Below are 47,532 nucleotides of genomic sequence, written 5' to 3'. Positions count from 1 at the left end.
GCAGGCACTCAGCGCAGCCGCACCCGACATTGGTCGTCCGGAGGCGACGACACCAATCCGGCCGAGGAGGCACCCCGGCACGGCCCCGCCCCCACGGACACCGAGGGCGCACACGCGGCGGAAGCCAGGCAGCGCCTGACGGTCTCGGCCTGGCTCACGGCCCCCGTGATCGCCCTGTCGATGATCCCGGCCCTCCAGTTCGACAACTGGCAGTGGCTGGCGCTCACCCTGGCCTCCCCCGTCGTGGTCTGGGGCGGCCTCCCCTTCCACCGCGCCGCCTGGACGAACCTCCGCCACGGCGCCGCCACCATGGACACCCTCGTCTCCCTGGGCACCCTCGCCGCATACGGCTGGTCCCTCTGGGCCCTCTTCCTGGGCGACGCGGCTGCCACGCCAGGCGCCATGGCGACCACCCCGATCTACCTAGAGGTGGCATCAGGGGTCGTCACGTTCATCCTCGTGGGCCGCTACCTCGAAGCCAGAGCCAAGCGCAGCGCAGGCGCCGCACTCCGCGCCCTGCTCGAACTCGGCGCGAAGACCGTCACCCTGCTCAAACCGGACGGCACCGAGGTCCAGGCCCCGGCGACCGACCTCCACCCCGGCGACCACTTCGTCGTACGCCCCGGAGAGAAGATCGCCACGGACGGCACGATCGTCCAGGGCACGTCGGCGATCGACGCCTCGATCCTCACCGGGGAGTCCCTCCCCGAGGACGTCACCGTCGGAGACGACGTCACCGGCGCGACCGTCAACGCGGGCGGCCGCCTGGTCATCCGGGCCACCCACGTGGGCGCCGACACCCAACTCGCCCGTATGGCCCGCCTGATCGAGGACGCCCAGACCGGCAAGGCCCGGATCCAGCGCCTCGCCGACCGGGTCTCCGCGGTCTTCGTCCCCGCCGTCCTCGTGATCGCCGTGGCCACCCTGCTCGTACGGATCCTCGTCACGGGCGACACCACGGCGGCGTTCACCTCGGCCGTGGCGGTCCTGATCATCGCCTGCCCGTGCGCACTGGGCCTGGCCACACCGACGGCACTCATGGTCGGCACCGGCCGCGGCGCCCAACTCGGCATCCTCATCAAGGGCCCCGAGGTCCTGGAGTCGACGCGCACGGTGGACACGATCGTCCTGGACAAAACAGGCACGGTGACCACAGGCCGCATGACACTCCTCGCGATCCACCCCACCCACGACACAAACGAAAAGGACCTCCTCCGCCTGACAGGAGCCCTGGAGCACGCCTCCGAACACCCCGTGGCCCGAGCCATCGCGAAGGCGGCGGCGGACCAGGCGGCCGGCGGGGAGCTCCCGCCGGTCACGGACTTCACGAGCATCCCCGGCCTGGGCGTACGCGGCACGGTCGAGGGCCACAAGGTCCTCGCAGGCCGCCCCCGCCTCCTCACGGACGCCGGCGTCGCACTCCCCGCGACCGTCACCGAGGCCCTGCACGCAGCGGAGGCAACCGGCGGCACGGCGGTCACGGTCGCCTGGGACGGCACGGTCCGCGGCGTCCTCACGGTCGCCGACACCCCGAAGGACACCAGCGCCGAAGCAGTACGGGAACTCCGCGCCCTGGGCCTGACACCGATGCTCCTCACGGGCGACAACCGCGCCACGGCCGAATCCGTCGCCCAAGCCGTAGGCATCGCCCGGGAGAACGTCATCGCGGAGGTCCTCCCCGAGGAGAAGGTCGACGTCGTACGGCGCCTCCAGGCCGAGGGCCGCGGCGTGGCGATGGTCGGCGACGGGGTCAACGACGCCGCCGCCCTGGCCACGGCCGACCTCGGCCTGGCCATGGGCACCGGCACGGACGCGGCGATCGAGGCGGGCGACCTGACACTCGTCCGCGGGGACCTGCGGGTGGCGGCGGACGCGATCCGGCTCTCCCGGCGCACCCTCGCCACGATCAAGGGCAACCTCTGCTGGGCCTTCGGCTACAACCTCGCCGCGCTGCCGCTGGCCGCCGCGGGGCTGCTGAACCCGATGATCGCGGGTGCCGCGATGGCGTTCTCATCGGTCTTCGTCGTGACCAATAGTCTCCGTCTGCGCAAATTCACCTAGTAGGCCCTGGACCTCCACACAATCCACACGGCACAATTGCAGCACTCTCACGCAAGGGGCCGGGATCCACAGATCGGGCCTCTTGCGTACACACGGGACATATGCAAGAGACGCAGATCACATTGATCTGAACGTAACCCTTCGTGGGTCTCGTGAGTCTAAGGAGCGACACAGGAAAGTCTTGGGGGACGTTCCCGTGTCGAGCGGGACCGTCTTGGGGGACGGCCCCGACTGCGTTGGCCGGGGCACGTGCACCGGGGAGCTTGAGCGGCCCACCCGTGCGTACGTGTTCCGGCGGCCGACGCGCCACAGACGCCCGGACGGATCCCGTGGGGGGAATCCGCACCGGGAAAAGGAAAGCGCCCCGACTGTCGGCCCGTGGGGGGACCGACAGCGGGGCGCTTTCTCTTGATCCGCTACCGCATCAAGGCGCTACCGCACTCGACGGAGTCGCTCAGCGCTCCTCGACGGGAATGAAGTCCCGCTCGACGACACCGGTGTAGATCTGACGCGGACGCCCGATACGCGATCCGGGCTCCTTGATCATCTCGTGCCACTGGGCGATCCAGCCCGGCAGGCGGCCCAGGGCGAACAGGACCGTGAACATCTCGGTCGGGAAGCCCATGGCCCGGTAGATCAGGCCGGTGTAGAAGTCGACGTTCGGGTAGAGGTTGCGCGAGACGAAGTAGTCGTCGGAGAGCGCGTGCTCCTCCAGCTTCAGCGCGATGTCCAGGAGCTCGTCGGACTTGCCGAGCGCGGAGAGGACGTCGTGCGCGGCAGCCTTGATGATCTTGGCGCGCGGGTCGAACGACTTGTACACCCGGTGGCCGAAGCCCATCAGGCGGACGCCGTCCTCCTTGTTCTTCACCTTGCGGATGAAGGTGTCGACGTCGCCGCCGTTGGCCTGGATGCCCTCGAGCATCTCCAGGACGGACTGGTTGGCGCCGCCGTGCAGCGGGCCCCACAGCGCCGAGATGCCTGCGGAGATCGACGCGAACATGTTGGCCTGCGACGAACCGACCAGGCGCACCGTGGACGTCGAGCAGTTCTGCTCGTGGTCCGCGTGCAGGATGAGCAGCTTGTCGAGGGCGGAGACGACGACCGGGTCAAGGTCGTACTCCTGGGCCGGCACCGAGAACGTCATCCGCAGGAAGTTCTCGACGTAGCCGAGGTCGTTGCGCGGGTAGACGAAGGGGTGGCCGATCGACTTCTTGTACGCGTAGGCCGCGATCGTCGGAAGCTTGGCGAGAAGGCGGATCGTCGACAGGTGACGCTGCTTCTCGTCGAACGGGTTGTGGCTGTCCTGGTAGAAGGTGGACAGCGCCGAGACCACGGACGACAGCATGGCCATCGGGTGGGCGTCGCGCGGGAAGCCCTTGTAGAAGTTCTTGACGTCCTCGTGCAGCAGCGTGTGCTGCGTGATCTCGCTCTTGAAGACCGAGAGCTCGTCGACCGTCGGGAGTTCACCGTTGATCAGCAGGTACGCCACCTCGAGGAAGGTGGAGCGCTCGGCCAGCTGCTCGATCGGGTAGCCGCGGTACCGGAGGATGCCCTGCTCACCGTCGAGGTAGGTGATCGCGGATTTATAGGCGGCGGTGTTGCCGTATCCGCTGTCGAGGGTCACCAGTCCGGTCTGGGCCCGGAGCTTCCCGATGTCGAAGCCCTTGTCGCCGACGGTGCTGTCGATCACCGGGTAGGTGTACTCGCCATCGCCGTACCGCAGTACTACAGAGTTGTCGCTCACGTCTCGTCCCTCACCGACGTAGTGCCTCTTCTTCGAGGTGCCCTGACTGTCTCTACCATCCCCCACTTGGCCCAGCAGAGTGCACTCGGGGTCGACCATTGGGCCTATTGGCGGCACTGAGTGCCGCCAACCTGCTCATCCTGCCCCCTTCGCCCTGGTTCCGGAAGTGGTGTGTGACCTTCGCGACGAATTTGATCGATCAAATCTTTTGAAGGTGGGCACCGGACAACCGGAAAGCGAGCGCCGTACAGCGTCTACCCGCGGAAACCGTGCGCACGGCCTGGGCGAGCGCCTTGCGTGAACCGACGAGGACGACGAGTCGCTTCGCGCGGGTGACCGCCGTGTAGAGGAGGTTGCGCTGGAGCATCATCCACGCGCCCGTCGTGACGGGGATCACCACGCACGGGTACTCGCTGCCCTGCGAACGATGGATGGTGACAGCGTAGGCATGGGCGAGCTCGTCCAGCTCGTCGAAGTCGTACGGAACTTCCTCGTCCTCATCCGTCAGGACGGTGAGCTTCTGCTCGTCGGCGTCGAGGGAGGTGACGACGCCGACCGTGCCGTTGAAGACGCCGTTCGCCCCCTTCTCGTAGTTGTTCCTGATCTGGGTGACCTTGTCGCCGACGCGGAAGACGCGGCCGCCGAACCGCTTCTCGGGCAGCTCGGGGCGGCCCGGCGTGATCGCCTGCTGGAGCAGTCCGTTGAGCGTGCCGGCGCCGGCCGGGCCGCGGTGCATCGGGGCGAGCACCTGGATGTCGCGCCGCGGATCGAGGCCGAACCTGGCCGGGATGCGCCGGGCGGCCACGTCGACGGTGAGCCGGCCCGCCTCCTCCGTGTCCTCCTCCACGAACAGGAAGAAGTCCTTGAGGCCCTGGGTCAGCGGTGGCGTGCCGGAGTTGATCCGGTGGGCGTTCGTGACGACGCCGGACTCCTGGGCCTGGCGGAAGATCCGGGTCAGCCGGACCGCGGGGACGGGGCTGTCCGGCGCCAGCATGTCGCGCAGGACCTCGCCCGCTCCGACGCTCGGCAGCTGGTCCACGTCCCCGACGAAGAGCAGATGGGCGCCCGGCGGCACGGCCTTGACCAGCTTGTTGGCGAGCAGCAGGTCGAGCATGGACGCCTCGTCGACCACGACGAGGTCGGCGTCGAGCGGCCGGTCCTTGTCGTACGCGGCGTCGCCGCCCGGCTTCAGCTCCAGCAGGCGGTGGACGGTCGAGGCCTCCGCGCCGGTCAGCTCGGCGAGCCGCTTGGCGGCCCGGCCGGTGGGCGCGGCGAGGACCACCTTCGCCTTCTTCGCGCGCGCCAGCTCCACGATCGAGCGCACGGTGAACGACTTGCCGCAGCCGGGGCCTCCGGTGAGCACGGCGACCTTCTGGCTCAGCGCGAGCTTGACGGCGTCCTCCTGCTCGGGCGCGAGTGTCGCCCCCGTACGGTCCGCGAGCCAGGCGAGTGCCTTGTCCCAGACGACATCGCGGAACGCGGGCATCCGGTCGTCGCCGGTGCGCAGGAGTCTCAACAGCTGGGCGGAGAGCGAGAGTTCGGCACGGTGGAAGGGGACGAGGTAGACGGCGGTGACGGGCTGTCCGTCCTCCCCCGGCACCTGCTCCCGTACGACGCCGACGTCCCCCGTGTCCTCGTCGGGCAGGGTCAGTTCGGCGAGGCACTCGATGACGAGGCCCGTGTCGACCTGGAGCAGCTTCACCGCGTCGGCGATGAGGCGCTCCTCGGGCAGGAAGCAGTGGCCCTGGTCGGTGGACTGCGACAGGGCGTACTGGAGGCCGGCCTTGACGCGCTCCGGGCTGTCGTGCGGGATGCCGACGGACTGGGCGATGCGGTCGGCGGTGAGGAAGCCGATGCCCCAGACGTCGGAGGCGAGCCGGTACGGCTGGTTCTTCACGACGCCGATGGACGCGTCGCCGTACTTCTTGTAGATCCGTACGGCGATGGACGTCGAGACGCCGACCGTCTGCAGAAACACCATCACCTCCTTGATGGCCTTCTGCTCCTCCCACGCGTCGGCGATCTTCTTGGTGCGCTTGGGGCCGAGGCCCGGCACCTCGATCAGGCGCTTCGGGTCCTGCTCGATGATGTCGAGGGTGTCGATCCCGAAGTGCTGCGTGATCCGGTCGGCGAAGACCGGCCCGATGCCCTTGACCAGGCCGGAGCCGAGGTAGCGGCGGATGCCCTGGATCGTCGCGGGCAGGATCGTCGTGTAGTTCTCGACGGTGAACTGCTTGCCGTACTGCGGATGCGAGCCCCACCGCCCCTCCATCCGCAGCGACTCCCCCGCCTGCGCGCCGAGCAGCGACCCGACGACGGTCAGCAGATCCCCCGCGCCTCTCCCGGTGTCCACGCGCGCGACCGTGTACCCGGTCTCCTCATTGGCGTAGGTGATCCGCTCGAGGACCCCCTCGAGCTGCGCCATCGGCCGCGCCCCGGCAGCCGCCTGCTGCTTCGACATGATCCGACGGTAGCGGTGGGGTCTGACATCGGGACAGCGCCTGGGGCCTGTCCGGCGGATCAGGTCGCATCCCAGGAGCCCGCGCACGTTCGCCAGCGACAAGATCCTCCCCCAGCCTTCGGCCGGGGCCCCTGACAGGCCCTAGGGTTTCCGGATGGACGGGACGCGAGACGTGAGCGGTGTGCCGGTGAGCGTGCGGCGGCTGCTGCCCGATCTGCTGACGGCGGTGGCGCCGGCCGTCGGCGAGCGGATGGTGGGCGTGTGGCTGTACGGGTCCGCGGCGACGGGGTCGTTCGACCGGGGCATCAGCGACGTCGACGTCCTGGTCGGGGTGAGCGGTGAACTCGACCTGGCGGCCGATGAGTTGGATGCCGCGCACCGGCGGGTGCTGCGCGCGCACCTCGCGGCGGCCGCGGCCCTGCCGCCGGGGCACCGCGCGGCGGACCGATGAGTTTTCGCGGGCCGCCGGGTCATACCGACGTACCCCCCAGGCACCCGGCAGACAGGACCCCGTCATGACCACCGTCAAAGGCCCCGCCTTCTACTTCCCCTCCATCGAGAAGAAGTACGGGCAGCCCGTCGCCCACTGGCAGGAGCTGATCCGCTCCTCGCCGCTGACCCGGCACATGGAGCTCGTGACCTGGCTCAAGAGTGAGTACGGGCTCGGGCACGGGCACGCCAACGCGCTGGTGGCGTACACGCTCGCGGAGGACCGCGGCGGGCAGTGAGCGGGGCCGGGCGCGCGCTCGGGGAACTCTCGGGCGGGAACACCCGTTGGGCTGAAGCGCGCGTCGACCGCGCGTGCCGCGAACCGAGGGAGTGACGTGACCGAATCCGCCGCAGCATCCCCCGCCGCCCTGCCCCCGCTCCCGCCACCGGCCGCGCAGGCCGAGCGGCTGATCGAGCTCGGGGTGCACGACATCGCCGGGCTCCCCGCCGACGAGGTGCGGGCCTTCGCCAAGGAGGCCGAGGCGCGGGGCGGTGCCCGGGACGCATTGCTCGTCGTCCACCCCGACCGTGTCCCCGCATCTGCCCTCGCCCCGCTGCTGCGCCTCGGCGACAAGCCCGGGTTCGTCGTCGTCGACATGGCCGACGTGGATCTCTTCGTACCGCTCGACGCGGTCGACGTGCCCGACGCGCCGCTCTATCTCGTCGCCCGGCCCGACCGCGGTGACGACATGGCCAACTGGAGCCCGGACGAAGCGCTGCCCGCCCTCACCGAGCGGGGCCGTACGCCGCTGCTGCTGACCGAGGGCATCCACTGGCTGCTCCACCAGCCCGAGGCCCTGGAGCGCAACCACTGCTTCATGACGATCGGCTCCCGGCTGCCCAAGGCCGACGGCACGCTCGACGCCCGCACCCCGGCGATCTGGATCAGCAACGGCACGGGCCGTGACGGCCGCGAGCGCCGCGGCGCCCCCAAGGTCGGCTGGTGCTGGGCCGGCAACCGGCACACCTGGCTGGGCTTCGCCTCGACGGCCGCCCGTACCGGCGGCCTCGGCTAGGGGCCTGTCGCCCGGATCCCGCCTGCCCCAGGACGCCTGGCACGCACTCTCGCCGCACCGGGCACAAGGCCGAGCACATCCAGTACGAGGCCTTGCACCCGGCACTCCCCCAGCCTTCGGCCGGGGGGACCCCCTGGAGCACGCACCAGACGCCGCGAGGCCGCCCTTCGGGCGACGGAGGGATCTGGGAGACAGGCCCTAGATCCCGCCCATCGGCTCCGGCTCCACCCGCACCGGCGTCCCCCACACCCGCACCACCTCGTAGTCCGTGAACTCGTGCACCAGGCGGTACGCCATCGCCGCGTCGGGGCGGCGGCGCTGGGCCGCCAGGTACAGGTCCGCCTCGCGGCGGTCGTGGCGCGGCGTGCCGCAGAGCTGCCAGACCTGGCCGGTCCACATCTCGGGGATCCAGCGCTGCTGCGGCTGCGGGCGGTCCTCGCGGGTGCCGTAGCGCGACATCACCGCCGCCTGCTGTTCGCCGCGCGGGCGGGCGGGTCCGCCGCCGTACTCCGAGCGGCGGGCCTGCCTGCGGCGCGTCTCGCACAGCAGGCACAGGTCCGGCGCCGACTCGTCGACCGCGCCCTGGGGGTGCTCGGGGCAGCGGGTCGTGGGCGCCGCACCGGCCACCGAGTCGTCGAGCAGCTCCAGGGCGCGCTTCACATCACCGCGCACCTCGTGGAGCTTCGCTTCCGACGTGTCGCCGGTCAGGCCCTCGCCGTGCTCGCCGAGCAGGCGCAGGGCGCGGCCGAGTGCGGTGAGCTGCGCGTGGTTCACAGTTCCTGGCTCCGTTCGTCAGTGTCGTCAGTGTCGTCCACGGGGTTCCGTGACGGGGTTCCGTGCCTGGCGACCCATGCCTCCCACCATGGCACGCCCCACCGACAACACCCCTCGCCTCGCCCCACCCGCATCACGATCCGGTCACGAGAACCGGAACCCCTCTTGCCAGCGCCCCGTGTAATCGATTCCAATCCCTCATGTAATCGATTCCACGCACATGTGCGACCCCGCCGTCGCACATGAGCTCCCGCAGCCACAAGGAGGTGGTCTGTGATGTCGTCGAACGCGAGCATCAAGGACGTCGCCGCCGCGGCCGGCGTCTCGGTCGCGACGGTCTCCCGCGTCCTCAACAGCCATCCGTCCGTCAGCCCGGACGCGCGCACCCGGGTGCTGGCCGCCGTGGAGTCGCTCGGCTACCGGCCCAACGCCGTCGCCCGCTCGCTGCGCACCGACCAGACCCGCACCCTCGGCCTGGTCATCAGCGACGTCCTCAACCCGTACTTCACCGAGCTGGCCCGCTCCGTCGAGGAGGAGGCCCGCGCGCTCGGCTACAGCGTGATCATCGGGAACGCCGACGAGCGCCCCGACCTCCAGGACCACCACGTCCAGAACCTGCTCGACCGGCGCATCGACGGCCTCCTCGTCTCCCCCACCGACGGCGGCTCCCCGCTGATGCTCGACGCCGCCCGCACCGGCACGCCGATGGTCTTCGTCGACCGCTGGATCCCCGGCGTCGACGTGCCCGTCGTGCGCTCCGACGGCCGCGCCGCCATCCGCGACCTCGTCGGCCATCTGCACCGGCTCGGCCACCGCCGGCTCGCGATCATCGCGGGCCCGGCGGCCACGACCACCGGCAGCGAGCGCGTCGACGCCTTCCGCGAGGCCCTCGCCCCGTACGCGATCGAACTCCCCGACGCCTACATCGGGCAGGGCGACTTCCAGGCGGACAGCGGGCGCCGCGTCACGGAGGGGTTCCTGGATCTGCCGGAGCCGCCCGAGGTCGTGTTCGCCGCCGACAACCTGATGGCGCTCGGCGCGCTCGACGCGATCCGCGCGCGCGGCCTGCGCGTCCCGCACGACATCGCGCTCGCCGCCTTCGACGACATCCCCTGGTTCGTGCACACCGACCCGCCCATCACGGCGATCGCCCAGCCGACCAAGGATCTGGGCCGGGCCGCCGTGCGCGCCCTGGTCGACCGCATCGAGGGCCGCACGCCCGCGTCGGTCACCCTCCCCGCCCACCTCGTCGTACGGCACTCGTGCGGCGAGCCCTCTGAACCGCGTACCTCAACGGAGAGGAGCACCCGGTGACACCGGAGAGCAACCCGGAAGCGGAGTTGCTGCGTATCGAAGGGATACGGAAGACCTTCCCCGGCGTGGTCGCGCTCGACAGCGTCGACTTCGATCTGCGCCGCGGCGAGGTGCACGTCCTGCTCGGTGAGAACGGGGCCGGGAAGAGCACGCTGATCAAGATGCTCTCCGGTGCCTACACGCCCGACGAGGGCCGTATCACCGTCGGTGGCGAGCAGGTCCGTATCCATGGTGCGCAGGACGCCGAACGGCTCGGGATCGCGACGATCTACCAGGAGTTCAACCTGGTCCCCGATCTGACCGTCGCCGAGAACATCTTCCTCGGGCGGCAGCCGCGCCGCTTCGGTCTCATCGACCGCAAGAAGATGGACGCCGACGCGGAAGCGCTGCTCGCACGCGTGGGCGTGAACGTCTCGCCCCGCGCGCGTGTGCGCGAACTGGGCATCGCCCGGCTCCAGATGGTCGAGATCGCGAAGGCGCTCAGCCTGGACGCGCGCGTGCTGATCATGGACGAGCCGACCGCCGTGCTGACCTCCGAGGAGGTCGAGAAGCTGTTCGCGATCGTGCGGGCGCTGCGCGAGGACGGTGTCGGCATCGTCTTCATCACGCACCACCTGGAGGAGATCGCCGCGCTCGGTGACCGGGTGACGGTGATCCGCGACGGCCGCAGCGTCGGACAGGTCCCGGCGTCCACGCCCGAGGACGAGCTCGTACGGCTCATGGTGGGCCGCTCGATCGAGCAGCAGTATCCGCGGGAACGGCCGGACACCGGCGGCGCGTTGCTCAAGGTCGAGGGGCTCACGCGCGACGGCGTCTTCCACGACGTGAGCTTCGAGGTGCGGGCCGGTGAGGTCGTCGGCATCGCCGGTCTCGTCGGCGCCGGACGGACCGAGGTCGTCCGCGCGGTCTTCGGGGCCGACCCGTACGACAAGGGATCGGTGGAGGTCGCGGGCACGGCGCTCCCCCGGCACGACGTGAACGCCGCGATGGCCGCCGGTGTCGGGCTGGTGCCCGAGGACCGCAAGGGGCAGGGTCTCGTCCTCGACCAGTCGGTGGAGGAGAACCTCGGGCTCGTCACGATGCGGGCCGCGACCCGCGGCGGCTTCGTCGACCTCAAGGGGCAGCACGTCGCCGCCGAGCGCATCGCGTCCCAACTGGGCGTACGGATGGCGGGACTCGGCCAGCACGTGCGCACGCTCTCCGGCGGCAACCAGCAGAAGGTCGTCATCGGCAAGTGGCTGCTCGCCGACATCAAGGTGCTCATCCTCGACGAGCCGACGCGCGGCATCGACGTCGGGGCCAAGGTCGAGATCTACCAGCTCGTCAACGAGCTGACGGCCGCCGGGCACGCCGTCCTGATGATCTCCAGCGATCTGCCGGAGGTGCTCGGCATGAGCGACCGCGTGCTCGTCATGGCACAAGGGCGGATCGCCGGTGAACTCGACGCCGCCGACGCCACCCAGGACTCCGTGATGGCGCTCGCCGTCAGCACCCCTACCACTGAGAAGACTGAGAAGGAAGCCGGTCATGGCCGCCACTGACACGCTCAAGAGCACGCCGGGCACCAGTGGTGCCGCGTCGCTGCGCAAGCTGCTCCTCGACAACGGCGCGCTGACCGCGCTGATCGTCCTCGTCATCGCCCTGTCGGCGCTCTCCGGGGACTTCCTGACCACCGACAACCTCCTCAACATCGGCGTCCAGGCGGCGGTGACCGCCATCCTCGCCTTCGGTGTCACCTTCGTGATCGTCGCGGCGGGCATCGACCTGTCGGTCGGTTCGGTGGCCGCGCTGTCCGCGACCGTGCTCGCGTGGAGCGCCACCCAGCACGGGGTGCCGGTCGTCCTCGCGCTCGTGCTCGCCGTCGCGACCGGCATCGTCGCCGGTCTCGTCAACGGGTTCCTGATCGCGTACGGGAAGCTGCCGCCGTTCATCGCGACGCTCGCGATGCTGTCGGTGGGCCGCGGTCTCGCCCTGGTCATCTCGGACGGTTCGCCGATCCCGTTCCCCGACTCGGTCTCGCACCTCGGTGACACGCTGGGCGGCTGGCTGCCGGTCCCGGTCCTCGTCATGGTCGTGATGGGGCTGGTCGCCGCCGTGATTCTCGGCCGCACGTACATAGGCCGCGCCATGTACGCGATCGGCGGCAACGAGGAGGCCGCGCGCCTGTCCGGACTCCGGGTCAAGAAGCAGAAGCTCGTCATCTACGCCCTGTCGGGGCTCTTCGCCGCCGCCGCGGGCATCGTGCTCGCCTCCCGGCTCTCCTCCGCGCAGCCGCAGGCCGCCGACGGGTACGAGCTCGACGCCATCGCCGCCGTCGTCATCGGCGGTGCGTCGCTCGCGGGCGGTACGGGCAAGGCGTCCGGCACGCTCATCGGCGCGCTGATCCTCGCGGTGCTCCGCAACGGCCTCAACCTCCTTTCCGTGTCCGCCTTCTGGCAGCAGGTCGTCATCGGCGTGGTCATCGCGCTCGCCGTCCTCCTCGACACGCTGCGGCGCAAGGCGGGAGCGACCCCTGTCGCCTCCGGTGGCGGCGGGAACAAGGGCAGGCAGGCGGCCACGTACGGGCTCGCGGCCGTCGTGACCGTCGCGATCGTCGGTGCCACGTCGTTCCTGCACGGCGGTACGTCGTCGTCGGCGGACAAGCCGAAGGTGGGGCTCTCCCTCTCCACCCTCAACAACCCGTTCTTCGTGCAGATCCGGGCCGGCGCCCAGGCCGAGGCCAAGAAGCTGGGCGTGGATCTGACCGTCACCGACGCGCAGAACGACGCCTCGCAGCAGGCCAACCAGATGCAGAACTTCACCTCGTCGAGCCTCGACGCGATCGTCCTCAACCCGGTCGACTCGGCCGCCGCGAGCAACTCGGTGGCTGCCGCCAACAAGGCCGGCATGCCCGTCGTCGCCGTCGACCGCGGGGTCGAGAAGGCCAAGGTCGCCACGCTCGTCGCCTCCGACAACGTCGAGGGCGGTGTGCTCTCCGCCAGGACGATGGCCGAGAAGCTCGGCGGCAAGGGCAAGATCGTGATCCTCCAGGGACAGCCCGGCACGTCGGCCGCGCGGGAGCGCGCGGCGGGCTTCGAGAAGGGCCTCAAGGAGTACCCGGGCATCAAGGTTGTCGCCCAGCAGCCCGCGGACTTCGACCGCACCAAGGGGCTCGACGTGATGTCGAACCTGCTCCAGGCGCACCCCGGCGTCCAGGGCGTCATCGCGGCCAACGACGAGATGGCGCTCGGCGCGATCAAGGCGCTCGGCTCGAAGGCCGGCACGTCCGTGCCCGTGATCGGCTTCGACGGCGAGGCCGACGGCATCAAGGCGGTCGAGGCGGGCACGATGTACGCCTCGGTGGCGCAGCAGCCGTACGAACTCGGTCAGATCGCCGTGCGGAACGCGCTGAAGGCGACGCAGGACAAGAAGCTCGCCCCCGCGGTGAAGGTGCCGGTGAAGGTCGTGACGTCCAAGAACGCGGCTGCCTTCAAGTAGCGGGGCGCCGGCCCGGGCCCCGTACCCTCTGCGGTGACATTCGAAGAAAGGCACAGCATGAGCACGTATGACCTCCTCGTCGTGGGGTCGGCCAACGCCGACCTGGTGGTGGGCGTCGACCGGCGCCCGGCCGCCGGGGAGACCGTCCTCGGCTCCGACCTGGTGGTCCACCCGGGCGGCAAGGGCGCCAACCAGGCCGTCGCCGCCGCGAAGCTCGGTGCCCGTACGGCACTGCTGGCGCGCGTCGGTGACGACGGGCACGGCAGGCTGCTGCGGGACTCGATGGAGTCGGCCGGCGTGGACACGTCCGGTGTGCTGGTCGGCGGGGCGCCCACGGGCGTCGCGCTGATCACCGTCGACCCGTCCGGGGACAACTCGATCGTGGTGTCGCCGGGTGCCAACGGCCGCCTCACGCCGGACGACGTACGGGCCGCGGGCGAGCTCTTCGCGGGCGCCAGGGTCGTCTCCGTGATGCTGGAGATCCCGCTGGAGTCGGTCGCCGAGGTCGCGCGGTCGGTCGCCGACGGGGCGCGGCTCGTACTGAACCCGTCGCCGCCCGCGCCGCTGCCGGACGAGGTCCTCGCGGCCTGCGACCCGCTGATCGTGAACGAGCACGAGGCCCGCGTGGTCCTCGGAGCGGAGCCCGACGGCGAGCCCGAGGACTGGGCGCGGCAGCTGCTCGCGCTCGGGCCGCGCTCGGTCGTCATCACGCTCGGCGCCGAGGGCGCGCTGGTCGCGGACGCGTCGGGGGCGCAGCGCGTCGCGTCGGTGAAGGTGAAGGCCGTGGACACGACGGGCGCGGGTGACGCGTTCACCGCGGCGCTCGCGTGGCGGCTCGGCACCGGCGAGTCACTCGCCGACGCCGCGGCCTACGCGGCGCGAGTGGGCGCCGCCGCCGTCACGAAGGAGGGCGCGCAGGCGTCGTACCCGACGGCGGACGAGGTCACCGCGCTGTGAAGAAGGCCGGAATACTCAACCGTCATCTGGCGGGCGCGCTGGCCGAGTTGGGCCACGGGGACGGGGTGCTCGTGTGCGACGCCGGGATGCCGATCCCGGCGGGGCCGCGCGTCGTCGACCTCGCGTTCCGGGCCGGGGTGCCGTCGTTCGCGGAGGTGCTCGACGGGCTGCTCGACGAGCTGGTGGTGGAGTCGGGGACCGCGGCCCGCGAGGTGCGCTCCGCGAACCCGTCCGCTGCCGGACTCCTCGACTCCCGGGTGCCGGCGCTCGGCTTCGTCACGCACGAGGAGCTGAAGGCGCTGTCGGGGTCGGCGCGTCTTGTCGTACGGACCGGGGAGGCGCGGCCGTACGCGAACGTGCTGCTGCGCTGCGGGGTCTTTTTCTGAGCGGGCTCGCTGGAAGTGCTACGAGGGCCCGGTCCGCGGACCGGGCCCTCGACGCTTCCCCTCCTCGTCAGAACTTCCTCGATCCCCCCAGATCCCCCTCCAAAAGTTCTGACGTTCCCTAGACCCGCCATGTCCCGGAAAGGTTGCACGGTCGCGGGACGTTTTCTTTCAAAGATTTTCAGCGTGCCGACATCTCGGGGCAGTCGTAGCGTTTGGTGCATGAGCGAACAATCGGGTGACAAGCCCCTGGAACAGGACGTCCTCGACGAGCTCGGCGACGACCGTCTCCAGGAACTCGCCGGGCTGCTCGGCACGGATGCCTCCGGCGCGCGCGAGGTCGTGGGCGGGACGGTGTCGGAGATCTCCGGCGGCCTCGGCGACCTCCCGGCGCCGCCGCCCGAGGAGGCGCCGCTCCAGGGGGTCGCGACGCTCGGCGGCCTGGGCGGGATGGCTTCCAGCGGGCTGGTGGCCGGGGTGCTGGCGAAGATGTCGCGGCCGGTGGCGAACGCGGTCGCCAAGAAGACGGGGTTGCCTGCGGCGAACGTGGCCCGGGGGATCGAGATGCTGGTGCCGGTCATCTTGGCTGTGGTCAGTAAGCGTGCGGCTCGTAAGCGGTGAGGTGTTTGTCTGCGGGTGGGTGGGGGCTGGTCGCGCAGTTCCCCGCGCCCCCGAAGGCTTGCGGCTTCGCCGCTTGCCTTCATAGATGAGATGCCGCACCGAAGGTGCGCATCTCAGGGGCGCGGGGAACTGCGCGACCAGCCACGACGGCGCTGCAGACGAACGGGACCACAGCGCCGCGCACCCGACTCAGCTCGCGTGCAGCGTGAAACGGGTCGAGGTCTCGGCCAGAACCTCGTGGCCGTCGCGTGACCACAGGCCGTCGTTGAACAGCTCGACCTCGATGGGCCCGGTGTAACCCTGGTCCTCGACGAGCCCGCGCCAGTACCGCATGTCGATCGAACCGTCGCCGAGCTGCCCGCGCCCGTTGAGGACACCTTCGGGCAACGGCGTGGTCCAGTCGGCGAGTTGGAACGTCGCGATACGCCCCTGCGCCCCGGCCCGAGCGATCTGCGCGGGCGCCTGGTCGTCCCACCAGATGTGGTACGTGTCGACGCAGACCCCGACCTGGTCCGCGGGGAAGCGCTCGGCGATGTCCAGCGCCTGGGCCAGCGTCGAGACGACGCAGCGGTCGGCGGCGTACATCGGGTGCAGGGGCTCGATGGCGAGCTTCACACCGCGCTCGGCGGCGTACGGGGCCAGTTCGACGAGCGCGTCGGCGATCCGCTCCCGGGCGCCGGGCAGGTCGTACGAGCCGGCCGGCAGCCCGCCGGAGACCAGGACGAGGACGTCGGTGCCGAGGGTGACGGCCTCGTCGACGGCGCGCTTGTTGTCCTCGACGGCCGCCTTGCGCTCGGCCTCGTCGAGGGCGGTGAGGAAGCCGCCGCGGCAGTGCGTGGTGACGTTCAGGCCCGCGTCGCGCAGCAGCTTGGCCGCCGCCTCGACGCCGTACTCCTGAACCGGCGCACGCCAGGTGCCGACGTGCCGGACCCCCAACTCGCCGCAGGCGGCGACGAGTTCGGGCAGGCCGAGCTGCTTGACCGTCATCTGGTTGATGGAGAAGCGCGGGTCGGCGGCGGTCATGCGGTCACTCCGTACAGGGCGAGCAGGTTCTTCATGCGGGCCTCGGCGAGCTCCGGGCGCGGGAACAGGCCGAGCCCGTCGGCGAGTTCGTACGCCTTCGCGAAGTGCGGCAGCGAGCGGGCCGACTGGAGGCCGCCGACCATCGCGAAGTGGTCCTGGTGGCCGGCGAGCCAGGCCAGGAAGACGACGCCGGTCTTGTAGAACCGGGTCGGCGCCTGGAACAGGTGGCGGGACAACTCGACGGTGGGGTCGAGGAGTTCGCGGAATCCCTTGGTGTCGCCGGTGTCGAGGACCCGTACGGCCTGCGCGGCCAGCGGGCCCAGCGGGTCGAAGATGCCGAGCAGGGCGTGGCTGAAGCCCCGGTCGTCGCCGGCGATCAGTTCCGGGTAGTTGAAGTCGTCGCCGGTGTAGCAGCGCACACCCTGGGGCAGGCGGCGGCGCAGGTCGATCTCGCGCTGGGCGTCGAGCAGGGAGACCTTGATGCCGTCGATCTTGTCGGGGTGCGCTGCGATGACGTCGAGGAACGTCTCCGTCGCGGCGTCGAGGTCGGCGGAGCCCCAGTAGCCGTCGAGCGCCGGGTCGAACATCGGGCCGAGCCAGTGCAGGACGACCGGCTCGGTGGCCTGGCGGAGCAGGTGGCCGTAGACGTCGAGGTAGTCCTCGGGGCCCTTCGCGACGGCGGCGAGTGCGCGGGACGCCATGAGGATCGCCTGCGCGCCCGTCCCCTCCACGAGCGCGAGCTGCTCCTCGTAGGCGGCCCTGACCTGGGCCACGTCCTGTGCGGGTCCGGTCAGTTGGTCGGTGCCGACGCCGCAGGCGATGCGTCCGCCGACGGCCTTCGCCTCGGCCGCCGAGCGCGTGATGAGTTCGGCGGCGCCCGCCCAGTCCAGGCCCATGCCGCGCTGCGCGGTGTCCATGGCCTCGGCGACCCCGAGGCCGTTGGCCCACAGGTGGCGGCGGAAGGCGAGGGTGGCGTCCCAGTCGACGGCGGCCGGCGAGTCCGGTGTCGTATCGGCGAACGGGTCGGCGACGACGTGCGCCGCGGAGAAGACGACGCGGGAGGCGAGCGGCGCTCCGGTGTCGAAGACGAGGGGCTCGGTGCGGGGCTCGTACGCCCTCAACTGCCCATCGGCGGAGGGGAGGTGGATGGTCACAGCGAGATCTCCGGAACATCGAGGCGGCGGCCCTCGGCGGACGACTTCAGGCCCAGCTCGGCCATCTGCACGCCGCGCGCGCCGGCCAGCAGGTCCCAGTGGTAGTCGGCGCCCGCGTACACGTGCTTGAGGAAGAGCTCCCACTGGACCTTGAAGCCGTTGTCGAACTCCTGGTTGTCCGGGACCTCCTGCCACTGGTCGCGGAAGGAGTAGGTCGCCGGGAGGTCCGGGTTCCAGACCGGCTTCGGCGTCGAACTGCGGTGCTGCACACGGCAGTTGCGCAGCCCGGCGACGGCGGAGCCCTCGGTGCCGTCGACCTGGAACTCGACGAGCTCGTCACGGTTGACGCGCACGTCCCACGAGGAGTTGATCTGGGCGACGATGCCGCCCTCGATCTGGAAGATGCCGTACGCGGAGTCGTCGGCGGTGGCGTCGTAGGGCTTGCCGCTCTCGTCCCAGCGGGTGGGGACGTGGGTGGTGGCGAGCGCGTTGACGCTGGTCACGCGGCCGAACAGCTCGTGCAGGACGTACTCCCAGTGCGGGAACATGTCGACGACGATGCCGCCGCCGTCCTCGGCGCGGTAGTTCCAGGAGGGGCGCTGCGCCTCCTGCCAGTCGCCCTCGAAGACCCAGTAGCCGAACTCGCCGCGGACGGACAGGATCCGCCCGAAGAAGCCGCCGTCGATGAGGCGCTTGAGCTTGAGGAGGCCCGGCAGGAACAGCTTGTCCTGGACGACACCGGACTTGACCCCGGCCTCGCGCGCGAGCCGGGCCAGTTCGACGGCGCCTTCGAGGCCGGTGGCGGTCGGCTTCTCCGTGTAGACGTGCTTGCCGGCGGCGATCGCCTTCTTCAGGACCTCTTCGCGCCCGGAGGTCATCGCGGCGTCGAAGAAGATGTCGACCGAGTCGTCGGCGAGGACGGCGTCGACGTCGGTGGAGATGTTCGCCTCGTCCAGGCCGTGCTTCTCGGCGAGGGCCTTCAGGGCGTGCTCGCGGCGGCCGACCAGGACCGGCTCGGGCCACAGGACCGTACCGTCGCCGAGGTCGAGGCCGCCCTGCTCGCGCAGCGCGAGGATCGAGCGGACGAGGTGCTGGCGGTAGCCCATGCGCCCCGTCACACCGTTCATGGCGATGCGCACCGTCTTGCGTGTCACGTGAGTCCCTTCGTCCAGCTTTCCCGGCCCCCGAGGCGTGCGGCGACCGGGCCCGGCGTACGCGAATCAGCGCCTGCCGGATGTTCGATATCCCGTAGCAAGCGCTTTCTACCTAAGGAGAAGCTAGCCTCTGCACAGCCGCTCGGACAAGAGCGGGAAGCAGGCAGACAACAGTCGGACAGCAGCCGGACCCAGCGGAGGACGACTCGATGACCGTGACCCTGGCGGATGTGGCAGCGCGCGCGCAGGTGTCCCCCGCCACCGTCTCGCGTGTGCTCAACGGCAACTACCCGGTCGCCGCCGCCACCCGTGAGCGCGTCCTGAAGGCCGTGGACGAGCTGGACTACGTGCTCAACGGCCCGGCGAGCGCCCTCGCGGCCTCCACCTCCGACCTGGTCGGCGTGCTGGTGAACGACATCGCCGACCCGTTCTTCGGGATCATGGCGTCAGCCGTGCAGTCGGAGATCGTCGGGCCCGGCGGCCGGGCGGGCGGCGAGCGGCTCGCGGTCGTCTGCAACACGGGCGGGGACCCGGAGCGCGAGCTGACGTATCTGACGCTGCTCCAGCGCCAGCGTGCGGCAGCCGTCGTCCTCACGGGCGGCGCGATCGAGAACGCGGACCATGTCGCCGCCGTGGCAGGCAAGTTGAGGCGCCTTGCCGAGGCGGGCACGCGGGTCGTGCTGTGCGGGCGGCCGCCGGTCCCGGACACCGACGCGGTGGCGCTGACCTTCGACAACCGGGGCGGCGGGCGGGAGTTGACGGAGCATCTGCTCGCGCTCGGCCACCGCCGCATCGGCTACGTCGCGGGTCCCGAGGAGCGGACCACGACCCGGGACCGCCTTGAGGGCCACCGGGAGGCGCTGGCCGCGGCGGGCGTGCCGGAGTCGGACGGCCTGGTGGCGCACGGCTCGTACGACCGCACCTCCGGTTACACGGCCACGCTCGAACTGCTGCGCAAGGACCCGGAGTTGACGGCCGTGGTCGCCGCCAACGACACGGTGGCCCTCGGCGCGTGCGCGGCCCTGCGCGAGGCGGGGCTGCGGATCCCCGAGGACGTCTCGGTCGCGGGCTTCGACGATCTGCCGTTCAGCGTGGACGCCGTGCCGGCGCTGACGACCGTACGGCTGCCGCTCGCGGAGGCGGCGGCGCGGGCGGGCCGGATCGCGATGGGCCGGGAGGCGGCTCCGGCCGGCGGGGTCGACGTCGTACGCGGGGAGTTGATGGTGCGGGGGTCGACGGGGGCGCCGCGTGACACATGACGCGGAGCCCTGGGAGGACGCGGGCCCGGCCCGCACCTGGATCCCGCCGCTCGCGGCCAACCTGGCGCTCGGGATACCGGCACTGGTCCCGCTCTACAGCGTCCACTGGCTGCTGACGGAGTGGTTCGGGACGGACTGCGCGCGCTTCGACGAGGTGAGCGCGCCGGACTGCGACTACCACACGCTCGACCACGGCCCGGTGATGATCGGCCTCGCCGTGGTGTCCGGACTGCTGATGACCGCGTTCGTGATCCTGGCCAACCGGGGCCTGACCGGGCGCAGATCAGCGGGCGTGTGCCTGCGGACGGTGCCGCTGGTGCTGCTGCCGTTCGCGGTGCTGTGGGCGCTGGCCTGAGGGGATCCGGCGGTCACGCCAGGAGGTCGACCTCGATCCCGGCACCCTCGCCCCTCAACTCGGCTTCCTGGTGGGCGAGCCAGGCCAGGGCGAGGTCCTGCCAGGGGAGGCCGACGGGGGCGTAGACGGTACGCGGGTGCCGCTCCGGACGCTTTCCGGCAGCCTCCAGCCACTCCCCCAACGTGGCTGTGCTCTCCGGCGCCTTCTCCCCCAATGACCCCAACACACCTGACTGGAAGGCGAGTTCACGGTCGTCGACGACGAGGTGGGCGGCCCGCAGCAGGTCGGGGGCGAGCTCCAGTTTGCCGGGTTCGTCCGCGCCGAGCGTGGTGAAGTGCTGCCCCGGCCGGGTGTCGGCGAGTGCGAGCAGGGGCGTACGGGACCAGGTGGCGAGCAGCACGATGTCGGCCTCGGCGGCGACGGCGGCGGGTGTCGGGCGGACCCGGCCGCCGTGCCGTCCGGCGAACGCGTCCGCACGCGAAGGGTCCTCGTCGTGCACGAGGACGTCGCCCACGTCCCGCAGTGCGCGCAGCCCCCGCAGCATCAGTTCGGCCTGGGCGCCGGCGCCGATCACGCCGACGGTGCGGGCGTCGGCGCGGGCCAGGGTGTGCGTGCCGAGCGCCGCCGCGAGGCCGGTGCGCCAGGCGGTCACCGTGGCCGAGTCGAGGAGGGCGAGGAGCTCGCCGTCGGCGCCGCTGTGCAGGCAGACGACGCCGCGCAGGGCGGGCCGGGCGCCGGGGAACTTGGCGTTGACCTTCACCGTGTACGCGGGGACGTCCGGCAGCACGCCGGGGATCAGCGCGGTCGCCGTGCCGGGGAACGGCAGCTCGGCGATCACCCGGCGCGCGCTCCCCTTCTCGGCGGCCCCGGTCCGGAACCCCGCGGCCAACGCCTCGACGCAGCGGGCCGGTTCGAGGAGGGACAGCAGATCGGTACGGGTGAGGATGCGGGTCATCCGGCGATCATCGCAGCGCCCGGGCGCGGCGGTCAGCCGGCCGGGACGATCTCCACGCCGAGCGCCGCGACCTGCGCGACGACGGGGTGGTGCGGCTCGGCGTCGGTGATGACGCCACTGACCTTCGCCCAGGGCAGCACGCGGAACCGTGACGCCGTCCCGATCTTCTCCGACGAGGCGAGGACGTAGGTCTCGGCGGCCCGGGCCGCGAGGGCGCGCTTCATCGCGGCCTCCTCGGCGTCGCCCGTCGTCAGGCCCGCCCCGGGGTGGACGCCGGTGACGCCGATCAGGCAGAGGTCGGCGGAGACGTTCTGCGCGGCCTCGACGGCGGCGGCCCCGCACGTGACCGCCGAGTGCTTGAAGACGCGGCCGCCGAGGAGGTAGAGCTCCGCGCGCGGGTGGTCGAGCAGGGCCGCGGCGATCGTCGGGCTGTGGGTGATCACGGTGCAGTCGAGGTCGTGCGGGAGGGCGCGGGCGACGGCCAGGGCGGTGGTGCCGCCGTCGAGGATCAGTGCGCTCTGCGGGCGTACGAGACCTGCCGCGACGGCGGCGACCTTCTCCTTGCCGTCGGGGGCGACGGCCTGCCGGGCGGCGTAGTCGACCACGGCCGGTGACGCGGGGAGCGCGCCCCCGTAGACCCGCTGGCACAGTCCCTCGGCGGCGAGATCGCGCAGATCCCTCCGCACGCTGTCCTCGGAAATGCCCAGTTCGGCGGCGACGCTCTTCGCCACGACCTTGCCCTCGCGGGCGAGCAGGCCGAGCAGGTGGTCACGTCGTTCGGCAGCCAGCATGCACGCTCTCTCCTGTTCTTGCACGTTTCTGCATGTATCGTAGCGCGCCATGACCCCGAGCACGACGGCCACCGAGCCGATGATGATCCTGATCGCAGGCCCCTACCGCTCCGGCACGGACGGCGACCCGCGGGCCATGGCCGCGAACCTCGCCCGCCTGGAGGCCGCCGCCTGGCCGGTCTTCGCCGCCGGGCACCTCCCGGTGATCGGCGAGTGGATCGCCCTGCCCGTCCTGAACTCCGCCGGTGCGGGCCCGACGGACCCGCTCGCCGACGAGGTGCTCTACCCGACGGCCCACCGGCTGCTCACCCACTGCGACGCGGTGCTGCGCCTGCCCGGCGACTCCACCGGCGCCGACGAGGACGTGGCCACCGCCCGCCGCCGCGGCCTGCCCGTCTACCACGACGTGTCCGAGATCCCGCACCGCGCACCGCAGGGGACCGCGTGACCGCCCCTCCCACCCCCCGCCCCGGGATCGACGCCCCCGACCACCGTGGCCGCACGGCCCTCGACCGGGCGGGACGCGACCTGACGCGCAACCCCGACGTGGTGATCCGCGACGTCGAACTCACCTCGCAGGGCTGGCACGTCCTGCGCCGCACGACCTTCGACTACCGCCGCAGGGACGGCCGTTGGGAGACCCAGCAGCGCGAGACGTACGACCGCGGCGACGGCGCCGTGATCCTCCCGTACGACACCGAACGCGGCCTCGTCCTGCTCACCCGCCAGTTCCGCTACCCGGCGTACGTCAACGAGCACCCCGACGGCATGCTCATCGAGGCGGCGGCCGGCCTCCTCGACGCGGACGACCCCGAGTCCGCGATCCGCCGCGAGGCCACCGAGGAACTGGGCGTCACCCTCGGCCCCCTCACCCCGGTCCTCACCGCGTACATGAGCCCGGGCTCCGTCACCGAACGCCTCCACTTCTTCGCGGCGCCGTACACCCCGGCCGCCCGCACCGGCGCGGGCGGCGGCCTGGCGGAGGAGGGCGAGGACATCGAGGTCCTCGAACTCCCCTTCACCGAGGCCCTGTCGATGACCCGCGACACCCGCATCACGGACGCGAAGACGATCATGCTGCTCCAGTGGGCGGCACTGGAGGGGCCTTTCCGGGCAGGGTAGGCGCCGCCTCATCCCCTGGACGTAGGTCCCGCGCCTCAGGCGTATCGCCGGCCTCCTGGCTAGGGTCGGCGCTCATGGAGAGCACGGGGAGCGTTCGTCGCGGGGTGGCGGAGCGCAGGCGTGATGTGGTGGAGCGGCTTGTCGCCGAGCGGGATGTGTGGGTCTCCACGGGGCACCCCGAACACGGGCCGCACCAGGTGCCGTTGTGGTTCGTGTGGGACGGGCGGGCCGTGTGGATGAGCACCGGCGCCGCGTCCGCCACCGCGCGCAATGTCCGCGCGGAGCCGCGCGTGCGCCTCGCCCTGCCGGACACCTTCGACGTGGTGGTGCTCCAGGGGGAGGCGGAGTGCTTCCCGGACGACGAGGTGCCGGATGACGGCGCGGCGGCGTTCGCAGGGAAGTTCGGTTGGGATCCGCGAAAGGAGGAGGGTGCCTTCGTGTACGTACGTGTGGCTCCGAAGACCGTGCGGGCCTGGCGTGGTGAGGCCGAGTTGCGCGGGAGGGTCGTGATGCGGGACGGGGCGTGGGTGGAGTAACCCCCGGGCAAGCCCGCACAAGCCCGTCCGAAGCGTGGACGCCCCGCCCCTCCGGGCGTACGCTGACGCCACCCCCGGATCTCTGACTGAGTCAACTGTCCGAGCAGCGAGGTGGCCATGACCGTGCAGGACATCCGGTCCTTCAACCGCTTCTACACGAACGTCATCGGCGCGCTGGACTACAGCCGCCACCTGTACGCCCCGTACACCCTCACCGAGTCACGCGTCCTGTACGAGCTCGCGCACACGGAGAAGGTCGACGCGGCCGATCTGCGGGCCCGACTCGCCCTGGATGCCGGGTACTTGAGCCGGATTCTCGGGAAGTTCGAGCGGGACGGGCTCGTCGAGCGGGCCTCGTCGGAGAAGGATTCGCGGCGCCGTCGCATCACGCTCACCGCGCACGGCCGCACCACCGCCGACCTGCTCGACGAGCGGTCGAGCGAAGCCGTCGGCACGCTCCTCGCCGATGTCCCGCCGGCCGACCGCGGCCGCCTGTCGGAGGCGCTGCGCACCGTCCGCGAGGTGCTCGGCGACGGCCGCGCCGCCCCGCACCCGGACAACGTGCTGCTGCGGGAGCCCGGCCCCGGCGACCTCGGATGGATCGTCGCGCGCAACGCGGCCGTGTACGCCGCCGAGTTCGGCTGGAACACCGACTACGAAGGGCTCGTCGCCCGTATCGTCGCCGACTTCGCCGAGGACCACGACCCGCACCTGGAGCGCGTGTGGATCGCCGAGCTGGACGGCCGACCGGTGGGGTGCGTGATGTGCGTACGGGACGAGGCCCCCGGCACGGCACGGCTGCGGCTGCTGCTCGTGGAGCCTGAGGCGCGCGGCCTCGGGATCGGCGATCGACTGGTGCGCGCCGTCCTCGACTTCGCGCGCTCCGTCGGCTACCGGGACGTCGTGCTGTGGACCAACGACGTGCTCAGGGCCGCCCGCTCCCTCTATCTGCGGCACGGGTTCGTGCTGGTCGGGGAGAAGCCGCATCGGTCGTTCGGCGCCGACCTCGTCGGGCAGGACTGGCGGCTCTCCCTGCACCGCGCCCCCTGAGTGACGGGCGGGGGCGCGGGTAGGGTCCGAGCCATGAAACTGGCCTTCTCCACCCTCGGTGTCCCCGGTCTCCCGCTGACCGACGTCCTCCGCCTCGCCACCGCGCACGGCTACCACGGCGTGGAGCTGCGCGCGCATCCCGAGGAGCCCGTCCACCCGGGCATCGGCCCCGTCGAACGGGCCGACGCCGCCGCCGAGTTCAAGGCGGCCGGCGTCGAGGTCCTCGGCCTCGCCGGGTACGCGCGGGTGGCGGCGCCCGGCGAGGACGGCCCGGTCCTGGACGACGTACGCGCCCTGGTGGATCTCGCGCGCGATCTCGGGGCGCCGTTCGTACGGGTCTTCCCCGGCGGCGGCGACGAGCAGGGCCCCGAGGAGGCCGACGCGACGGCGGCGAGGCGGCTCGGGGTCGCCGCCGAGTACGCGGCCGACCGGGGCGTACGGGTTCTGCTGGAGACGCACGACTCGCACCGCACCGGGGCCGCCGCCTCCCGCGTCGTCGGGCCCGTCGGCCACCGGAACGTCGGGATCCTCTGGGACGTCATGCATACCTGGCTGGGCGGCGAGCAGCCCGCCGCCTCGTACGCCGCGCTCTCGCCCTACCTCGGGTATGTGCAGGTGAAGGACATCGCGGGGCCGGACGACACGACGCCGCTGCCGCTCGGGGACGGGGTGTTGCCGCTCGGGGAGTGTGTGGAGGTGCTGTCCCGGGAGGGGTGGGACGGGTGGTTGTGCTGGGAGTACGAGGCGCGTTGGTATGAGGGGGCTGCTCCGTTGCCGGGGTTGTTGGAGGCGGGGCGGGATCATTTGGCTCGGTTGCTCAACGAGTCCGCGTAGGCGTTGAGTTCGGGGGATCGACTGCCCAGTGAGGTCGTTTGCCGGGTGCCGGTTGTGGGGGCTGGTCGCGCCCCGCGGCGGAGCCGCTGATGGATACAGCCCCGCGCCCCGGGCCGCATCGACGTGAGCGCCACCCCGCCCACCAGCAGCGCCGCCGCGCACCACCTCAGGGGGCTGATCGGTTCGCCGAGGAAGAGGGCCGCCGACGACATGCCGAAGACCGGGACCAGGAGGGAGTACGGGGCGACCGTCGACGCGTCGTAGCGCTGGAGGAGGCGGCTCCAGGCGCTGAAGCCGAAGAGGGTCGTCACCAGGGCTACGTAGACGATCGCGCCGATGCCGGGGGCGTCCAGGGAGGCGAGGGCGCGGGCGTCGGCCGTCGGGCCCTCGAAGAGGAGGGAGAGCGCGAGGAGCGGGACGACCGGGACCGCGCTCGACCAGACCATGAAGGTGAAGGGCGCCTGCGGGGACGCCTTGCGGGTCAGGACGTTCGAGACGCCCCAGAACGCCGCCGCGACGAGCACCAGCGCGAACGCGCCCAGCGGGCCCGAACCGCCTTCGTCGACCGCCGCCACCGCGATGCCCGCGAGCGCCACCGCCATGCCCAACACCCGTACGGGGCGCGGGCGTTCACCCAGGAACGCGAAGGCGATCAGCGCCGTGAAGACCGACTGGACCTGGAGGACGAGCGAGGACAGGCCGGCCGGCATGCCGGTGTTCATGCCGATGAAGAGCAGGCCGAATTTGCCTACGCCGAGGGCCAGTCCCACTCCGACGATCCACCGCCACGGCACGCTGGGCCGTCCGACGAGGAACACCGCGGGCACCGCCGCGAGCAGGAAGCGCAGGGCGCAGAACAGCAGCGGCGGGAAGTGGTCGAGGCCGATGTCGATGACGACGAAATTCACGCCCCACAGGGCGGCGACGAGGACGGCGAGGCCGGTGTGCGCAGGTCTCATGCGTCGAGGATCACGCCCCAGCACCGTGTAGCACCAGCGATGTCTGCTGCATGGTTGGATGAAGCACTGCTGAAGGGTTGGTCCCGGGATGCTCGATCTGCAACGGCTGCGCGCGCTGCACGCCGTCTCCGTCCACGGCACGGTCGGCGCCGCCGCAGCCGCCCTGGGCTATACCCCGTCCGCCGTCTCGCAGCAGATCGCGAAGCTGGAGCGGGAGACCAGGACCGTGCTTCTCGAGCGGGAGGGGCGGGGGGTCAGGCTCACCGATGAGGCGCTGCAACTCGCCGCTACGGCGCAGGAGTTGCTGGCGATCGTGGAGCGCGCCGAGACCGGGATCGAGGAGCGGCGCGGGGTGCCGTCGGGGCGGGTGACGGTCGCCGCGTTCGCCTCCGCGGCGCGCGGTCTGCTGCCTGCCGCGCTCGCCGGTCTCGCCGAGCTGCATCCCGCGCTGGACGTCCGGATGACCGAGGTCGACCCGCACCTGTCGGTGGACCTCGTCGCGAAGGGCGCCGTCGATCTCGCGGTCGCCCACGACTGGGACATCGCGCCGCTGCCGGCCCCGGCCGGGGTCGAGCAGGCCGCCATCGGGACGGACCTGTGCGATCTGCTGGTGCCGGCCGGGCATCCGCTCGCGGAGCGGGAGTCGGTGCGGCGCGAGGAGCTCGGCGGTGAGCGGTGGGTGTCGCAGCCGCCGGGGCGGGTGTGTCACGACTGGCTCCTGCGGACGATGCGGGCGGCGGGGTTCGAGCCGGAGATCGCGCATCAGGCGGACGAGAACCCGACGCTGGTCGCGCTCGTCGCGGCCGGGTTGGGGGTTGCGGTGATTCCTCGGCTGGGGCGGGGCTCCTTGCCGCAGGGGGTGGTGGCGGTGGGGCTCGATCCGGTGCCGCGGCGGCGGTTGTACGCGTTGTGGCGGGCGGGATCCTCCCGGCGGCCTGCGGTTCGGGCGGTGGTCGCCGCGCTGCGGGAGCGGGGGCGCGCCTGCCTGGTTTCCGAGTGATCGCCGGGCGCGGGCCGTGGGGGCTGGTCGCGCAATTCCCCGCGCCCCAGGCTTGCGGCTTCGCCGCTCAGCCTTCATCGGGGAGATGCCGCAGCGGAGGTGCGCATCTCAGGGGCGCGGGGAACTGCGCGACCAGCCACGACGAAACCTGCACCCGCGACGAAGCCCCACACACCACCCCACCCTTTCTCCGCCACCTCCACACCAACTTCCCGGAACCTCCAGAAGGTGGGAACCAAGGCGCGGGCCCGGTCGTCCAACAGACACCTGCCGGTGAGTCTCCGCAGTGCGGTGTCGGCCTCGCTGCTGGCTGCGAACGCTGACCACCCTCTCCGCCGCCTGCGGCCGGCAGCATGCCGTCACCGGCGCGCCCCCCTCCAACAGCGCCGGTGACGGCCCCTCCCCTCGCCGTCCGCTTACGTCCACTCCCTTGACTGGCAATAACTTTCCGGATATTCGTTGCGCGCGGAAGTTTCCTTCACTGCCGTTCCTCCGGAAGGAGCGCAAGTGCGCCACCGTCAGTCCAGCAAGGGTTTCTCCAGACGTACGCTGCTCGCCGCCGCCACCGCCGGTGTCGCCGCCACCGCCCTGAGTGCCGTGCCCGCTCAGGCCTCGGCCCCCTCCGACAAGGCCCTCAGGAAGCTCATCTCCGGGATGTCCCTGGAGGAGAAGGTCGGCCAGCTCTTCGTGATGCGGGTGTACGGCCACTCGGCCACCGCCCCCGACCAGGCCGACATCGACGCCAACCTCAAGGAGATCGGCGTCCGTACCGCCGCCGAGCTGATCGACAAGTACAAGCTCGGCGGCATCATCTACTTCGCGTGGGCGCACAACGTCCGCGACCCGCACCAGATCGCCGACCTCAGCAACGGGATCCAGAAGGCCGGGCTCCGACAGCCGTCCCGCGTACCGTTGTTGATCGCCACCGACCAGGAGCACGGCATCGTCTGCCGGGTCGGCAAGCCCGCCACCCTGTTCCCCGGCGCGATGGCCCTCGGCGCGGGCGGCTCGCACGCCGACGCCCGCAAGGCGGGGCAGATCGCCGGTGCCGAGCTGCGGTCCGTCGGCATCGTGCAGGACTACGCGCCCGACGCCGACGTGAACGTCAACCCGGCCAACCCCGTCATCGGCGTCCGCTCCTTCGGCGCCGACCCGCAGGCTGTCGCCGGGATGGTCGCCGCCCAGGTCAAGGGCTACCAGTCGGCCGGGATCGCCTCAACCGCCAAGCATTTCCCGGGACATGGCGACACCGCCACCGACTCCCACACCGGCCTGCCGGTCATCACGCACACGCGCGAGCAGTGGGAGCGGCTCGACAAGCCGTCGTTCGAGGCCGCGATCGCCGCCGGCATCGACTCGATCATGACGGCCCACATCGTCGTACCGGCCCTGGACCCGGCCGAGGACCCGGCGACGCTCTCGCACCCCATCCTCACCGGCATCCTGCGCGAGGAGCTCGGCTACGACGGCGTCGTCGTCACCGACTCGCTCGGCATGGAGGGCGTACGGACGAAGTACGGCGACGAGCGCGTCCCCGTCCTCGCCCTCAAGGCGGGCGTCGACCAGCTCCTCAACCCGCCCAAGCTGGACGTGTCGTGGAACGCGGTGCTCAATGCCGTGCGCGGCGGCGAGCTGGCCGAGGCTCGGCTCGACGAGTCGATCCTGCGGATCCTGCGCCTGAAGGCGAAGCTGGGACTGTTCAAGGAGCCGTACGTCACGCATCGCGGCGTCGACCGCACGGTGGGGACGGCCGCGCACCTGGCCGCCGCCGACCGCATCGCCGAGCGGACCACCACCCTCCTCGTGAACAAGGAGGGGCTGCTCCCGCTCGCCCCGGCCACGCACAAGAACGTCCTGGTGCTCGGGGCCAACCCGGCGTCGCCCTCGCTCAGCGACGGCCCGCCGACCACCGTCATCGGCGCCGCCCTGACCGAACTCGGCTTCACCGCGACGGTGCTGGCGACCGGGACCGCGCCGAGCCAGGCGACGATCGCGCAGGCGGTGGCGGCCGCGCAGGGCAAGGACGCGGCGGTCATCGGCACCTACAACGTGGGGGCGGGCAGCGCGCAGCAGTCCCTGGTGAACGCCGTCGCCGCGACCGGCGTCCCCGTCGTCACGCTGTCGATGCGCAACCCGTACGACGTGGCCCAGCTGGGCGCTTCGGACGCGCATGTGGCGGCGTACTCGTGGATCGACGTCGAACTGCGGGCCGCGGTACGGGTCATCGCGGGCGAGGCCGAGCCGCGAGGGAAGCTGCCCGTCCCCGTGCAGAAGGCCGACGACCCGACACAGGTGCTCTACCCGATCGGCTACGGCCTGACGTACTGACGGGCGGTACTGAACCGAACGCACCCGGCGTACGCCGCGCACCGCGCACGCCACCTCCAACTGGCGCAAAGCCCCTTGCACACCTGGCGTGCGCCCGCTTCCGCGGGTCACGCTAGGTGCGTATATCGGGGGGATTGCCATGCTTGCGCGGACGGTCGGGGTGGTGTGCGCGGCGTCGATGCTGACGCTCGCGCTGGTGGGGTGTCAGGGGTCGTCGGATCCGCCGGACGACGGAGGGAGCCCGACGTCGCCGCGTCCGCTGCGGTCGCCGTCCGGGTACGGGGCGGTGTTCCTGGCGGTGGACGAGTGCAGTTCACGCGGGCGCACGTCGTTCAACGAGGTGCCGTGCAGCAGCGAGCGGGCCGTCGCCAAGGTCGTCGCACGCTATGAAGGCCTGCCGTCGGACGGCCCGGCCTGCCCGGCCGCCACCGACTTCGTCCTGCACATCAGCGAGAACCGCCCGGCCTCGGACGAGAACGGGGACGGGGCGGTCGCCCAGGGCTACGCCTGCATGCGCAACCTGGAGGCGCCGCACCCCGGCGACCCGGGCGGCGGGGGCGGGCCGCGCACGGTCGTCGGCGACTGCGTGTACTCGGCGGGCACCGGGCAGGTCCGCGAGACGGAGTGCGACGGCTCGGGCGAGCGGGCACCGCAGTACCGGGTCACGAAGGCGGTCACCGCCCGCTCGGCGTGCCCGCCGTCGACGTCCCTGTACGTGACCCTGGGCGGGGCCGAGCCCGTCGGCTGCGCGGTGAAGCTGTGACCGGCAGACGCGAGGGAGGGGGCGCACCCGCGTGCGCCCCCTCCCCTGTCACCGCTCCCCCGTCACTGCTCCGGCATCACGGGCGGAGCTTCAGCTCCCGTGCCCCGTCGACCCGGTCGAGCTTCGCGTCGCGCGGCGCCTTGGCCGTCGTACCGGACAGACCCGCCCACGCGAGGATCCGCGAGGTGGCGAGGGCCTTGTCGTCGGCCTTCAGGCCCGCCACGTTGGCGCCGTGGTTGGCGTGCGGCGCGGTCAGGACGTACGCGTCGCGGGCTCCGGCCCCGAGGCGGAAGCGCTCCGCGCCCCACGGGTCGTTGTCGCCGTAGACGTACAGCATGTGGTGGGCGTGGTGACGCACCCACGTGTCGACGTCGCGCATCACCCACGGCTGGAACTTCATGGGGATGTCGCGCGGCACGAAGTTGCGGGGCGGCTGGTAGCCGTAGCGCGACAGGTCCGCGAGCCAGGGCTGCTTGATGTCGGGCGAACCGAGCTGGGTGCCGGCCTGGTAGTAGTACGGCGTGTACTGGGTCAGGCCCTGGTCGGCGTACGAGGACCAGCCGCCGACCTCGTCGACGTAGTCGAAGAGCGCCTGGTCGGTGACGGTCGCGGCGTCCGGGACGTCGGCGCAGGCGGACTCCGGCTGGTACTGCCAGAAGCCCCAGAACAGGTCGAGGACGGTCGCCTCGTACGCCTTGTCCAGCGAACCGACCGTGTTCACGGTGTAGTTGTTGGCGGCGAGGTACTCCTTGTACTTCGTCTCCAGCGCGTCACGCCGTACGAGCGTCTCGCGCTGCACCTTCTGGAGCGCGACCCGGCAGGCCTCGGGGCCGACGTTCGCGAGGAAGGTGTCGTACGCGGAGTCCTCCTTGTCGACGACGTCGTTGGGGGCGACGTAGGCGACGACGCCGTCCATGTCGCGCGGGTAGAAGCGCTCGTAGTAGGTGGCGGTCATGCCGCCCTTCGAGCCTCCGGTGGTCAGCCAGTTCTGGCCGTAGATCGGCTTCAGCGCCTGGTAGATGCGGTGCTGGTCGCTGGCCGCCTGCCAGATGTCGAGCTTGGACCAGTCGGCGGGCTGCGGCCGGGACGGCGTGAAGAAGCGGTACTCGACGGAGACCTGGTTGCCGTCGACGATCCGCGTCGGCTCACTGCGCGAGGGGTTCGTCGAGACGTTGTAGCCGCTGGTGAACATGACCGTCGGGCGGCTGACGTCCTTGTGCAGCACGGTGATGCGCTGCTGGAACGTGCCCTTGGACGGGTGCTTGTGGTCGATCGGCTGGGTGTAGTTGAGGACGAAGTAGCGGTAGCCGGTGTACGGCTTCTCCTCGATCAGGCTCATGCCGGGTATGGCGAGGAGCCGATCCTTGATGTCTGTGGCCGCGGCGGTCGCGGGCTGTTCGACGGCCGCCGCCGTCGAGACCCCGGCCGCACTCACGGTGCCTATGAGCACCACGAGCGACAGCAGCCATCTGAGCGCTTTGCGCATGCACCCTCCCCTGGAGATACACAGATGCGCTCCGGAAGCTATCGGAGCAACTCGCGTACCACCAGGGGTGCTTGGTGTCCGCTCAGCGCAACAGCCCGTTTCGTCCCGGGAGTTGCCTCAGAATTTGACCCAGCCCGAGCTGCGGGACGCGCCGCCGACCCTGCCCTTCACACGCACCCAGCGGTGGCCGGTGTGCACGGTGACGGGTCCGGCGTGGTGGGTGTAGCGGCCCTCGTCGACGACGGCGCGGCTGCCGCGCGCCTGGACGCTGACCGCCATGGTCTGGCGGCGTCCGGTGCGCTCGGCGTAGGTGACGGCGCAGATGTAGTCGCGCTTCTTGTAGACGACCGTGCGGCCGGTGGCGAAGGTCAGGGTGCGGACCTTGTGCCCGCCGCACAGCGAGGCGGCCTGCGCCCCGCCCGCCCCGGGCCCGCCCACGACGAGCAGCCCGGCGCCGACCAGCGCGGACAGGGCGAGCGCGAGGACGCGGCGTGGCCGGCGTACGTCACGTATGCCGTCGTCGTCACCTCTTCGCATCGCAGCCCCTCCCGTCACAGCGTCCCCAGCGTACTGATGAACGGACGCGACATGCGGGGCCGATGGTTGCATCAGCCCCACCCGGAGCCCCCGCTCACGCGGCAGCCGTCGCGTCCTCCCCCACGAACGTGCGCCACAGCGCCGCGTACTTTCCGTCGCGGGCCAGGAGTTCCTCGTGGGTGCCGTCCTCGGCCACGCGGCCGTGGTCCATGACGACGACGCGGTCCGCGCGGGCCGCCGTGGTGAGGCGGTGGGCGACGACGAGGGTCGTGCGGCGGCCCGCGATGCGGTCCGTGGCCTGGTTGACCTGGGCCTCGGTGGCGAGGTCGAGGGCTGCGGTCGCCTCGTCGAGGAGGAGGATGTCGGGGTCGACGAGTTCGGCGCGGGCCAGCGCGATCAGCTGGCGCTGGCCGGCCGACAGGTTGCGGCCGCGCTCGGCGACCTCGTGCAGGTAGCCGCCCTCCAGCGTCGCGATCATCTCGTGCGCGCCGACCGCGCGGGCCGCCGCCTCGACCTGGGCGTCGGTGGCGTCGGGGCGGCCGTAGGCGATGGCGTCGCGGATCGTGCCCTGGAAGAGGTACGCCTCCTGCGGGACGACGCCGAGCCGGTGCCGGTACGCCGTGAGGTCGAGGTCGCGCAGGTCGGTGCCGTCGACGGTGACCTTGCCGCCGGTCGGGTCGTAGAACCGGGCGACCAGCTTGACCAGCGTCGACTTGCCCGCGCCGGTCTCGCCGACGAAGGCGACGGTCTGGCCCGCGGGGATGTGCAGCCGTACGTCGTTCAGGGCCGCCTCGTCCTCTCCGTACGCGAAGTCGACGTCCTCGAAGGCGATCTCGCCGCGCAGCGAGAGCACGTCGAGGGGTTCGCGGGCCGCCTTCGTGGAGGTCGGCTCGCGCAGCAGTTCCTGGATGCGGCCGAGGGAGACGGTCGCCTGCTGGTAGCCGTCGAAGACCTGGGAGAGCTGCTGCACGGGGGCGAAGAACAGGTCGATGTAGAGGAGGTAGGCGACGAGCGCGCCCGTGGTGAGGGTGCCCGCGTCGACCCGGTGCGCGCCGACCATCAGGACGGACGCGGCCGCCACCGACGACAGGAGCTGCACGAACGGGAAGTACACCGAGATCAGGAACTGGCCGCGGATGCGCGCGGCACGGTAGCTGTCGCTGTGCTCGGCGAACCGCCGCCCGCCGTCGTGCTCGCGCCGGAACGCCTGCACGATGCGCAGCCCGGCGACGGTCTCCTGAAGCTCGGCGTTGACGACGGAGACGCGCTCGCGCGCCAGCTCGTACGCCTTCACGCTGGAGCGGCGGAAGAAGAACGTGCCGATGATGAGCGGCGGCAGCGTCGCGAACACGACGAGCGCGAGCTGCACGTCGATGACGAGCAGGGCGACCATGATGCCGAAGAACGTGACGACCGAGACGAACGCCGTGACCAGGCCCGTCTGAAGGAACGTCGACAGCGCGTCGACGTCCGTCGTCATACGGGTCATGATCCGGCCGGTGAGTTCCCGCTCGTAGTAGTCGAGTCCGAGCCGCTGGAGCTGGGCGAAGATCTTCAGGCGCAGCGAGTACAGGACGCGCTCGCCGGTGCGGCCCGTCATGCGGGTCTCGCCGATCTGTGCCGCCCACTGCACGAGGACGGCGACGAGCCCGAGCGCCGCCGCGGCCCAGACCGCGCCGAGCGCGAGCTGCGTGACGCCTTCGTCGATGCCGTGCCGGATGAGGACGGGCAGCAGCAGGCCGACGCCCGCGTCCACCGCGACCAGGGCGAGGCTGATGAGCAGCGGCGCCCCGAATCCGCGCAGCAGGCGGCGGAGCCCGTACGACTCCTCGGGCGTGGCGGCCCGCGCCTCGTCGATGTCGGGGGTGTCGACGGCCGGCGGCAGCGCGTCGACCTGGGCCAGGAGCTCCGGCGTCGCGGGCATCCCGGCGAGGGCGGTGTCCTTGGGCTCGCGGTCGCCGGTCCACAGCCGGGGCGTGACCCCGCGCTCGGCGTCGAACTCGGCGTCGAGTTCGTCCCGTACGGAGGTGTCCTCGGCGGGGGCCTGCGCCACGGCGTGGCCGGGCGAGACGCCGCCCAGCTCGTCGGGGTCGGTCAGCAGGCGCCGGTAGAGCGGGGAGCCGGCCTCCAGCTCCTCGTGCGTGCCGATCGCGGCGAGCCGCCCGCCGTCGAGGACGGCGATGCGGTCGGCGAGGCCGAGGGTGGAGCGGCGGTGGGCGATGAGGAGCGTGGTCCGGCCGGCCATCACGCCGCGCAGGGCCTCGTGGATCTCGTGCTCGACGCGGGCGTCCACGGCGGAGGTGGCGTCGTCGAGGACGAGCAGGCGCGGGTCGGTGAGGATGGCACGGGCGAGCGCGACGCGCTGGCGCTGGCCGCCGGAGAGCGTGAGCCCGTGCTCGCCGACCTTGGTGTCGTAGCCCTCGGGCAGCTCGGCGATGAACCGGTCGGCCTGCGCCGCGCGCGCCGCCGCCACGATCTGCTCGTCCGTGGCGTCCGGAACCCCGTACGCGATGTTGTTGCGGATCGAGTCCGAGAACAGGAACGAGTCCTCGGGCACGAGCCCGATCGCCGCGCGCAGCGAGGTGAGGGTCAGCTCGCGCACGTCGTGGCCGCCGACGAGGACGGCGCCGTGCGAGACGTCGTAGAAGCGGGGCAGCAGCAGCGAGACGGTGGACTTGCCGGAGCCGGAGGAGCCGACGACGGCGAGGGTCTCGCCCGCCCGGATCTCGAAGGAGAGCCCGTCGAGGACGGGCCGCTCGGCACCGGCGTACTCGAAGGACACGTCGTCGAACTCGACGGTCGCCGGAGCGTCGGCGGGCAGTTCCTTCGTGCCGTCGGTCAGGGACGGCTCCGTGTCGATGAGTTCCAGGACGCGCTCGACACCGGCCCGGGCCTGCTGCCCGACGGTGAGCACCATGGCGAGCATGCGGACCGGGCCGACGAGCTGCGCGAGGTACGAGGAGAAGGCGACGAACGTGCCGAGCGTGATCTGCCCGCGCACGGCGAGCCAGCCGCCCAGGGCCAGCATGGCGACCTGCCCGAGGGCGGGGACGGCCTGGAGGGCGGGGGTGAACTTCGAGTTCAGCCGGATCGTGCGCAGCCGCCCGGCGAACAGCTTCCGCCCGACCTCCCGCAGCTTCCCGGTCTCCTGGTCCTCCTGCCCGAACCCCTTCACGACGCGTACGCCGCTGACGGCGCCGTCGACGACACCCGCGACGGCGGCGGCCTGCGCCTGCGCGTACCAGGTGGCGGGGTGGAGGCGGGAGCGGGAGCGCTTGGCGATGAACCAGAGGGCGGGGGCGACGGCGAGCGCGACCAGGGTCAGCGGCAGCGACAGCCACGCCATGATCACCAGGGAGATGAGGAAGAGCAGCACGTTCCCGATGGTCATCGGGAGCATGAAGAGCAGGCCCTGGATCAGCTGGAGGTCGCTGGTGGCACGGCCGACGACCTGCCCGGTCGACAGCTCGTCCTGACGCCGCCCGTCGAGCTTCGTGATCGTCCCGTACATCTCGGTGCGCAGGTCGTGCTGGACGTCGAGAGCGAGCCGGCCGCCGTAGTACCGGCGGATGTAGGTCAGCACGTACACGACGACGGCCGCGGCTATGAGAACGCCCGCCCACACCCCCATGGAGCGGGAGTGGTCGCCGATCACGTCGTCGATGATCACCTTGGTGATCAGCGGGACCAGCGCCATGACGGCCATGCCGCCGAGGGAGGCCCCGAGCGCGAGGAAGACGTCCTTGGGGTAGCGCATGGCGTACCCCCACAGCCGCTTCGCCCAGCCCCGTCGCTCCGCCACGCCTGCCGCCTCTCGTCCACCCACTGCTGTCACTCACCTGCTGATGTGCCGTGATGACCAACACGGGGCGGGGCGGATTTCATCCCGCCGCAACAATCGGGGGCCCGCCCCGGCACTCACAGGCAGTGCCCAGGCACGCCACAGCCCCCGCCCACCCGGGCCGTGCACCTTTCACGGGTGACCTCCGCGACCGAACCGCTTCCCCACGCCCCCGCACCGCCGCCGCCGACGGCCGCGCCGACCGCGCACCGCGCCCCGCGCTGGTCGCTGCCCGCGCTGCTCGCGACCCTCGCGCTCGCCGCGGTGCTCTACGCCGTGCACCTGTCCGGCAACGGCCTGAACAGCTTCTACAGCGCCGCGATCTACAGCGGCACGCAGAGCTGGAAGGCCTGGTTCTTCGGCTCCATCGACGCCGGGAACTTCCTGACGGTGGACAAGCCGCCGTTCGCCCTGATGGTGATGAGCCTGTTCTGCCGGGTCCTCGGCTTCGGCACGTGGCAGATGATGGTGCCGCAGATCGCGGCCGGGCTCGGCACGATCTGGATCCTGCACTCGTCCGTGAAGCGGGTGTGGGGCCACGCGGCCGCGGCGATCGCCGCGCTCGTCCTCGCGCTCACCCCGATCACCGTCGCCATCAACCGCGACAACAACCCGGACACCGTCCTGGTGCTCCTCATGGTGGGCGGCGCGGCCCTCGCGCTGCGCGCCACCCGTGACGGCAGGCTGCTCCCGCTGCTCGCGTCGGCGGCCTGCTTCGGCCTCGCGTTCAACACGAAGATGCTCCAGGGCTACATCGCCCTGCCGGTCGTCTTCGCGGTGTACGTGTACGCGTCCCGCCTGGGCTGGGCGAAGAAGGCCCGCAACCTGGCCCTCGCGGCCGTCGTCCTCGCCGTGTCCAGCTTCTGGTGGGCGACGGCCGTGTCCCTGGTGCCCGCGTCCGAGCGCCCGTACATCGGCGGCTCGACGGACGGCTCCGCCTGGGACCTGATCATGGGCTACAACGGCCTCGGCCGGATCCTCGGCGGCGAGGGCAACGGCGGGGGCGGGGGCGGCAGCTTCTCCGGCAGTGCGGGCCTCGGCCGCCTCTTCAACGACACCCTCGGCGGCCAGATCTCGTGGCTGATCCCGTTCGCGGCGATCGCGCTGGCCGGCGGCCTTGTCCTGCGCGGCCGCGCCCCGCGCGCCGACCTCACCCGCGCCGCGCTCGTCCTGTGGGGCGGCTGGCTCCTGCTGCACTACGTCACCTTCGCCACCGCCGAAGGCACCATGCACCCGTACTACACGACCGCCGTCGCCCCGGGCGTCGCGGCGCTGTGCGGAGGCGGCGGCGTGATGCTGCTGCGCGCCTTCCGCGCGGACAGGCGGTGGGCGTGGGTGCTGCCCGGTGCGCTCGGCGTGACCGGCATCTGGGCGGCCGTGCTGCTGCGCCGCGCGTCCGGCTGGAACGGCTGGCTGTGGCCACTGGTCCTCGTGGTGACGGCGCTGGCGATCACGGGCCTGCTCGTCTTCCGTACGGCGACGGGCCACCGGCTGCGGCTGTTCGCGGCGGCGGTCGCGGCCGCGGTCGTCGCGTCGGTGGCGGGCCCGGCGGCGTACTCCTTCGCCGAGCCGTTCGCGTCCGGCGGGGGCGGCGGTATGGGCGGGACGAATCCGACGGCCGGGCCCACGACGGGGAGCGGCGGAACGGGCGGCCCCGGAGGCGGTGGCGGCGGCGACCGTGGCGGCTTCCCGGGCGGGGGCGGGATGCCGGACGGCCGGAAGGGCGGGTTCACGCCTCCGAACGGCTCGGGCGAGATGCCCGGCGGCGGACAGATGCCGGGCGGTGGTGATACGCCCAGCGGCGGTGAGACGCCCAGCGGCGGAGACATGCCCGGCGGCGGAGAAACACGCGGCGGAGGCGGCACGGACGGAATGAGTGGCATGGGCGGCATGGGCGGCAGCGTCGACAGTGACCTGATCGCATACCTGGAGAAGCACCAGGACGGCGCCAAGTGGCTGCTCGCGGTGTCCAATTCGCAGTCCGCCGCGCAGATCATCCTCAGCACGAAGAAGCCCGTCATCTCCATGTACGGCTTCTCCGGCTCGGACAAGGGCATGACCGTCGCCAAGCTCAAGCAGTTGGTGAGGGGCGGACAGTTGCACTACATCCAGGTCGGCGAGAACGGCATGGGCGGGGGCAACGACGTCAGCTCCGCCGTGACCGCGTGGGTGAAGAAGCACGGCACGGCGGTGAAGGCGAGCGAGTACAGCAGGAGTTCGTCGTCAGGCGCGTCGTCGGACGCGTCCCCGTCGCTCTACCGACTGGACCCGTCAGACGTGAAGTAACCACCACAGAATGGCCCTTGACGCTGCGTCAGGGGCCGTTCCCGTGTCACACAACTGACGCAAAATGTTCATCCAAACTCTACGTGTCCATGTCACTCTACGCGGGTTGCCCCTCATTCAACCCGCGTAGATCGGACGGACACCCCCCATGCCCGGAACCCACATACGCACCGCCGCTCTCGCCGCGGCCGCGCTGATGGCGGCCGTAGCCCTCCCCATGACCACCGCGGCCCCCGCCTCCGCGACGACCACCGCGTACGACTCGACGTACTACAAGAACGCGATCGGCAAGACCGGCACGAGCCTCAAGTCGTCGCTGCACACGATCATCAGCAGCCAGACCAAGATCTCGTACTCCGCGGTCTGGAACGCCCTGATGGTCACCGACCAGGACCCGAACAACAGCAACAACGTGATCCTGCTGTACAGCGGCGTCTCGCGCGCCAAGTCCCTCAACGGCGGTGACCTCGGCGACTGGAACCGCGAGCACACCTGGGCCAAGTCCCACGGCGACTTCGGCGAGGTGACGGGCCCCGGCACGGACCTGCACCACCTGCGCCCCGCCGACGTCCAGGTCAACAGCATCCGCGGCAACAAGGACTTCGACAACGGCGGCAGCGCCGTCACGAACGGCGGCGGCAGCCTCACCGACACCGACTCCTTCGAGCCGCGCGACGCGGACAAGGGCGACGTGGCGCGCATGATCCTCTACATGGCGGTGCGCTACGAGGGCGACGACGGCTTCGCCGACCTGGAGCCCAACGAGTCGGTGAACAACGGCAGCAACCCGTACATGGGCAAGCTCGCCGTGCTCAAGCAGTGGAGCGACGAGGACCCGCCGAGCGCCTTCGAGGAGAAGCGCAACCAGGTCATCTACGACACGTACCAGCACAACCGCAACCCGTTCATCGACCACCCGGAGTGGGTCGAGGCGATCTGGTAGCGGCTCACGGGCGCGGGGCCGCGGGCAGGACGACCACCCGCGGGCCCGGCGCCTTCAGTGCCGTCGTGAGGTCCTCACGCAGGGAGTCCGGGGACGCGCGGACCGCGGGCACGGCGAACGACTCGGCGAGTGCCGTGAAGTCCGGGGCGCCCTCCGTCCCCTCGACGATCAGCCACGTCACGTTCAGCGACTCCTGCCGGGCCGTGGCCAGTTCGGCGATCGTGTGGAGCGCTGTCGTGGTGTCGGAGACCGCGAGGACCGGGGTCGTCGGGTCGGCGACGGCGGCCCCGAGGGCGGCCGGGAAGGCGTAGCCCGGGGCGCCCGCGCCCTGCGCCGAGTGCATCGCTCCCGGCCAGGACGTCCAGGCGCGGGCCGTCAGGGGGGTCAGGTCCCAGAAGGAGGCGGCGCGGGGCGGGAGTGCCTCGCGGATCGACGTCAACAGGGCCTGTTCCGGGTCCTGTTCGGGGGCGGCAGCGGCCAGGAGCTGCGCGACCCGGGCCGGCGCCTGGTCGTCCGGGCGGGGCTCGACCGTCTCCAGGAGTGCCTGGAGTGCGAGGCGGGCGTCCGCGTGGATGCCGAGGGCGGGGTGGTTCGCCTCCAACTTGCCCGCGTCCGCGTCGACTTGGATCACCTGGCCGCGCGGCGCGAAGGCGTGGCCGTGCGTGGTCAGCTCGCCGAGGCCCGTGCCGACGGCCAGGACGACGTCGGCGTCCTCCAGGAAGTCCGTCACGCGGCGGTCGTCCGGCCACGTGCGCAGGGAGAGCGGGTGGGTCCGGGGGAACGCGCCCTTGCCGCCGTACGTGCACACGACCGGCGCCGACACCTTCTCCGCCAGCGCCTTCAGCTTGCCCGCCGCGTCGGCGCGTACGACACCGCCGCCCGCGATGATCACGGGGCGGGCCGCGTTCGCCAGCAAGTGGGCGGCCACGGCGGTGAGTTCGGGGCGCGGGACGAGTTCGTGCGGGGTCGCGTCGGCCGCCGTGACGGCCGGAAGGCGGGCCGGTGCGAGGAGGACGTCCTGCGGGATCTCCACGTACACCGGGCCGTGCGGCGCGCTCAGCGCCGACTCCCATGCCTCGGCGATCGCGGACGGGATCTGCGACTGGGTGCGCACGGCGTGGACGGACTTGACGACATCCCTGAACGCCGCCTGCTGGTCCCGGAGTTCGTGCAGATGGCCGTGACGGCCGCCGCCGAGCCCCGCCACCGGCACCTGGCTCGCCACGACGAGCACCGGCGCCGACGCGGCCGCCGCCTCCTGGAGCGCGGGCAGCGTCATCAGCGCGCCGGGCCCGGCCGACACGAACAGCGGGGCGACCTCCCCGCTCACCCGCCCGTACGCGTCCGCCGCGAACCCGGCGCCCAGCTCCGTGCGCAGACCCACGTACCGGATCAGGTCGCAGCGGCCCAGCGCGTCGAAGAGGCCGAGCGCGTGCTGTCCCGGCAGGCCGAAGACGGTGGAGGCGCCGAGACCCGCGAGGGTCTCCACGACCAGGTCGCCGCCCGTGCGCCCCGGCGGCGGGTTGAGCGCCGCCTCGATCTGGCGGGGCGTGGGGCTGAGGACGAGGTCGTGGTCGTGGGTCATCGGCGTTCCCATCAGTTCTTTCGGCAGCGCGCGGGTCAGGCCGTGCGCGCCTCCGCGATCTGCCGCGACATGATCGTCGTCAGCTCGTACGCGGTGTGCGACGCGGCGACCGCGGTGATCTCCGCGTGATCGTACGCGGGCGCCACCTCGACGACGTCGGCCGAGACCAGGTTGCAGGAGGCCAGGCCGCGCAGGATCTCCAGGAGCTCGCGGGACGTCATGCCGCCCGCCTCCGGCGTCCCGGTGCCCGGCGCGTGGGCCGGGTCGAGGCAGTCGATGTCGATGGAGATGTACAGCGGGCGGTCGCCGATGCGCTGGCGCAGCTGGTCGGCGACCTCGTCGGCGCCGCGGCGGTAGATGTCCGCCGAGGTGACGATGCCGAAGCCCATCTTCTCGTCGTCCGTGAGGTCCTGCTTGCCGTAGAGCGGGCCGCGGGTGCCGACGTGGGAGAGGGCGGACGTGTCGAGGATGCCCTCCTCGACGGCGCGGCGGAACGGCGTGCCGTGCGTGTACTCGGCGCCGAAGTACGTGTCCCAGGTGTCCAGGTGCGCGTCGAAGTGCAGCAGGGCGACCGGGCCGTGCTTCTTGGCGACGGAGCGCAGGAGCGGCAGCGCGATGGTGTGGTCGCCGCCGAGGGTCATCATGCGGGCGCCGGTGCCGAGGAGGTCGTCGGCGGCGGCCTCGATCGTCTCGACGGCCTCGTTGATGTTGAACGGGTTCGCCGCGATGTCACCGGCGTCGGCGACCTGGGCGAGCGCGAACGGGGACGCGTCCTGCGCCGGGTTGTACGGGCGGAGCAGGCGCGAGGCCTCGCGGATCGCGTTGCCGCCGAAGCGGGCGCCGGGGCGGTACGAGACGCCGGTGTCGAAGGGCACGCCCACGACGGCGACGTCCGCCGTGCCGACCTCGTCCAGGCGGGGCAGCCGGGCGAAGGTCGCGGGGCCCGCGTAGCGCGGGATCCGGGACGAGTCGATCGGGCCGCGGGGCGTGGGGTGCTCGCTGGTCATGGCGTGCCTTTCACGTGAACTGACGTACAGGGGGTGTGGTTGCTCAGGATCCGTACAGCTCGGGGCGCCGGTCCCCGAAGACGTCGTTGTGGTCGCCGAGCCGCTTGTCGCGGGCCTGCGCGAGATCGCAGGACGCGAGCAGCAGCACGGGCCCTTCGGTCGGGGTGTGCCCGGCGAGCGGGAAGCCGTCGGGGTCGACGATGACGGAGCCGCCCGTCCAGGTGACCCCGCGTTCCTCGCCGGCCCGGTCGCAGGCGGCGACGTACATCCGGTTCACGGCGGCATCGGCCTGGACGCGGACGACCTCGCCGGGGCGTTCGCCGGCCGGGCGCGGGAACAGCGGCCAGTTGACGGGCGCGCACAGCAGCTCGGCACCGGCGAGGGCCGTGCGCCGCACCCACTCGGGGAACTCGACGTCGTAACAGACCATGACGCCGATCCGGCCGACGTCCTCGACGTCGACGACGGGCGGCGCCGCGTCGCCGGGGACGAAGAAGTCCTTCTCGGTGCCGAAGAGGTGGGCCTTGCGGTAGACGGCGCGGACGGTGCCGGTGGGGTCGACGAGGACGGCGCTGTTGCGGACGAGGCCGTCCTCGTCGAGCTCGGCGAAGCCCGCCACGAGGGTCACGCCGTGCCGGCGCGCGGCTGCGGACCAGGCGGTGACGGTCGGGCCGTCGGCCGGTTCGGCGAGCGCCCGCGCCTCGGCGGCGTCCGCGAAGACGTAACCGCTGTTGGCGAGCTCGGGCAGCACGATCACGCGTGCCCCCGCGCCGGCCGCGACGTCGATGGCCTCCTCGGCGGCGGCCAGGTTCGCGGCGACGTCGCCGACCCCGAGGGCCAGCTGCGCACACGCCACGGTCGTCGTCATGCGGGCATCTCCTCGGGTCCAGGGTCTCGGCGTCCGTACAGGAACGTAACGTCGGCGAGCGCCCGCTTCGATCGCCCCCAGGGCGAATCAGGACCAGAGGCATGGACATCACGTCCATCCGCCATCGGTGACACTGAAGGCATGGCGCTGCTCCTGTCCGACCTGGTCGACCGCCCCGAACTGCATCTGTCCGTCGCCGCGTGCCCCGAGCGCCTCGACCGCCCGGTGCTCGCCGCGCACGCCTCCGAGCTGGTGCGCCCGGGGCCGTGGTTGCAGGGCGGCGAGCTGCTGATGACGATCGGACTGCTGCTGCCGATGGACGTGACGTCCTGTCGGGCCTACGTCGACGACGTGACGGCGGCGGGCGCGCACGCGCTCGCGCTCGGCCTCGGGCCCGACCTGCCGCACCAGGAGGCACCGGAGCCGCTGGTCACGGCCGCGCGGGAGGCGGGTCTGCCGCTGCTCACGGTCGGCGCGGAGGTGCCGTTCATCGCGGTGACGAAGGCGGTGTTCGCGGCGCAGGCCGCCGAGCAGCGGGCCGCCGTGGAGAGTGCGTTCGAGACGCAGCGCCGGCTGACGGCGGCGGCCGCGGCAGGGGGCGGCCTGACCCCGACCCTGGACGCGTGGGCAGCGGCCACCGGCATCCGCGCCCAGGTCACCGACCCGCTCGGCCGGGTCATCGCGGGCGGTGTCCCCGACCCGGACGGGGCCAGCGCCGAGCTGGTGCGGCGGGTCGCGGCCGGCGGGCTGCGCTCCAGCGCGGTCGCGCCGGGGTTCGAGGTGCAGCCGCTGGGCGCGCGCAGGCTGCGCGGCATGCTCGTCCTCGCGGGCGAGCCGGGGCCCGACGCCCGCCTCCTCATCTCCGGCCTGGTGTCGCTGCTCTCCCTGGAGCTGGAGCGCCGCCATCTCGCCGACGAGCCGGAGCGGCGGCGCAGGGCGGGCCTGCTCGGCCGGCTCCTCGACACGTCGACCACCGCCGAGCAGGCCGCCGACGTGCTGCGCGGGGCGGGGCTCGCGGCGGACGCGGTGTGCGGGGTGGCGGTGGCGGCGCCGACCGACGAGGCCGCGCGCGAACTGGCCGCCGACCTCGCGCTCGCGGTGCCCGGCGGGCTGACCCGGACCCGGGGCACGCTCGTCGAGGCGGTCGTCGGCGAGGGGGTCGACCTGGACGCGGCCCTCGCCCACTTCGCGGCGGGCTGCCCGGCCGGCATCGGCTCGGCCGTACCGCCGGGCGCGGCCGGTGCGTCGCTGCGCGAGGCGGGCGGACTGGTCGAGCTGAGCCGCACGGCGGGGCATCCGGTGCGGGCCCGCGCCGACCGGTCCAGCGCGCTCCTGCTCGACCTCGGCGACCGCTCGGCGCTGACCGGTTACGCGGACGCGCTGCTCGGCCCCCTCGACGCGGCGGACCCCACGGGCGCGCTGACCCTGACCCTGTCGACGTGGCTGGACCACGGCTGTTCCTGGGACGAGACGGCCCGCGCCCTGACCTTGCACCGGCACACGGTCCGCAACCGCCTCGACAAGATCGCCCGCCTCACCGGCCGCCGCCTCGACGACGGCGACGACCGCTTCGACCTGTGGCTCGCCCTGCGGGCGCGCCGGGCGGCCGGGCGCGCTTAGGCGGCTTCCCTCTCGGGTTCGGTGGCCGTGGCCGTAGTCGTACGGGAGTCACGAGCCGTACGCGCCCGGGACCGCGAAACCGCCACGCCCGCCAGGCACAGCACACCGCCGAGCAGGGTCAGCCAGCCCGGCACCTCGTCGAGGAACAGCCAGCTCAGCAGGACGACGATCGCGGGGACGGCGTACGTCGTGGCGCCCATCTTCCCGGCGGGCGTGCGGGCCAGGGCGTACGTCCAGGTGGTGAAGGCGAGGGCGGTCGGTACGACGCCCAGGTAGACCATGTTCAGCGTCGCCGACATCGGCGCCCGCGACACCTCCCCGGCGAGCTGCCCGGCGAAGGGCAGGCAGACCGCGGTGCCGATCAGGCAGCTGAACATCGTCACCTGCAACGGGCTGCCGTACGACAGGGCCGGCTTCTGCGCGACCACGCCCGTCGCGTACGCCACCGCGGCGAGCAGGCAGAGCACGACGCCGAGCAGCGAGGTCGACCCCTCGGTGTCGCCCGAACCGGCGGACATCGACAGGCCGACGACGACCGCGCCGCCGAACGACACCGCCATGCCCGCGACGAGCCGGGGCGGCAGCGCCTCCCCGAGCAGACGCGCGGCGAGCAGCGCCATCAGGATCGGTCCTACGTTGACCAGGAGCGCGGCGGTGCCGGCGTCGACGAGCCGCTCGCCCCAGTTCAGCGCGACCATGTACCCGCCGAACCAGACGGCGCCGGAGATCACGATCCCGCGCCAGGCCCCGCGCGGCGGCAGCCCTTCGCGCCGTACGAGCATCAGCACGCCGAGCACGACGGAGGCGGCGAGCAGCCGGCCGAGGGCGAGCGCGCCCGGCGAGTAGGCGGCCCCCGCACTCCGGATCGAGACGAAGGCGGACGCCCAGGCGAACACGGTGAAACAGACGGCGCCGACCGTGAGCAGACCGGGGGTGAGGGCGCTCCGGGACGTGAGCGGGGTGCGTGAGGTCATGCGGGAAGCGTACGGAGAAAACATTTCGGCGTCCACCGAAATGACTCCGGGGTGGTCTCGGCGTTCAGCGCCACGCCTGCGCCGTAAGACCGAGCAGCTCGCGCAGCACCCGCTCACCGTCGTCGGTCACCCGCAGCGCCCGGCCGGCGTCACGCGCGACCCAGCCCTGCCCCAGAGCACGTGCGTACAGCCGCGCGCCCGCGACCCCGCCCAGGTGGCGGCGGCGCTCCGTCCAGTCCATGCAGGAACTCGCGAGCGGCCTGCGACCGTGGTGGTCCAGGTCGACACCGGCCCGCCCGAACCAGTCGCGCCCGGCGTCGGTGAGCTCGAACACCCCGTCCGTACGCAGCAGTTCACGCTCCTCAAGGGCATCGGTCACGGCCATGCCGAGCCGCCCCGCGAAGTGGTCGTAGCAGACGCGGGCGCGGGCCAGCGGGTCCGGCGCGGCGACCACCGGCACGGTGTGCGCGGCGTCCCGGTCGGGGACCGCGTGCGAGGCGAGGGCGTCGACGAGGCGGGCGGTGCCGGTGTCGGCGATGCGCACGAGACTGTGCCGCCCGTGCCGCTCGGTGACACAGACGCCCGCGTCCACCAGGCGGGCCAGGTGGCCGCTGACGGTGGAGGGGGCGACGCCCGTGATCCGGCTCAGCTCACCGGCGCTCCAGGCCCGCCCTTCGAGCAGGGCCATGCAGATCGCGGCGCGGGTCTCGTCGGCGAACACGGCGGCCAGGGCGGCGAGTCGGGCGGCGGGCGCCACGGCATCAGCATCGGCATTCATGCCCCCAGCATGCCGCAAGAGTTCGGCGAACACCGAACTGTCAGCGGGGCGACCTTCCCGCCCCCGTGGTCCCACTCCTCGGAACCGATCACGGGCCCCCAGCGGCCCCCGGCACAATGGGACGCATGCCGATACCCGGGATTCCCAGTGATACTCCGACCCGAGCCGCCCTGATCGACCACCTGGTCCGCACCCGTATCGCGGGCGATGTGGCCACGCCCCGCGAGAACAACCTCTCCCACTACCGGAAGCTCGCCAACGGTGACCGGCACTTCTGGCTGGGGCTGGAACTCGGCGACCGGTGGAGCGACGAGCAGGACGTGCTCGCGGTGATGGCGGAGCGCTGCGGTGTGGTCGACGACCCGGAGCACCGTTACGGCCAGGACACCATCGACCCGGAGCTGACGGTCGACGCCCTGGAGCGGATGGCGGCCCGGCTGCGCAAGGCGGCCGAGGACCGCCAGAGCGTCCTGTTCGCGACGGGCCACCCCGGCGGGCTGCTCGACGTGCACCGCGCGACGGCGGCGGCGCTGCGCGCGGCGGGCTGCGAGATCGTCGTGATCCCCGAGGGCCTGGCCACCGAGGAGGGCATGGTCTTCCAGTTCGCGGACGTGGCGATGCTGGAGCGCGGGGCGACGCTGTGGCACACGCACTCCCCCGACCCGATGACCCGCATCCTCGACGGCCTGGAGTACGAGGGCCGCCCCCTGCCCGACCTCGTCGTCGCCGACCACGGCTGGGCGGGCTGCGCGGCCCAGCGCGGGCTCGACTCCGTCGGTTACGCGGACTGCAACGACCCGGCGCTGTTCGTGGGCGAGGCCGAGGGCACGATGCAGGTGACGGTCCCCTTGGACGACCATGTCACCAGCCCGCGCCACTATGACCCGATGACGGCGTACCTGCTGGACGCGGCGGGTCTGCTGGACTAGCGGTTGTCCGGCGGCTGCGGCTTCGGTGGGGGCTGGTCGCGCAGTTCCCCGCGCCCCTGAAGCATGCGCTGCGCGCAGCTTCCCAGGGGCGCGGGGAA

At 72.1% G+C, this 47,532-nt stretch carries 41 protein-coding genes; 24 read left to right on the top strand and 17 right to left on the bottom strand.

Annotated elements, in window-relative coordinates; translation table 11 throughout:
* The coding region (locus tag AB0L37_RS36680; protein ID WP_365515894.1) for a copper-translocating P-type ATPase at positions 1–2,061 on the top strand (2,061 nt) is incomplete at its 5' end.
* Positions 2,062–2,515: 454 nt separating this feature from the next.
* On the opposite strand, the gene AB0L37_RS36675 is transcribed toward AB0L37_RS36680, so the two are convergent.
* Both AB0L37_RS36675 and AB0L37_RS36670 read right to left on the bottom strand, forming a co-directional pair.
* Positions 2,516–3,805, bottom strand: a complete 1,290-nt coding sequence (locus AB0L37_RS36675) for a citrate synthase (protein ID WP_365515891.1) — start codon at positions 3,803–3,805, stop codon at positions 2,516–2,518.
* Between the two features lie 199 nt (positions 3,806–4,004).
* A complete protein-coding gene (locus AB0L37_RS36670; RefSeq protein ID WP_365515888.1) occupies positions 4,005–6,266 on the bottom strand; it encodes an ATP-dependent RecD-like DNA helicase in 2,262 nt (753 codons plus the stop codon).
* A 154-nt stretch (positions 6,267–6,420) separates the two neighbouring features.
* On the opposite strand from AB0L37_RS36670, the gene AB0L37_RS36665 reads away from it, so the two are divergent.
* The 3 genes from AB0L37_RS36665 to AB0L37_RS36655 all read left to right on the top strand — a co-directional run bounded on the left by AB0L37_RS36665 (position 6,421) and on the right by AB0L37_RS36655 (position 7,771).
* Positions 6,421–6,717, top strand: a complete 297-nt coding sequence (locus tag AB0L37_RS36665; RefSeq protein ID WP_365515885.1) for a nucleotidyltransferase domain-containing protein — start codon at positions 6,421–6,423, stop codon at positions 6,715–6,717.
* A 64-nt stretch (positions 6,718–6,781) separates the two neighbouring features.
* Positions 6,782–6,994: a DUF4287 domain-containing protein gene (locus AB0L37_RS36660; protein ID WP_365515882.1), complete on the top strand. Its 213-nt coding sequence runs from the start codon at positions 6,782–6,784 to the stop codon at positions 6,992–6,994.
* A gap of 96 nt (positions 6,995–7,090) precedes the next feature.
* Complete coding sequence (locus tag AB0L37_RS36655; protein WP_365515879.1) at positions 7,091–7,771, top strand: DUF5701 family protein; 681 nt, start codon at positions 7,091–7,093, stop codon at positions 7,769–7,771.
* Between the two features lie 198 nt (positions 7,772–7,969).
* Here the strand turns inward: AB0L37_RS36655 and AB0L37_RS36650 are convergent, their stop codons facing one another.
* Positions 7,970–8,545: a hypothetical protein gene (locus AB0L37_RS36650; protein WP_365515876.1), complete on the bottom strand. Its 576-nt coding sequence runs from the start codon at positions 8,543–8,545 to the stop codon at positions 7,970–7,972.
* 276 nt (positions 8,546–8,821) lie between these two features.
* On the opposite strand from AB0L37_RS36650, the gene AB0L37_RS36645 reads away from it, so the two are divergent.
* From AB0L37_RS36645 to AB0L37_RS36620, 6 genes are all read left to right on the top strand, one after another.
* Positions 8,822–9,859, top strand: a complete 1,038-nt coding sequence (locus tag AB0L37_RS36645; protein ID WP_365515873.1) for a LacI family DNA-binding transcriptional regulator — start codon at positions 8,822–8,824, stop codon at positions 9,857–9,859.
* On the top strand, positions 9,856–11,400 hold the full coding sequence (locus AB0L37_RS36640; protein WP_365515871.1) for a sugar ABC transporter ATP-binding protein: 1,545 nt from the start codon (positions 9,856–9,858) through the stop codon (positions 11,398–11,400). Before AB0L37_RS36645 ends, AB0L37_RS36640 begins: the two co-directional genes overlap by 4 nt.
* Complete coding sequence (locus AB0L37_RS36635; RefSeq protein WP_365515868.1) at positions 11,387–13,336, top strand: substrate-binding domain-containing protein; 1,950 nt, start codon at positions 11,387–11,389, stop codon at positions 13,334–13,336. Before AB0L37_RS36640 ends, AB0L37_RS36635 begins: the two co-directional genes overlap by 14 nt.
* 57 nt (positions 13,337–13,393) lie before the next feature.
* Positions 13,394–14,293, top strand: coding sequence for a ribokinase (locus AB0L37_RS36630; RefSeq protein ID WP_365515866.1), 900 nt, complete (start codon positions 13,394–13,396; stop codon positions 14,291–14,293).
* A complete protein-coding gene (rbsD, locus tag AB0L37_RS36625) occupies positions 14,290–14,679 on the top strand; it encodes a D-ribose pyranase (RefSeq protein WP_365515863.1) in 390 nt (129 codons plus the stop codon). Before AB0L37_RS36630 ends, rbsD begins: the two co-directional genes overlap by 4 nt.
* Before the next feature lie 219 nt (positions 14,680–14,898).
* Complete coding sequence (locus AB0L37_RS36620) at positions 14,899–15,297, top strand: DUF937 domain-containing protein (protein ID WP_365515860.1); 399 nt, start codon at positions 14,899–14,901, stop codon at positions 15,295–15,297.
* A gap of 189 nt (positions 15,298–15,486) precedes the next feature.
* On the opposite strand, the gene AB0L37_RS36615 is transcribed toward AB0L37_RS36620, so the two are convergent.
* The 3 genes from AB0L37_RS36615 to AB0L37_RS36605 are packed head-to-tail and all read right to left on the bottom strand — an operon-like array spanning position 15,487 to position 18,628.
* Positions 15,487–16,320: a sugar phosphate isomerase/epimerase family protein gene (locus AB0L37_RS36615; protein ID WP_365515857.1), complete on the bottom strand. Its 834-nt coding sequence runs from the start codon at positions 16,318–16,320 to the stop codon at positions 15,487–15,489.
* A complete protein-coding gene (locus tag AB0L37_RS36610; RefSeq protein ID WP_365515854.1) occupies positions 16,317–17,474 on the bottom strand; it encodes a dihydrodipicolinate synthase family protein in 1,158 nt (385 codons plus the stop codon). The genes AB0L37_RS36615 and AB0L37_RS36610 overlap by 4 nt, the downstream gene beginning before the upstream one ends.
* A complete protein-coding gene (locus tag AB0L37_RS36605) occupies positions 17,471–18,628 on the bottom strand; it encodes a Gfo/Idh/MocA family oxidoreductase (protein ID WP_365515851.1) in 1,158 nt (385 codons plus the stop codon). The genes AB0L37_RS36610 and AB0L37_RS36605 overlap by 4 nt, the downstream gene beginning before the upstream one ends.
* A 209-nt stretch (positions 18,629–18,837) precedes the next feature.
* On the opposite strand from AB0L37_RS36605, the gene AB0L37_RS36600 reads away from it, so the two are divergent.
* Both AB0L37_RS36600 and AB0L37_RS36595 read left to right on the top strand, forming a co-directional pair.
* Complete coding sequence (locus tag AB0L37_RS36600) at positions 18,838–19,887, top strand: LacI family DNA-binding transcriptional regulator (RefSeq protein ID WP_365515849.1); 1,050 nt, start codon at positions 18,838–18,840, stop codon at positions 19,885–19,887.
* Positions 19,877–20,242: a hypothetical protein gene (locus tag AB0L37_RS36595; protein WP_365515846.1), complete on the top strand. Its 366-nt coding sequence runs from the start codon at positions 19,877–19,879 to the stop codon at positions 20,240–20,242. The genes AB0L37_RS36600 and AB0L37_RS36595 overlap by 11 nt, the downstream gene beginning before the upstream one ends.
* 13 nt (positions 20,243–20,255) lie before the next feature.
* On the opposite strand, the gene AB0L37_RS36590 is transcribed toward AB0L37_RS36595, so the two are convergent.
* Both AB0L37_RS36590 and AB0L37_RS36585 read right to left on the bottom strand, forming a co-directional pair.
* Complete coding sequence (locus AB0L37_RS36590; protein ID WP_365515844.1) at positions 20,256–21,197, bottom strand: ornithine cyclodeaminase family protein; 942 nt, start codon at positions 21,195–21,197, stop codon at positions 20,256–20,258.
* A gap of 32 nt (positions 21,198–21,229) precedes the next feature.
* Complete coding sequence (locus AB0L37_RS36585) at positions 21,230–21,988, bottom strand: DeoR/GlpR family DNA-binding transcription regulator (protein ID WP_365515841.1); 759 nt, start codon at positions 21,986–21,988, stop codon at positions 21,230–21,232.
* A gap of 79 nt (positions 21,989–22,067) precedes the next feature.
* On the opposite strand from AB0L37_RS36585, the gene AB0L37_RS36580 reads away from it, so the two are divergent.
* The 5 genes from AB0L37_RS36580 (at position 22,068) to AB0L37_RS36560 (ending at position 25,530) form a co-directional block, all read left to right on the top strand.
* Positions 22,068–22,436 carry a DUF4406 domain-containing protein gene (locus AB0L37_RS36580; RefSeq protein ID WP_365515897.1) on the top strand — a complete coding sequence of 123 codons (369 nt, stop codon included), beginning with the start codon at positions 22,068–22,070 and terminating at the stop codon, positions 22,434–22,436.
* Entirely contained in the window at positions 22,433–23,110 is a 678-nt protein-coding gene (locus tag AB0L37_RS36575) for an NUDIX domain-containing protein (RefSeq protein ID WP_365515838.1), read from the top strand. The genes AB0L37_RS36580 and AB0L37_RS36575 overlap by 4 nt, the downstream gene beginning before the upstream one ends.
* A gap of 74 nt (positions 23,111–23,184) precedes the next feature.
* Positions 23,185–23,646, top strand: a complete 462-nt coding sequence (locus AB0L37_RS36570; protein WP_365515835.1) for a pyridoxamine 5'-phosphate oxidase family protein — start codon at positions 23,185–23,187, stop codon at positions 23,644–23,646.
* A 117-nt stretch (positions 23,647–23,763) separates the two neighbouring features.
* Positions 23,764–24,696, top strand: coding sequence for a helix-turn-helix domain-containing GNAT family N-acetyltransferase (locus tag AB0L37_RS36565; protein ID WP_365515832.1), 933 nt, complete (start codon positions 23,764–23,766; stop codon positions 24,694–24,696).
* Between the two features lie 33 nt (positions 24,697–24,729).
* Positions 24,730–25,530: a sugar phosphate isomerase/epimerase family protein gene (locus tag AB0L37_RS36560; protein ID WP_365515829.1), complete on the top strand. Its 801-nt coding sequence runs from the start codon at positions 24,730–24,732 to the stop codon at positions 25,528–25,530.
* Here the strand turns inward: AB0L37_RS36560 and AB0L37_RS36555 are convergent.
* On the bottom strand, positions 25,497–26,489 hold the full coding sequence (locus AB0L37_RS36555; protein WP_365515826.1) for an EamA family transporter: 993 nt from the start codon (positions 26,487–26,489) through the stop codon (positions 25,497–25,499). The genes AB0L37_RS36560 and AB0L37_RS36555 overlap by 34 nt on opposite strands.
* A gap of 88 nt (positions 26,490–26,577) precedes the next feature.
* Here AB0L37_RS36555 and AB0L37_RS36550 point away from each other — a divergent pair, with 88 nt between their 5' ends.
* The 3 genes from AB0L37_RS36550 to AB0L37_RS36540 all read left to right on the top strand — a co-directional run bounded on the left by AB0L37_RS36550 (position 26,578) and on the right by AB0L37_RS36540 (position 30,580).
* The gene (locus AB0L37_RS36550; protein ID WP_365515824.1) at positions 26,578–27,489 is read left to right on the top strand and encodes a LysR family transcriptional regulator; all 912 of its coding nucleotides are present in this window, start codon (positions 26,578–26,580) and stop codon (positions 27,487–27,489) included.
* A gap of 507 nt (positions 27,490–27,996) precedes the next feature.
* Positions 27,997–29,817: a glycoside hydrolase family 3 protein gene (locus AB0L37_RS36545; RefSeq protein WP_365515821.1), complete on the top strand. Its 1,821-nt coding sequence runs from the start codon at positions 27,997–27,999 to the stop codon at positions 29,815–29,817.
* A gap of 139 nt (positions 29,818–29,956) precedes the next feature.
* Complete coding sequence (locus AB0L37_RS36540; protein WP_365515818.1) at positions 29,957–30,580, top strand: hypothetical protein; 624 nt, start codon at positions 29,957–29,959, stop codon at positions 30,578–30,580.
* A gap of 76 nt (positions 30,581–30,656) precedes the next feature.
* On the opposite strand, the gene AB0L37_RS36535 is transcribed toward AB0L37_RS36540, so the two are convergent.
* The 3 genes from AB0L37_RS36535 to AB0L37_RS36525 form a co-directional block, all read right to left on the bottom strand.
* Positions 30,657–32,066, bottom strand: coding sequence for a S28 family serine protease (locus AB0L37_RS36535; protein WP_365515816.1), 1,410 nt, complete (start codon positions 32,064–32,066; stop codon positions 30,657–30,659).
* A gap of 117 nt (positions 32,067–32,183) precedes the next feature.
* On the bottom strand, positions 32,184–32,603 hold the full coding sequence (locus tag AB0L37_RS36530) for a hypothetical protein (protein WP_365515813.1): 420 nt from the start codon (positions 32,601–32,603) through the stop codon (positions 32,184–32,186).
* Between the two features lie 94 nt (positions 32,604–32,697).
* Positions 32,698–36,405 carry an ABC transporter ATP-binding protein gene (locus AB0L37_RS36525; RefSeq protein ID WP_365515810.1) on the bottom strand — a complete coding sequence of 1,236 codons (3,708 nt, stop codon included), beginning with the start codon at positions 36,403–36,405 and terminating at the stop codon, positions 32,698–32,700.
* Between the two features lie 177 nt (positions 36,406–36,582).
* On the opposite strand from AB0L37_RS36525, the gene AB0L37_RS36520 reads away from it, so the two are divergent.
* Entirely contained in the window at positions 36,583–38,730 is a 2,148-nt protein-coding gene (locus tag AB0L37_RS36520; RefSeq protein ID WP_365515807.1) for a glycosyltransferase family 39 protein, read from the top strand.
* A 148-nt stretch (positions 38,731–38,878) separates the two neighbouring features.
* Positions 38,879–39,673 (top strand): endonuclease, encoded by a 795-nt coding sequence (locus AB0L37_RS36515; protein WP_365515804.1) that lies wholly within the window; start codon positions 38,879–38,881, stop codon positions 39,671–39,673.
* Between the two features lie 4 nt (positions 39,674–39,677).
* Here AB0L37_RS36515 and AB0L37_RS36510 read toward each other — a convergent pair whose 3' ends face one another.
* Genes AB0L37_RS36510 through AB0L37_RS36500 form a run of 3 tightly spaced genes read right to left on the bottom strand, consistent with a single transcriptional unit; the run spans position 39,678 to position 43,133 of the window.
* Positions 39,678–41,258 carry a thiamine pyrophosphate-binding protein gene (locus tag AB0L37_RS36510; protein ID WP_365515802.1) on the bottom strand — a complete coding sequence of 527 codons (1,581 nt, stop codon included), beginning with the start codon at positions 41,256–41,258 and terminating at the stop codon, positions 39,678–39,680.
* Positions 41,259–41,293: 35 nt separating this feature from the next.
* Positions 41,294–42,265 (bottom strand): agmatinase, encoded by a 972-nt coding sequence (gene speB, locus AB0L37_RS36505; protein WP_365515799.1) that lies wholly within the window; start codon positions 42,263–42,265, stop codon positions 41,294–41,296.
* A 43-nt stretch (positions 42,266–42,308) separates the two neighbouring features.
* Entirely contained in the window at positions 42,309–43,133 is an 825-nt protein-coding gene (locus AB0L37_RS36500) for a nitrilase-related carbon-nitrogen hydrolase (RefSeq protein ID WP_365515796.1), read from the bottom strand.
* 141 nt (positions 43,134–43,274) lie between these two features.
* Between AB0L37_RS36500 and AB0L37_RS36495 the strand changes: the two genes are divergently transcribed.
* Entirely contained in the window at positions 43,275–44,753 is a 1,479-nt protein-coding gene (locus AB0L37_RS36495; RefSeq protein WP_365515793.1) for a PucR family transcriptional regulator, read from the top strand.
* On the opposite strand, the gene AB0L37_RS36490 is transcribed toward AB0L37_RS36495, so the two are convergent.
* Both AB0L37_RS36490 and AB0L37_RS36485 read right to left on the bottom strand, forming a co-directional pair.
* Positions 44,750–45,727: a DMT family transporter gene (locus AB0L37_RS36490; protein WP_365515790.1), complete on the bottom strand. Its 978-nt coding sequence runs from the start codon at positions 45,725–45,727 to the stop codon at positions 44,750–44,752. The genes AB0L37_RS36495 and AB0L37_RS36490 overlap by 4 nt on opposite strands.
* A gap of 64 nt (positions 45,728–45,791) precedes the next feature.
* A complete protein-coding gene (locus tag AB0L37_RS36485) occupies positions 45,792–46,505 on the bottom strand; it encodes a winged helix-turn-helix domain-containing protein (RefSeq protein ID WP_365515788.1) in 714 nt (237 codons plus the stop codon).
* Between the two features lie 125 nt (positions 46,506–46,630).
* On the opposite strand from AB0L37_RS36485, the gene AB0L37_RS36480 reads away from it, so the two are divergent.
* Positions 46,631–47,434 (top strand): phosphatase, encoded by an 804-nt coding sequence (locus AB0L37_RS36480; RefSeq protein ID WP_365515785.1) that lies wholly within the window; start codon positions 46,631–46,633, stop codon positions 47,432–47,434.
* Positions 47,435–47,532 lie beyond the last annotated feature (98 nt).

The organism is Streptomyces sp. NPDC052225 (assembly GCF_040679615.1).
In the GTDB taxonomy this organism is placed as follows: domain Bacteria; phylum Actinomycetota; class Actinomycetes; order Streptomycetales; family Streptomycetaceae; genus Streptomyces.
This window is presented reverse-complemented; position numbering and strand designations above follow the sequence as displayed.

Coding starts and splice junctions, on each gene's coding strand:
- AB0L37_RS36565 (WP_365515832.1), top strand. CDS start 23,764: ATGACCGTGCAGGACATCCGGTCCTTCAACCGCTTCTACACGAACGTC.
- AB0L37_RS36530 (WP_365515813.1), bottom strand. CDS start 32,603: ATGCGAAGAGGTGACGACGACGGCATACGTGACGTACGCCGGCCACGC.
- AB0L37_RS36550 (WP_365515824.1), top strand. CDS start 26,578: ATGCTCGATCTGCAACGGCTGCGCGCGCTGCACGCCGTCTCCGTCCAC.
- AB0L37_RS36670 (WP_365515888.1), bottom strand. CDS start 6,266: ATGTCGAAGCAGCAGGCGGCTGCCGGGGCGCGGCCGATGGCGCAGCTC.
- AB0L37_RS36660 (WP_365515882.1), top strand. CDS start 6,782: ATGACCACCGTCAAAGGCCCCGCCTTCTACTTCCCCTCCATCGAGAAG.
- AB0L37_RS36600 (WP_365515849.1), top strand. CDS start 18,838: ATGACCGTGACCCTGGCGGATGTGGCAGCGCGCGCGCAGGTGTCCCCC.
- AB0L37_RS36515 (WP_365515804.1), top strand. CDS start 38,879: ATGCCCGGAACCCACATACGCACCGCCGCTCTCGCCGCGGCCGCGCTG.
- speB (WP_365515799.1), bottom strand. CDS start 42,265: ATGACCAGCGAGCACCCCACGCCCCGCGGCCCGATCGACTCGTCCCGG.
- AB0L37_RS36480 (WP_365515785.1), top strand. CDS start 46,631: ATGCCGATACCCGGGATTCCCAGTGATACTCCGACCCGAGCCGCCCTG.
- AB0L37_RS36540 (WP_365515818.1), top strand. CDS start 29,957: ATGCTTGCGCGGACGGTCGGGGTGGTGTGCGCGGCGTCGATGCTGACG.
- AB0L37_RS36535 (WP_365515816.1), bottom strand. CDS start 32,066: ATGCGCAAAGCGCTCAGATGGCTGCTGTCGCTCGTGGTGCTCATAGGC.
- AB0L37_RS36555 (WP_365515826.1), bottom strand. CDS start 26,489: ATGAGACCTGCGCACACCGGCCTCGCCGTCCTCGTCGCCGCCCTGTGG.
- AB0L37_RS36620 (WP_365515860.1), top strand. CDS start 14,899: ATGAGCGAACAATCGGGTGACAAGCCCCTGGAACAGGACGTCCTCGAC.
- AB0L37_RS36560 (WP_365515829.1), top strand. CDS start 24,730: ATGAAACTGGCCTTCTCCACCCTCGGTGTCCCCGGTCTCCCGCTGACC.
- AB0L37_RS36615 (WP_365515857.1), bottom strand. CDS start 16,320: ATGACCGCCGCCGACCCGCGCTTCTCCATCAACCAGATGACGGTCAAG.
- AB0L37_RS36500 (WP_365515796.1), bottom strand. CDS start 43,133: ATGACGACGACCGTGGCGTGTGCGCAGCTGGCCCTCGGGGTCGGCGAC.
- AB0L37_RS36665 (WP_365515885.1), top strand. CDS start 6,421: ATGGACGGGACGCGAGACGTGAGCGGTGTGCCGGTGAGCGTGCGGCGG.
- AB0L37_RS36590 (WP_365515844.1), bottom strand. CDS start 21,197: ATGACCCGCATCCTCACCCGTACCGATCTGCTGTCCCTCCTCGAACCG.
- AB0L37_RS36490 (WP_365515790.1), bottom strand. CDS start 45,727: ATGACCTCACGCACCCCGCTCACGTCCCGGAGCGCCCTCACCCCCGGT.
- AB0L37_RS36495 (WP_365515793.1), top strand. CDS start 43,275: ATGGCGCTGCTCCTGTCCGACCTGGTCGACCGCCCCGAACTGCATCTG.
- AB0L37_RS36645 (WP_365515873.1), top strand. CDS start 8,822: ATGTCGTCGAACGCGAGCATCAAGGACGTCGCCGCCGCGGCCGGCGTC.
- AB0L37_RS36585 (WP_365515841.1), bottom strand. CDS start 21,988: ATGCTGGCTGCCGAACGACGTGACCACCTGCTCGGCCTGCTCGCCCGC.
- AB0L37_RS36580 (WP_365515897.1), top strand. CDS start 22,068: ATGATGATCCTGATCGCAGGCCCCTACCGCTCCGGCACGGACGGCGAC.
- AB0L37_RS36630 (WP_365515866.1), top strand. CDS start 13,394: ATGAGCACGTATGACCTCCTCGTCGTGGGGTCGGCCAACGCCGACCTG.
- AB0L37_RS36570 (WP_365515835.1), top strand. CDS start 23,185: ATGGAGAGCACGGGGAGCGTTCGTCGCGGGGTGGCGGAGCGCAGGCGT.
- AB0L37_RS36485 (WP_365515788.1), bottom strand. CDS start 46,505: ATGAATGCCGATGCTGATGCCGTGGCGCCCGCCGCCCGACTCGCCGCC.
- AB0L37_RS36510 (WP_365515802.1), bottom strand. CDS start 41,258: ATGACCCACGACCACGACCTCGTCCTCAGCCCCACGCCCCGCCAGATC.
- AB0L37_RS36635 (WP_365515868.1), top strand. CDS start 11,387: ATGGCCGCCACTGACACGCTCAAGAGCACGCCGGGCACCAGTGGTGCC.